44 protein-coding genes, 3 tRNA genes, 2 rRNA genes and 2 pseudogenes are annotated in these 40,737 nt (G+C 40.1%); 24 read left to right on the top strand and 27 right to left on the bottom strand.

Features of this window, described 5'->3' with window-relative positions; translation table 11 throughout:
• The 3 genes from MV676_RS02510 to MV676_RS02500 form a co-directional block, all read left to right on the top strand.
• Positions 1-127 (top strand): 23S ribosomal RNA (locus MV676_RS02510); the annotation flags it as partial.
• Positions 128-201: 74 nt separating this feature from the next.
• Positions 202-318, top strand: a 5S ribosomal RNA gene (gene rrf, locus MV676_RS02505).
• Between the two features lie 43 nt (positions 319-361).
• Positions 362-598, top strand: coding sequence for a hypothetical protein (locus MV676_RS02500; RefSeq protein ID WP_297444977.1), 237 nt, complete (start codon positions 362-364; stop codon positions 596-598).
• 6 nt (positions 599-604) lie between these two features.
• Here the strand turns inward: MV676_RS02500 and MV676_RS02495 are convergent, their stop codons facing one another.
• The 19 genes and pseudogenes from MV676_RS02495 to MV676_RS02405 all read right to left on the bottom strand — a co-directional run bounded on the left by MV676_RS02495 (position 605) and on the right by MV676_RS02405 (position 14,153).
• Positions 605-1,780 carry an ATP-binding protein gene (locus MV676_RS02495; protein ID WP_297444975.1) on the bottom strand — a complete coding sequence of 392 codons (1,176 nt, stop codon included), beginning with the start codon at positions 1,778-1,780 and terminating at the stop codon, positions 605-607.
• 99 nt (positions 1,781-1,879) lie between these two features.
• Complete coding sequence (locus MV676_RS02490) at positions 1,880-2,857, bottom strand: CoA ester lyase (protein ID WP_297444973.1); 978 nt, start codon at positions 2,855-2,857, stop codon at positions 1,880-1,882.
• Positions 2,858-2,868: 11 nt separating this feature from the next.
• Positions 2,869-4,686, bottom strand: coding sequence for a TonB-dependent receptor (locus MV676_RS02485; protein WP_297444971.1), 1,818 nt, complete (start codon positions 4,684-4,686; stop codon positions 2,869-2,871).
• A gap of 15 nt (positions 4,687-4,701) precedes the next feature.
• Positions 4,702-5,394 carry an ABC transporter ATP-binding protein gene (locus MV676_RS02480; RefSeq protein ID WP_231378258.1) on the bottom strand — a complete coding sequence of 231 codons (693 nt, stop codon included), beginning with the start codon at positions 5,392-5,394 and terminating at the stop codon, positions 4,702-4,704.
• Between the two features lies 1 nt (position 5,395).
• Positions 5,396-6,301, bottom strand: coding sequence for an iron ABC transporter permease (locus MV676_RS02475; RefSeq protein WP_022846088.1), 906 nt, complete (start codon positions 6,299-6,301; stop codon positions 5,396-5,398).
• Positions 6,286-7,056, bottom strand: coding sequence for a helical backbone metal receptor (locus MV676_RS02470; RefSeq protein ID WP_297444968.1), 771 nt, complete (start codon positions 7,054-7,056; stop codon positions 6,286-6,288). The genes MV676_RS02475 and MV676_RS02470 overlap by 16 nt, the downstream gene beginning before the upstream one ends.
• An 18-nt stretch (positions 7,057-7,074) precedes the next feature.
• Positions 7,075-7,169, bottom strand: a tRNA-Ser gene (locus MV676_RS02465).
• A gap of 17 nt (positions 7,170-7,186) precedes the next feature.
• A tRNA-Lys gene (locus MV676_RS02460) sits at positions 7,187-7,262 on the bottom strand.
• Positions 7,263-7,267: 5 nt separating this feature from the next.
• Positions 7,268-7,362 (bottom strand) — tRNA-Ser (locus MV676_RS02455).
• 98 nt (positions 7,363-7,460) lie between these two features.
• Positions 7,461-7,641: pseudogene (locus MV676_RS02450) on the bottom strand (integrase core domain-containing protein); the annotation flags it as partial.
• Between the two features lie 16 nt (positions 7,642-7,657).
• Positions 7,658-7,981, bottom strand: a complete 324-nt coding sequence (locus MV676_RS02445) for a hypothetical protein (RefSeq protein WP_022846089.1) — start codon at positions 7,979-7,981, stop codon at positions 7,658-7,660.
• Positions 7,982-7,990: 9 nt separating this feature from the next.
• Complete coding sequence (locus tag MV676_RS02440) at positions 7,991-8,758, bottom strand: ABC transporter permease (protein WP_297444966.1); 768 nt, start codon at positions 8,756-8,758, stop codon at positions 7,991-7,993.
• Positions 8,758-9,750: a hydrogenase expression/formation protein HypE gene (gene hypE / locus MV676_RS02435; protein WP_297444964.1), complete on the bottom strand. Its 993-nt coding sequence runs from the start codon at positions 9,748-9,750 to the stop codon at positions 8,758-8,760. Before hypE ends, MV676_RS02440 begins: the two co-directional genes overlap by 1 nt.
• A gap of 40 nt (positions 9,751-9,790) precedes the next feature.
• Positions 9,791-10,552: a phosphatidate cytidylyltransferase gene (locus tag MV676_RS02430; RefSeq protein WP_297444962.1), complete on the bottom strand. Its 762-nt coding sequence runs from the start codon at positions 10,550-10,552 to the stop codon at positions 9,791-9,793.
• Positions 10,542-11,237 carry a polyprenyl diphosphate synthase gene (gene uppS, locus MV676_RS02425; protein ID WP_022846093.1) on the bottom strand — a complete coding sequence of 232 codons (696 nt, stop codon included), beginning with the start codon at positions 11,235-11,237 and terminating at the stop codon, positions 10,542-10,544. The genes MV676_RS02430 and uppS overlap by 11 nt, the downstream gene beginning before the upstream one ends.
• Positions 11,238-11,256: 19 nt before the next feature.
• Positions 11,257-12,144, bottom strand: a complete 888-nt coding sequence (locus tag MV676_RS02420) for a methylenetetrahydrofolate reductase (protein ID WP_297444959.1) — start codon at positions 12,142-12,144, stop codon at positions 11,257-11,259.
• Positions 12,134-12,760: a methylenetetrahydrofolate reductase C-terminal domain-containing protein gene (locus MV676_RS02415; protein WP_297444957.1), complete on the bottom strand. Its 627-nt coding sequence runs from the start codon at positions 12,758-12,760 to the stop codon at positions 12,134-12,136. Before MV676_RS02415 ends, MV676_RS02420 begins: the two co-directional genes overlap by 11 nt.
• Before the next feature lie 11 nt (positions 12,761-12,771).
• A complete protein-coding gene (locus MV676_RS02410) occupies positions 12,772-13,611 on the bottom strand; it encodes a SurA N-terminal domain-containing protein (RefSeq protein WP_297444955.1) in 840 nt (279 codons plus the stop codon).
• Complete coding sequence (locus MV676_RS02405; protein WP_297444954.1) at positions 13,608-14,153, bottom strand: SurA N-terminal domain-containing protein; 546 nt, start codon at positions 14,151-14,153, stop codon at positions 13,608-13,610. The genes MV676_RS02410 and MV676_RS02405 overlap by 4 nt, the downstream gene beginning before the upstream one ends.
• Before the next feature lie 155 nt (positions 14,154-14,308).
• On the opposite strand from MV676_RS02405, the gene MV676_RS02400 reads away from it, so the two are divergent.
• The 8 genes from MV676_RS02400 (at position 14,309) to lpxI (ending at position 19,657) form a co-directional block, all read left to right on the top strand.
• Positions 14,309-14,815, top strand: a complete 507-nt coding sequence (locus MV676_RS02400) for a DUF177 domain-containing protein (protein ID WP_022846098.1) — start codon at positions 14,309-14,311, stop codon at positions 14,813-14,815.
• Between the two features lies 1 nt (position 14,816).
• On the top strand, positions 14,817-14,996 hold the full coding sequence (gene rpmF / locus MV676_RS02395; protein WP_022846099.1) for a 50S ribosomal protein L32: 180 nt from the start codon (positions 14,817-14,819) through the stop codon (positions 14,994-14,996).
• A gap of 1 nt (position 14,997) precedes the next feature.
• On the top strand, positions 14,998-16,014 hold the full coding sequence (plsX, locus tag MV676_RS02390) for a phosphate acyltransferase PlsX (protein WP_297444950.1): 1,017 nt from the start codon (positions 14,998-15,000) through the stop codon (positions 16,012-16,014).
• The gene (locus tag MV676_RS02385) at positions 16,004-16,945 is read left to right on the top strand and encodes a beta-ketoacyl-ACP synthase III (protein WP_022846101.1); all 942 of its coding nucleotides are present in this window, start codon (positions 16,004-16,006) and stop codon (positions 16,943-16,945) included. Before plsX ends, MV676_RS02385 begins: the two co-directional genes overlap by 11 nt.
• Before the next feature lie 9 nt (positions 16,946-16,954).
• Positions 16,955-17,902, top strand: a complete 948-nt coding sequence (gene fabK, locus MV676_RS02380) for an enoyl-[acyl-carrier-protein] reductase FabK (RefSeq protein ID WP_297444947.1) — start codon at positions 16,955-16,957, stop codon at positions 17,900-17,902.
• A 75-nt stretch (positions 17,903-17,977) separates the two neighbouring features.
• Positions 17,978-18,430, top strand: a complete 453-nt coding sequence (gene ribE / locus MV676_RS02375) for a 6,7-dimethyl-8-ribityllumazine synthase (RefSeq protein ID WP_297444945.1) — start codon at positions 17,978-17,980, stop codon at positions 18,428-18,430.
• A gap of 13 nt (positions 18,431-18,443) precedes the next feature.
• The gene (gene nusB / locus MV676_RS02370; protein WP_022846103.1) at positions 18,444-18,866 is read left to right on the top strand and encodes a transcription antitermination factor NusB; all 423 of its coding nucleotides are present in this window, start codon (positions 18,444-18,446) and stop codon (positions 18,864-18,866) included.
• Positions 18,863-19,657, top strand: coding sequence for a UDP-2,3-diacylglucosamine diphosphatase LpxI (gene lpxI / locus MV676_RS02365; protein WP_297444941.1), 795 nt, complete (start codon positions 18,863-18,865; stop codon positions 19,655-19,657). Before nusB ends, lpxI begins: the two co-directional genes overlap by 4 nt.
• Here the strand turns inward: lpxI and MV676_RS02360 are convergent.
• From MV676_RS02360 to MV676_RS02335, 6 genes are all read right to left on the bottom strand, one after another.
• Positions 19,644-20,453, bottom strand: a complete 810-nt coding sequence (locus MV676_RS02360) for an MBL fold metallo-hydrolase (RefSeq protein WP_022846105.1) — start codon at positions 20,451-20,453, stop codon at positions 19,644-19,646. The genes lpxI and MV676_RS02360 overlap by 14 nt on opposite strands.
• Complete coding sequence (coaD, locus tag MV676_RS02355) at positions 20,450-20,947, bottom strand: pantetheine-phosphate adenylyltransferase (protein ID WP_297444937.1); 498 nt, start codon at positions 20,945-20,947, stop codon at positions 20,450-20,452. Before coaD ends, MV676_RS02360 begins: the two co-directional genes overlap by 4 nt.
• Position 20,948: 1 nt before the next feature.
• The gene (gene gpmI / locus MV676_RS02350; RefSeq protein ID WP_297444935.1) at positions 20,949-22,523 is read right to left on the bottom strand and encodes a 2,3-bisphosphoglycerate-independent phosphoglycerate mutase; all 1,575 of its coding nucleotides are present in this window, start codon (positions 22,521-22,523) and stop codon (positions 20,949-20,951) included.
• Positions 22,524-22,623: 100 nt separating this feature from the next.
• Positions 22,624-24,309 (bottom strand): radical SAM protein, encoded by a 1,686-nt coding sequence (locus MV676_RS02345; RefSeq protein WP_297444934.1) that lies wholly within the window; start codon positions 24,307-24,309, stop codon positions 22,624-22,626.
• Positions 24,290-25,462 (bottom strand): cation:proton antiporter, encoded by a 1,173-nt coding sequence (locus MV676_RS02340; RefSeq protein ID WP_022846109.1) that lies wholly within the window; start codon positions 25,460-25,462, stop codon positions 24,290-24,292. Before MV676_RS02340 ends, MV676_RS02345 begins: the two co-directional genes overlap by 20 nt.
• Entirely contained in the window at positions 25,462-26,886 is a 1,425-nt protein-coding gene (locus MV676_RS02335; RefSeq protein ID WP_297444931.1) for an NAD-binding protein, read from the bottom strand. The genes MV676_RS02340 and MV676_RS02335 overlap by 1 nt, the downstream gene beginning before the upstream one ends.
• Positions 26,887-27,055: 169 nt before the next feature.
• Here MV676_RS02335 and MV676_RS02330 point away from each other — a divergent pair, with 169 nt between their 5' ends.
• The 3 genes from MV676_RS02330 (at position 27,056) to MV676_RS02320 (ending at position 29,152) form a co-directional block, all read left to right on the top strand.
• Positions 27,056-27,802 (top strand): ABC transporter ATP-binding protein, encoded by a 747-nt coding sequence (locus MV676_RS02330; RefSeq protein WP_297444929.1) that lies wholly within the window; start codon positions 27,056-27,058, stop codon positions 27,800-27,802.
• Positions 27,795-28,736 (top strand): SufD family Fe-S cluster assembly protein, encoded by a 942-nt coding sequence (locus MV676_RS02325; protein ID WP_297444927.1) that lies wholly within the window; start codon positions 27,795-27,797, stop codon positions 28,734-28,736. The genes MV676_RS02330 and MV676_RS02325 overlap by 8 nt, the downstream gene beginning before the upstream one ends.
• Before the next feature lie 80 nt (positions 28,737-28,816).
• Complete coding sequence (locus tag MV676_RS02320) at positions 28,817-29,152, top strand: class II SORL domain-containing protein (protein ID WP_022846113.1); 336 nt, start codon at positions 28,817-28,819, stop codon at positions 29,150-29,152.
• A gap of 27 nt (positions 29,153-29,179) precedes the next feature.
• On the opposite strand, the pseudogene MV676_RS02315 reads toward MV676_RS02320, so the two are convergent.
• Positions 29,180-29,482, bottom strand: a pseudogene (locus MV676_RS02315) (NifB/NifX family molybdenum-iron cluster-binding protein); the annotation flags it as partial.
• A 213-nt stretch (positions 29,483-29,695) separates the two neighbouring features.
• On the opposite strand from MV676_RS02315, the gene MV676_RS02310 reads away from it, so the two are divergent.
• From MV676_RS02310 to MV676_RS02300, 3 genes are read left to right on the top strand one after another with little or no spacing between them, the layout of a single operon-like run.
• Complete coding sequence (locus tag MV676_RS02310; RefSeq protein WP_297444922.1) at positions 29,696-29,974, top strand: metal-sensitive transcriptional regulator; 279 nt, start codon at positions 29,696-29,698, stop codon at positions 29,972-29,974.
• A 12-nt stretch (positions 29,975-29,986) separates the two neighbouring features.
• A complete protein-coding gene (locus MV676_RS02305; protein ID WP_297444920.1) occupies positions 29,987-33,079 on the top strand; it encodes an FAD-binding and (Fe-S)-binding domain-containing protein in 3,093 nt (1,030 codons plus the stop codon).
• A gap of 52 nt (positions 33,080-33,131) precedes the next feature.
• A complete protein-coding gene (locus MV676_RS02300) occupies positions 33,132-34,340 on the top strand; it encodes an outer membrane protein transport protein (protein ID WP_297444918.1) in 1,209 nt (402 codons plus the stop codon).
• Positions 34,341-34,394: 54 nt separating this feature from the next.
• Here MV676_RS02300 and bcp read toward each other — a convergent pair whose 3' ends face one another.
• A complete protein-coding gene (gene bcp / locus MV676_RS02295; RefSeq protein WP_297444916.1) occupies positions 34,395-34,865 on the bottom strand; it encodes a thioredoxin-dependent thiol peroxidase in 471 nt (156 codons plus the stop codon).
• A 302-nt stretch (positions 34,866-35,167) separates the two neighbouring features.
• On the opposite strand from bcp, the gene MV676_RS02290 reads away from it, so the two are divergent.
• From MV676_RS02290 to hypB, 7 genes are all read left to right on the top strand, one after another.
• Positions 35,168-36,247 (top strand): hydrogenase small subunit, encoded by a 1,080-nt coding sequence (locus MV676_RS02290; protein ID WP_297444914.1) that lies wholly within the window; start codon positions 35,168-35,170, stop codon positions 36,245-36,247.
• A gap of 36 nt (positions 36,248-36,283) precedes the next feature.
• Positions 36,284-38,008 (top strand): nickel-dependent hydrogenase large subunit, encoded by a 1,725-nt coding sequence (locus MV676_RS02285; protein ID WP_297444912.1) that lies wholly within the window; start codon positions 36,284-36,286, stop codon positions 38,006-38,008.
• Between the two features lie 45 nt (positions 38,009-38,053).
• A complete protein-coding gene (gene cybH, locus MV676_RS02280) occupies positions 38,054-38,713 on the top strand; it encodes a Ni/Fe-hydrogenase, b-type cytochrome subunit (protein ID WP_297444910.1) in 660 nt (219 codons plus the stop codon).
• Positions 38,714-38,826: 113 nt separating this feature from the next.
• Complete coding sequence (locus MV676_RS02275; protein ID WP_297444908.1) at positions 38,827-39,363, top strand: HyaD/HybD family hydrogenase maturation endopeptidase; 537 nt, start codon at positions 38,827-38,829, stop codon at positions 39,361-39,363.
• Between the two features lies 1 nt (position 39,364).
• Positions 39,365-39,604: a HypC/HybG/HupF family hydrogenase formation chaperone gene (locus MV676_RS02270; protein WP_022846125.1), complete on the top strand. Its 240-nt coding sequence runs from the start codon at positions 39,365-39,367 to the stop codon at positions 39,602-39,604.
• Complete coding sequence (locus MV676_RS02265; protein ID WP_022846126.1) at positions 39,604-39,954, top strand: hydrogenase maturation nickel metallochaperone HypA; 351 nt, start codon at positions 39,604-39,606, stop codon at positions 39,952-39,954. Before MV676_RS02270 ends, MV676_RS02265 begins: the two co-directional genes overlap by 1 nt.
• Positions 39,955-39,963: 9 nt before the next feature.
• A complete protein-coding gene (gene hypB, locus MV676_RS02260; protein WP_297444904.1) occupies positions 39,964-40,710 on the top strand; it encodes a hydrogenase nickel incorporation protein HypB in 747 nt (248 codons plus the stop codon).
• Positions 40,711-40,737: the final 27 nt, after the last annotated feature.

Below are 40,737 nucleotides of genomic sequence, written 5' to 3'. Positions count from 1 at the left end.
AGATGAGGCCTCCCTTGACCGTAAGGTCAGTAAGGCCCCTGGGAGACTACCAGGTTGATAGGCTGCAGGTGGAAGCCCGGTAACGGGTGGAGCTGAGCAGTACTAATCGGCCGAGAGCCTCGGCCTTCTATCTACTTGAGTAATCCGGCTTCCCTGTTCAGCTGTTAAGCTGACAATTGAATATGAGAAAGCAAGCGATAGCCTGGTGCCCATAGCGGCGGGGAAACACCCGATCCCATTCCGAACTCGGAAGTTAAGCCCGCCAGCGCCGATGATACTGCCCTGGAGACGGGGTGGGAAAGTAGGGCGGTGCCAGGCTTTTTTTATGCCTTCTTTAAAAGCTCTGTTCCGGAGGTGGATTATGGAACTCTGGGTAAGGGCTGGTGATGAGAAGGTAAAGCTCCAAGGTTCTTTAAAAGCCATCTATCAAGCACTCCTTGAAAAGTTCAAAGAGTCACCTCAAATACTTGCCTTTAAGGGTTCTAAAAAAGAGAGAAGAAGATTTAAAAGGGAATTAAGGGCAGCTAAAAAAGATCTTTTAAAGGCTGCTGAAAATTACCTTAACTGGGTTAAAAGCTGCAAAAGGTTGTTTAATTGATGGGGGTTACCCCCTTTTTTCAATTAGGTTTAAAAAATCTTTTACCGAGGATATTAGCAGCTTTTTATTTGCTTTTAAACTTTCAAATAACTTTCTTTGTCTTTCTCTTAGTTGGTCTTTATACTTAATCTCCAAAAGTATTCCGTCTTCTGTAAGGAAATCTATTTCTATACCGTTCCGGTAAATATAGCAGGGTTTACGGTTTTTTATAGTTATGTAAACGAGGTTTTCAAATACTGCACCTTTGTCTCTAAATCCTGTTACGGCGTTTCTTATACCAACGTCTCCAACGTATAGCTTTTTGGGAGATTTTACCCTTTCGTTTATCTTTCCGCATCTTTCTACAAGGTAAACCATGAAAGTTTCTTCGAAGTAGCCAACAAACCTTCTAACGGTGTCGGGGCTGATACTAAGAATTTTAGCCAACCTGTTGATGCTTATTTGTTTACCCGCTCTTTCCATAAGAAGACAGAAAATCTCTCTTAATGCACTCTTATCCTTTATGTTGTAGTAAGCGGCTATATCTTTGTAGAGAATATCGTCTATCAACTGTTTAATGTATTCTACATCTTCTGTTAATACGTATTCGGGAATGCCTCCTATATTCATGTAGTTTTCAAAGTAACTTTCTAAAAGGTGTGCATCGGACTTTCTAATTTTTCTTCCTTTAAACTTTAAAAATTCAAAGAAATCAAGAGGAAGAATTTCTACTATCCTTTCCCGACCTGTTAGAGTGGCTTTTTTATCTTTCAAAATTGATGATGAGGAGGAAGATGCAAAAATTTTTGTGTTATATAAATCATAAAGATTTTTAAGTTGCAAGGAAAAATTTTCTTTGTAGGCTACTTCATCAAGGAATATGTATGTTTTGTCAGAAAAAGAGATAGATTGGGTTTTGTAGAATTCTTCAACTATTTCCAGAATTGAAAACTTTTCAAGACCGTAGAAATCAAGTGACACGTAAAATATCCTGCGCGGTTCTACTCCAGATTCAATTAAATGATCTATAAAGAGTTTCATTATGGTTGTTTTACCCACTCTCCTGAGACCGGTTAAAAGAACCACATCTTTTGTATCAAGAAGCCGAGAAAGTTTAGAAGTATACTTTTCTCTTTCTATTTTTCCCTCTGCTGCCTTTTCTCCTTCCCACCATGGATTAAAACGGTAAAGGATAGTCTCCATCTTTACGTCACCATCGTATAGATTTGCTCAATTTTATACGATAGTGTCGTATAGGACAAGTAGAGTCTTTTCACCTTTCCCCTGATAGGTTTGTTTTTGTCACTCTTTATGTAAGTTTTTAAGGAGGTTGAGCGCGTCTTTGTATATTGGTTGGTCTATAAAAAGATCACCGCAGGTAATTCCGCCTTTTCCCTCTTTTAAGGCTTTTTCGTAAAGTTTAACTATCATCTGGGCTTTCTCTATCTCTTCTCTATCCGGCAGAAATATGCTATTAGCTATTTCTGTCTGTTTTACAGATATGCACGATTTTCCGTTGAATCCTATCATTCTGTCTTCTTTGCACTCTTTCTCAAACCCTTTTAAATCTTTGTAGTTTTGATAAGCTGGAGCTACAGGATTCACGTTAAATGTCCGGCACGCTGTCACGAATCGCGTTTTTATGTAGGTTGTTGTAGGTGATTTTTCTATGAGATTTTGCGGCAAATTGAGGTCACTAAAAAGGTCAAGAATACCAAGGTATGCAGTTTCGACTCTTTCTGAAGCAGTGAGAATTTTTTCAAGGTTTTTTATTCCTTTTCCAGTTTCTATTGATAAGTGTATTTTTATCGTTCTTTCAGGGAGTTCCCTTGATTTCTCAAATCCGCTTATAATTGCGTCAAGGGCTATTACGTCGTTTTCAGATTCCACTTTGCTGAGTCTTAAGGCATGGGGAAGAGATGGCAGGATTTCCGTTATATCATCGTAAAAAAATGGGGAATCTATAGAGTTAATTCTCACAACAAGTTCTTTGTCCTGAGAGTTTCTCAGGGAAAGCAGGGTTTTAATAATTTTTCTTGCAACCTGTTTTTTTGAATCTGCAACACCGTCTTCTAAGTTGAATATGATTATGTCAACGTCTCTATCAAAGATCTTTCTCAGATGTTTAACTCTGTCGCCTGAAACCAAAATGGCAGAGCGGATAAACCGTTTCCTGACAGGTTCTCTATATTTAACGGGATTTTCGAAAGGTTTTAACTCTTCAATGTTTCCCGTTTCTACTACCTTTTCAGCTGTTTCAAAAAACTTTTCTATATCCATTTCACACTCCTTTAAAAGACCAATTTTAGACCGGCGAAGATACTCCTGCCCGGTTCGTTGTATCCATAAGCGAGCTGATAGTCCTTGTCTGTGATGTTTATGAACTTAACGTAACCCGTCAGGTTTTTCCTGAATTTCACGGATATGTAGCAGTTGTATATGGTAAATGGTGGAAGTGTTACTTTATTTGCCGGCCATGTACTGAAATTGTAATCGTACCGTTTCCCGTAATGAATGGCAGAGAGGGTTATTGAAGCTTTTTGTACATTTTTACTGAAGGAGATTTTATACATATCTTCAGGAAGTCTCAAGGTTGGTTCCCATCCATAACCGTTGTTCCATATAGAGTGGGTATGAGTGTAGGAGGCTTTTAAATTCGATTTTAACGGAAGTTTTAAATTGACGAATGATTCTGAGCCTTCAGTTTTTCCTCTGTTTCCGTTTATGTAGGTTAAATAGCCTTTTGCTGGATCGTAGGTTGTCGTTATTACGTCGTTAATTTCTGTTTTAAAGTAGCTTACGCCAGCTGTTCCACAGTTTCCAAATTTTTGCTCTATACCTGCCGTTAAGCTCTTGCTTTTTTCAGGTTGAAGGTTTGGATTGCCGTAGAAGTTCCAGTTTGGATATTCACCATAAAGCTGGTCTATGGAAGGTGCCTTAAAGCTTTTTCCGTACTGTAATTTGAGAGTTGTTTTTGTCATTTTTACTGTGTAACTTCCGGCCAATTTATAGGAAGTGAACGTCCCGAATGAAGAGAAGTGGTCTTTTCTTACACCTGTGAGTATGTTCAGATTGTGCAGTTTAACATAACCGTTTAGCGATGCAGAATCGGTCTGCTGACTTTTGTCTGAATAGGTTGTTGTGTCCGCTACGTCAACTCTGTGGCTAATTGACGGTACAAGTGTAAGAAACTTTGAAATTTCTGTTTTCATGTTTGCATCTGCGTAATAGGTGCTTCCTGAATAGTATGTGTGGGTACCGAAGTCATAATCGTCAAAGTTTCTCTTAGATTGCGATGTTCCTAAGTCCACTCTGGCAATGGTTTTAGGTGATAATAGGAGTTTTCCGTTAAGTGTTGCTGTTAGACGGTGATATTTTTCAAGGCCGTTATCGTATTCACTTTCTCCTGTTTTGTAGTTAAAGTAGTTTTTAACTTTTAGGTTTTCTGTCAGAAAAGAGGAAAACGTATAACCGATGGTTTTGTAGTTTGCACTTTCCCTATCGCCATCCCCTTTTATGTCGTAACCATCTGTTCTAAAGTTGGTGAAAAATATATCAAAAAGGGAAGTTCCCTTTTTCAGTCCTGCTTTTACTGTGCTTTTCAACGTGTTATATGAACCGTATTCAAGATGTATAGAGCTTTTTCCGTCGGGTTTTGTTATGATGTTCACAACACCTGCCACGGCTTCAGAACCGTAAAGGGCGCTCTGTGGTCCTTTCAAAATTTCTATCCTTTCCACGTCTGATAGGTTTAAAAGGGATAGGTCAACAGTTCCGTCAGGTGTAGAAGGATCGTTAACAGGAATTCCGTTAACCAGGAAAAGGATATATTTTTTATTGAGTCCGTATATGTAAACGTTGGACACCTCTCCCCATCCACTGTCTGAAATGGCTATTCCAGTTGCTGTTTTAAGGACATCTTCTATGTTTTTCACTTCCAGTTTTTCTATGTCACTTTTAGTTATGATAATGATGTTATCACCTGTCTTTTCTTCTGTTACGGGAATTTTGGTACTTTGAACAATTATCGATGGTGTTTCTGCTTTTACTGCAATCGGGATGGTTGAAACTGTCAGTATGATGGTTGTCAGTTTTAACAACTGTTTCATACAGACTTCCCTCCTCTATATTACAATCTGATTTTTACTGTCAACTTTTTTGATATTTATGTTGCAATCGTAGAGGTATGAAAGAAACTGTTCAAGATTTTCTGAATGTTCTGCAGTTCTCCCTTCTTTTATTCCCACAATGGAATCGGCCGTATTTAGTATAAAGTTCAAGTCGTTAGACACAATTATAACAATTTTCTGCAGTTCTTTCATCTTTAAGACAAACTCTTTTAAAAGTTTTAACACAGAAATGTCGAGGAAAGCACTGGGTTCATCTAAAAGGACAACTTTTGGATCTATTACTTCAAGTCTTGCAAGGAATAGGCGAACCTTTTCTCCTCCGCTTAACGTCAGCAGCGGTTGTTTTTTAAGGTTCTGCAAGTGGTATTTATCCATTGCTTCGTATATCTTTTTTTCGCAGGTATATGTGAGATGAGATGTTATTCTTAATATTTCTTCAACTGTAAGTAATGACTGTGGAAATTCTTGAGGCAGTAGGTTTATCTGTTTAATTCTACTGGTCAGGGGAAGTTTTTTTACCTCTTTTCCATTTAGAACTATTTTACCCTGGTAATTTAAAAAACCGGTAATAGCTTTTAACAACGTTGTTTTCCCACTTCCATTTTTTCCGATGATGCCTGTTATGTTTCCTTCTTTTACTGAAAATGTGATTTGTCTGAGGATGTTTTTATATCTGACATTTTTCACTTCAAGCAAGGTTTTTGTTCCTCCAGAGAATGAAGATAAATGCAGGTGCTCCAACGAGTGCTGTTACAGTTCCTGCAGGGATATCGTAAGTAGCGAATACAGTTTTAATTATCCATTCTGAGAGTATTAAAGCTGTACCGCCGGCAAGGAGGGAAAATTTTAAAAGTTCTTTTGTTTTCTGTATCTTTAACAGTCTTCCAAGGTGGGGAATAACTATTCCTATAAATCCTATTATGCCTGTTTGTGAAACGATAATGGCTGTGAAAAGAGAGGCTATTGTTAAATAGACGATTCTTTCTCTTTCAGGACCTATTCCGGATAGATACGCAAAAAGGTCTCCCAGGGAAAGTGCGTCTATCCTTTCAGCTTTTTTATGAAAAATATAAAGGAATATTCCTGGCAGTAATGATAAAAATATGCTTTCTTTTAAGGACAGAATCGGTATAAATCCTAAAAGAAAAAAAAGAACCGAAGGTGACTGTTCCGGACTTTTAAGGGCTGTTGTTATGACTATCAGTGATGAGAGTGTTGCATTTATTCCAATGCCAAAAAGGATAAGTTTTAGTTTGCTTTCAAGCACTCTACCAGATATTGCAAGTCCTGCTATTGTGAGGAGTCCTCCGATGAGAGCGCTTATTTCAGGATTAATGTTGGAAGCGTATCCTGCTACCGCTCCAAGTGCACTTCCAGCAGAAACACCTAAAATGTAAGGGTCTGCAAGGGGATTTGATAAAACATTCTGGAAGATAACGCCTGCCATAGATAAAATACTTCCTGCGGCAAAGGCCGTTAAAAGCTGTGGAAATCTTATGATTTTTACTATTTTTATGTTTGGAAAGCCGGTAACTACAAAGAGGATGGAGGAGAAAATGAGAATGGCAGTAGCTATGTTTAATTTTCTTGACAAATTTTTTCCTCCAGCTCTTTTATTCCCTTTATTATATAAGGTCCCGGCTTAAGGAGGTATTTACCGCTGATGTGAATTGTTTTTGTTTTGAGGAAATTTAGCAGAGAGTTGTTATTCTTTGTCATAGAGATAAAAATTGTCAAATCGGGTTTGTGCTTCAGAATAAATTCCGGTGAGATTGTTTTATATCTACCGTTCCCGGCTATGTTTATGGCTTTAGCATCTTCTATTATTTCGCCTAAAAAGGTTTGATTTCCCGCAGTATAGATGGGATTTGTTGAAAATATGATAAGAATTCTTTTTCCTTTTATACAGTGAGAAAGTTTTTTCTCGGCCTGTTTATAATTTTTTAAAAACTCTTTAGCTTTTTTGTTGCCATTGTTGCTTAAAGTGTCTCCAATTTCTTTTATAGCTTTTGCAATGTCTTCTATTTTCTCTATTTTGAAGGTTATTACGGTGATATCGAATTTTTTAAGGGTTTCTATGATGGATTTTGGGTTACCGTTCATACCTATAACGAGGTCGGGACGCAAGGAGATAATCTTTTCTATATCGGGATTTATGATGCCACCGATTTTCTCTTTTTTCTTTGCCTCTTCGGGAATAGTACAGTATCGTGTATCAGCTATTAGCTTTTCTCCGTTTCCCGTGAAATAGACTATTTCTGTGATAGCTGGTGAAAGGGAAATTACTCTTGTAAAGGTTTGGGCGCTGGCGGTTAATGTGAGGAAAAGGATGATGAGGAGTGTTTTCATTGTTAAATCCCTGTAAAGTGGCGGAGAGGGCGGGATTCGAACCCGCGGTACCGGTTTTAGCCGGTACAACGCCTTAGCAGGGCGCCGCCTTCAGCCAGCTCGGCCACCTCTCCAGGCATTAGTAAGAACATGGTGAGCCGCCCAGGACTCGAACCTGGGACCTACGGATTAAAAGTCCGTTGCTCTACCAACTGAGCTAGCGGCCCATTAGTGGCGGAGGGGGAGGGATTCGAACCCCCGGAGGGCTGGTTAGGCCCTCAGGTGATTTCAAGTCACCCGCCTTCAGCCAGACTCGGCCACCCCTCCAAAAAGGTGCGAATAGAAAGATAGGTTTTTTACGCTTAGATGTCAAGATTGTACGAGTTCAATACACGGTGGACATTCGGATATTCTCCAATTCAAACTCATTTCTCAGCGGGAGTCATATAACCTAAAGCATAATGAGGTCTCACAAAATTGTGGAACTTCAAATATTCAAACAGCTTCCTGTTTTTTATCATCAACGGAAAGTTCTGTACCTTCCAGCATCCACAATTCGTTCTCTGTCGTTTTAATGAATCTTTCTACATGAGCGATAGTCTTTGGTAACGTCGCATTGCTTTTAAAATTCGTCCTTTATATCTTCATAATCTTTGTAGCGTTCATCCGTGATTATGGAATCTATGAATTTATCTATGTCATCTCTGTCAAGGAATGTGGCCGTTAGGAGTTTTCCTGTAAATTTACCATTTTTTATTTCCCAGAACATATAGAAGTCAGGATACAATTTTTTTAATTCTCTATATGCAACGCCGTATTTTGATTCTTTTGCCGGATTTTGTTCGAGATAGAATAGAGATGGTGAAATTACTATTCTGTAAAGTTCAGCACCGGTTTTTGTAACCACTTTTTGAAGTCTTATTTCTTTAGACTCTTTAACCTTCATGATCCCTCCTTAGACTGTTTCGATTTTTAATCCGAAAATGTTTATCCACAGAAGCATAAACATTGTTGGTACAAGTGTATATTCAAACAGCATTGATGACAGGACTGTAAATTGTATGATTGCAGCTTTTAAAGGGAATGTTCCAGCCATCAAAAGTCCAACCATTATGCCCGGAATGTGAACGATACCTGCTGCTTTCATCATATCTCTCATAGGGATCGTTGCGTTTTTTAGTATTTCCTTGAAGATGATGCTGAAGATTTTCATATCAGAAGCACCGATAGCTGCAAGAGATACAATGAAGTCTTCTAAATCTCCCAGTCTTGCTTTGTAAAAGTTAAAAGAAAGTGATAGGGCTCTCATTCCGCCTGCAACTATAATGCCGCACATAGGAATAATCTTTGTTGGTTTGAACGTTACAAATCCAATGCTCAGCAGCGGTCCCATGACTGTTAGCGTTACTATGAGAATGGTTAAAAATATCAGGCAGAAAATTTTATTCTTTTCATAAGATTTGAGTTTAAAACGGCTTAAAGCTATCCACGAGGCGTTAAAATTCATGACGATGATTATTGATAATGTCATCAGCTTGGAGTTAAACTTTAATAGAAATATCAGGATAGCACCTATCCCTATGAGCTGGATGAGGGAAAGGATAGAGTTGACGGCAAGCTCTTTCCACAGTCCTATTTCCATCTTTCTGTCAAACAGAATGACAAAAAGGATAAAAGTGTAGGAAAGAGCCAAAAACTTCAATATGTCTGTTTCAATAACCATCAGCATATCCTTGGTAAGGGATCATCTTCAAGAAGGTCAAGGAGTCTCTCTCCACCGATTCGCGTTTTTAGTCTTACGCCTTTAAATCTATCTGTAACTTCTCCTATGATAGCACTTTCCCTTCCAAGGGGATGGCTTTTGAGCACATTAAGAACCTTTTCAGCGTCTTCTTTATCTACAACTATAAGTGCCTTCCCTTCATTTGCCAGGTAGAGAGGGTCGTATCCTAACATATCACAAACGAATTTCACCTCTTCCCTTACAGGAATTTTGTCCTCAAATAGTTTTATCCCGTATCCGCTCATTTCCGACAGTTCAACAGTTACCGTTGCAACACCACCTCTTGTGGGGTCTCTCATCCATCTGAGTCCTGAAATTTCAAAGAGGGGAACAAGAAGGGCGTTTAATGGTGCACAATCGCTTTCTACGGGAATTTCCATGTCAAATTCTTCTCTTGCTAAAGATATTGCTATTCCGTGATCACCTATGTATCCGGTTACTATGATAATATCTCCTGGCTTGACATACTCCGGGGATAAATTCTTTTTTACTTCTCCAATGCCAGCAGTGTTTATGTATATGCCATCGCACTTTCCCGATTCCACGACTTTTGTATCGCCTGTAGCTATTGCAACACCTGATTCTTTTGCCGTTTTTGCTATTGTTGCTACTATCTCTTCAAGTTCTTTAAGCGGGAATCCTTCTTCTATGATAAGTCCAAGGGATAGATACTTTGGAACTGCCCCGCTTACAGTAAGGTCATTTATTGTTCCGCATACGGAAAGTTTTCCTGTGTTTCCCCCTGGAAACTTGAACGGTTTAACAACGTAGGAGTCTGTTGTCATTGCAACGTTTTGAGAGGAAAGTTGCAAGTAAGAGGCATCCTGTAAAGATTTAAGTTCCTCAAAGTCAAAGTATTTTAAAAAGAGGTTTTCTATGAGTTCTCTTGTAAGTTTTCCACCGCTTCCGTGGGCTATTTCAATCTTTTCCATCTGTCTTCCTCCATTTTAAAGTCAGACAGACATTTTAACATTAAAAGAGCTTTATGCCACTGTTCAAGAACATTAAGAGAAATGGAGCAACGGCAATAGAACTGTCAAGCCTGTCAAACACACCACCGTGTCCAGGAATGGTGCTGCCTGAGTCTTTCACGCCAAAGTATCTTTTAAGATAGCTTTCAAACAGATCTCCAATTTGAGAAATGATTGTCAGGGCAAACAGGATGCCTATAGTTAGAAGAGATAGGTTTATTATGCCTAATTTTACACCGACAAAAAGGGATATGGCAGTTCCCCCTAAGCTGCCGCCAATAGATCCTTCAACAGTCTTTTTAGGGCTGATAGACGGAGCAAGTTTACGCTTTCCAAAATACCGTCCTGTAAGATAGGCTAATGTGTCAACAGACCAGACGATGGAAATTAGAAAAACTAAAAACTTCCAGTTAAAGGTAGATATACTTCCTATTCCTACCGTAACGTATATGAAAGTTAATGTAAACGGAAAGAATGTTTTGCTTTCTATCTCTTCAATTATTGTGAGATAAAAGAAAAGGGCTAAAACGGTAAGGGGAATGATGATTTCCCGGTAGTGGAGGTGGTTAAAAAGGACTATTGAGAAGGCAAAGATTACAAAGGGAATAAATCTGTATTCAGAAAGGCCTGTTATGTCTAACAGCTCTCCGATTATCTGTAGGCCTAAAAAGAGAACAAGAAAGAGGTAGAAAATGCCTGTGGCTTTAAGCATAAGAAGGGCGTAAACTACTACTATGAGAGCACCGATTATTCTATCCTTCACTTTTTATGCCCCCAAATCTTCGCTCTCTTTTCCCATAATCTTCTATTGCTTTTTTAAACTCCTTTGGTGTAAAGTCTGGCCACAGTGTTTTTGTAAACCAGAGTTCCGTATAGGCAGACTGCCAAAGAAGAAAGTTTGATATGCGCATTTCACCACTTGTTCTTATGAGAAGATCAAGGTCTGGAAGTTCTGGCATGTAAAGGTTGCGTCTTATCGTTTCTGCTGTTATTTCTTTTGCTCCTTCCTTTAAAGCTTTATTAACGGCATCTATTATCTCTTGTCTACCACCGTAGTTCACCGTAAATACAGCTTTCATGGTTTTGCAATGGGCAGTTTTTTCCTCAATCTCTTTAAAACCTTCTCTTAAGTAGTCGGGTAGCTGCCAGAGTCTTCCTATTGCTCTGAACTGGACGTCTTCTTCCAGGAATAGTGGAAGTTTTGATTTAACATACTCGTACATGAGGTTAAACAGAAATTCTACTTCCTCTTTTGGCCTCTTCCAGTTTTCCGTTGAAAACGCGTACAGAGAGAGGTATTTTATGCCGAGTCTCTTTGCCGTTTTTACAATTTCGACGGTGACATTTGCACCGACTCTGTGTCCTTCAATCCTTGGCAGACCTCTTTTTTGTGCCCACCGTCCGTTACCGTCCATAATTACGCCAACGTGAACAGGTATTTTATCCATGGATAGGCTCCTAAAGGTTTTAGAATTTGTGGTTGTAAGGACTTTCATTTTTAAGATAGTCTATAAATTTTGCGAGCTCATAAGTTTTTCCGACTAACATAAAGTGTATGCCTTTCCCAAATTCGGCTATACCGTGGGCAATTTCAAGTGTGTATTCCCAGCCGTAAGCGTGGGGATCTTTTACTTTAGACAGTTTTTCTATAAAGGTGTCAGGAACAGATTCAGGGTTAAGTTTTTTTATGAAGTTTGCCATCTTCAGAGATTTTATGGGAAGTAGTCCTATTATGGGTATAGCCCCTGTTTCTTTGATTATTTCGTGAGTTCTTTTAGCAGTTTCTATGTCGTAAACGGGCTGTGTCTGTATGAATTTTGCACCCAACTCCACCTTTTTTTTCAGTTTTTCAATCTGCAGTTTTTCTGGTCCTGCAAACGGATTAAACACTGCGCCGACGTTAAAAGAGGGTTTGCCTTTTAGTTCCTTTCCGTTTATTAAGTGTCCTTCCTCAAGGATTTTAACTATCTTTAACATTAACAGAGAATCAACATCGAATACCGGTTTTGCTCCCCTCTCGTCACCTAAGGTTATAAAATCACCGGTCATCAAACAGATGTTTCTGATACCAAGCATGTAAGCTCCTAAAAGGTCCGACTGGAGAGCTATCCGGTTTCTATCCCTTGCAGTGAACTGGCATATCGGTTCAAAACCACTGTCAAGGAGTATCTTGGCCATTGCAATAGATGAGGCTCTTACCATTGAACGTTGATTGTCTGTTACGTTAAATCCATCAACGTAGCCTTTTAGAGGTTTAATTCCTTCAATTATTGTCCGGTAATCTGTTCCTCTTGGTGGTGCCACTTCGGCTGTTATTATGAATTTGCCGTTGTTTATCTTTTCACTAAAGCTCATTTTCAAACCGCCTCGGATGGTTTGATTTTGAGAAGTCACGAAAAGAGAGATTTTCGATTTTGAATGTTTTTCCAAAGCTTCTAAGCTTTCTGTCTATTGTGAACCAAACACATTCAGTGTCGTTGTTTACCTCGCACATTCCATTGATTGCGCCACCACAGGGTCCATTCTTTAGGGATTTTGGACATCTTGCTATTGGGCAGATACCTGCCGTTTCGGAAATTATGCAGTCACCGCAGGCTATGCAGTATTCGTAGAACCACTCTTTGTGGCAATCGGCACCGATAAAAAGAGTCGATACGCCTGTTACAACAGGTATTTCTGTCTCTTCAGCTATTACCTGTGTGCCTGCACCGCAGGCAAGGGAAACAATGACATCTGTCTCTTTAAATTCAAGCTTTCGTACCTTTTCTATCAAACAGGTACCACCTATTGTTAAGACTTCAACTATCTCCTTGCCGTTGTTTTCAAGGAATTGGGCGACTTCTTTGGCCTCTTTTAAGCCGCCCTGCATACATCTTCCTGAACCTATTTCGCACCCTACGACTGTTACTCGTTTAAAGGGGGATATCGTTTTAAGGATTTCATTGAAAGGTTTAAGTTCAACAACTACCATCTACGCTATCCTCACGGTTTGAAATATTCAATGTGGGCAGTTGATTTTAACTTTTCAATGAGAGATTTAAGAGCTTTTTCATACTTTTTCTTCATGAGCTCTTCCCTTACCTTTTCCGTGTCACAGGGTTGCTGTTTTTCAGACTTTACGTAGATTACATAGATCTTTCCGTCGATTGTGACGGTTTCGGGAGTTCCTATCTGTGAATTCCAGACAATTTCGTCTATTGGTTTTATAAGGTTTCCTTTCTTTACGTTTCCAATAAAACCACTTTTACAATGGTTCTCAGGTGTACATATCTCTGTTGCATTTTCAAAGGAAAGTCCTTCTTTTAAAGATGATTCAATTTCTTTTGCTATAGTTGCGTTATCTGTCACTGCGTAGTAAACCTCTCTTGCCTTTGAACCTTCTGCTTCACAGACCTTCTCTATATCCCGGTCGGAGATTTTTACGTTTCTCTTTACTTTTAGAGCTATTAGCTTCTGTATAAGGAGCTGCTCTCTGATTTTTTTCTTCAGATCTTCCCAGGTGATTCCCTCCTTTTCTACGGCACGTTTAAAGTTCTCTATGGTGTCATAACCATTTGCTTTTGCGAGGTTTTCAAGTGCCGTTTCAAGTGTTTTGTCGTCTATTGATATTTTTTCTCTTTTGGCTTCCGATAGGAGGAGAGCTTTGTCAATTAGCTGCTCAACTGCAGTCTTTTCGCTTACTTTATTTTCTATCTGGTATTTCTTAATTTCACTGTGAAGAATGGGAATGCCATTAACGGTTATCTCTACATAGTCCAAAATCCTGGCTTTGGTAGTATTTACTATTGTAAAAACCAGGAGGAGAGGGACAAGCCACCTCATTTCTCTTCTCCTACTATTTTTATTTCAACTTTATGATTTTTCTTTATAGAGTTTATGTATTCTTCAACCGCCTGTTGCTGCTTCTGTTTTATAAGTTGAGCTTTTAAAAAGGCTTTTATTTGATTAAAAGGTACAGGTTTTCCGTCAAGTCCTTTGAGTTCATTCTTGTGCTTTTCATAGAATGCCTTTAGTTCTTTGTCCGTAACCTTGATTTTATCTGCTGGAATTTTTTTGTTAAGAAGCGCTGTTGCAAGAATTTGTTTGATGGCATCGTCAATCTGTTTTTTTACTTTAGGGTCTTTATCTATGCCTTCCTTTTTTGCTTCCTGGACAAGGATTTCCTGGTCAACTAAGAACTTGATAAGTTCTTTTCTTATTTTGGGATCGTTTTTGTCGTACTGAGCAGGTAAGGTTTTGAGAAGATCATTAAGATCCTGCTGTGTGATCTCTACATTATCTACCTTTGCAATGATTTTAGATTTTGCCATTACAGGTGATGCTGCAACTGTTATAATGGTTAGAGCGGTTAAGAGCTTCTTCATCATATCCTCCAATTTAAAGTTGTTTAACTAAAAGTATTAATTTTTTCCTTGAGGTCAATTGCAATCTCGGAGCAGAAAGCATAACTTTACCTCTCGTAATTTTGTTATCATACCACACGACCGTTTATTTAACCTTATTACAGATGGGTTTAGTTATGAAGCGTTACGTTAATTTGAGAGAAATTACGGTTAAAGAGCCGTTAAAGGTTGATACAGAGTTTAGTGAAAGTGTTCTTGACCTTCCTGAGGATGAAGTTGTAAGGTCAACGCCGTTTTCTCTTCACGTTGAGATATATAAGAGAGCCATAGGTTATAATGTGAGGGGTCACATTAAAGGTAGCGTGACGTTAAGGTGTAGTCGTTGCGATGAGGAGTATCAGGAACAGATAGATAAAGATTTCTCTTTTAATCTTCTGCCCACTTCCGAGATAACGGAAGGGCAGATAAAACGCGGTGAGCTTGATGTTAAATTTTCTGATGAGGATGTTATTGACCTTTCTGAAGTTGTTAGAGAGCAGATTTTTCTTAATTTGCCGGTTAAACCTCTCTGTAGTGAAACGTGTGAGGTGGAAGGTTATAGAGAGTGGAATAGTGAGGAGAAAGATACACGCTGGGATAAGCTGAAAGAGCTGAAAGAAAAACTTGATAGAAAGGAGAAGTGAGATGGCAGTTCCAAAGAGAAGAGTATCAAGTACAAGAAGAGATAAAAGGAGAACACACTGGAAGGCTGCAAAACCCGCAATTTCTGTGTGTCCCAACTGCTACCAGCCAAAGCTCCCTCATAGGGTTTGTAAGTATTGTGGCTACTACAACGGTAAGCAGGTAATTGAGGTAGAAGAGTAATATGAGAGTTATCCTTGACGCCATGGGGGGCGATAAAGCCCCCTATGTTCCCGTTTTGGGAGCCGTTCAGGCGGTAAAGGAGTTTGGTTATAGGATTATTCTTGTTGGAAGGGAAGAGGTTGTAAAAAAGGAGCTTGATAAGTATTCCTTTCCTGCGTCTTCCATAGAAATTGTTAATGCGGAAGATATGGTGACCATGGAAGACCAGCCTTCTGAGGTTTTAAAGAAGAAGAGGAACTCTTCCCTTCATGTGGGAACAAAGCTTTTAAAGAGCGGTGAAGGTGATGTTTTTGTTAGTGCCGGTAACACCGGCGCGGTTATGGCTGTCTCCCTTTTTACTCTTGGCAGGATAAAAGGAATAGACAGGCCTGCTATCTCTGCTATTTTGCCCAATCTGAAAAGTCAGACATTTCTCCTTGACGTTGGAGCTAATGTTGACTGTAAACCTGTTCACCTTTTTCAGTTTGCAATAATGGGTGAAGCGTATGCAAGGTACGTTTTGAAAGAGGAAAATCCGAGGATTGGACTTTTAAGTATAGGTGAAGAGGATACAAAAGGTAACGAGCTTACCAAGGAAACGTTTAAACTTCTTGCAATGGCAAGGGAAAGGGGTCTCAATTTTGTTGGAAATGCAGAAGGAAGAGATATTTACAACGGGAATTTTGACGTTATTGTTTGTGATGGTTTTGTAGGCAATGTCTGTCTTAAATTAAGTGAAAGTGTTGCAAAGATTCTTGCAAAAATATTGAAAGAAGAGATAGAGAAGCATTTTATTTCAAGACTTGGTGCAATAACACTGATTCCTGCCATAAAAGGTTTTAAAAAACGTATTGACTATGCAGAATGGGGTGGAGCACCTCTTCTTGGCCTTAAAAAGCCTGTTATAATAGCTCATGGCAGTTCAAATGCAAAAGCGATAAAAAATGCTCTCCGTGTAGGTGTTGAATTTGCTGAAACAAAAGTTGTTGAGCATATAGAAGAAAACATGGGAAAGTACGGGAAGATAGATGGGAATTAAAATCGTTTCTACAGGTTCTTACGTTCCGGATAGGGTGCTTACGAATTTTGACCTTGAAAAAATGGTTGAAACTTCCGATGAGTGGATAACAACAAGGACAGGTATTAAAGAGAGGCGTATTGCCGAAAGAGAAACAACGTCTGAAATGGCAACGAAGGCGGTTTTAAATGCTCTTTCTGGTAGTTCAGCAGATGATGTTGAGCTTTTTCTGACAGCTACTGCCACCCCGGATATGTTTTTCCCATCCACCGCCTGTATGGTTCAGGCAAATCTTAAAAATAAAAAAGCTCTTGCTTTTGATATATCAGCAGCCTGTACCGGTTTTATATACGGTCTTTACATTGCAGATTCTATTATGCGTTCTAAAGGTATTAAAAAAGGTGTCGTTATTGGCGCTGAAAGATTCTCAAAGATTTTAAACTGGGAAGACAGAACAACATGCATACTTTTTGGTGATGGTGCTGGAGCAGTTGTTCTTGAGGAGTCTGAAGAAGAAGGAATCCTTGGTTTTGATATAGGTGCTGATGGTTCTTATGGTGATCTTCTTTATGTTGAGAGTGTCGGTTCAAACAGCGAGCCACCCCACTACCTCTATATGAAAGGGAATGAGGTTTTTAAAGTTGCGGTGAGAACGATGACCGATTCTGCCAAAAGGGTTCTTGAAAAGACAGGTATTTCTGCCGATGAGATAAACCTCTTGGTTCCTCACCAGGCGAACATCAGGATTATAGATGCCGTAGCTAAAAGGCTTGGAATTAAAGATGATAAAATATTCGTAAATCTTAATCGTTATGGAAATACAAGTGCAGCTTCCATTCCGATAGCCCTTGATGAGGCTGTTAGAGAAGGGAAGGTTGAGAAAGGAGATCTGGTCTTAATGGTTGCGTTTGGTGGTGGATTTACGTGGGGTTCCTGCATAGTTAGACTTTAGGAGGGCGGCATGATAAGAACACAGATATGTGAACTGTTAGGTATTGAATATCCGGTTCTTCAAGGTGGAATGGCGTGGATAGCTGATGGTGAGTTGGCAGCGGCCGTTTCAAACGCCGGCGGTCTTGGAATTATAGCAGGTGGTAACAGAACTGCTGATGAGTTGAGGCAGGAAATAAGAAAGTGTAAAGATTTAACAGATAAGGCTTTTGGCGTTAACATAATGTTAATGATGCCTAATGCTGAAGAGATCATTCAGGTTTGCCTTGACGAAGAGGTGCCTGTTGTTACAACAGGTGCGGGAAATCCTGGAAAGTATATTCCTGCTTTTAAAGAAAAGGGAATAAAGGTTATACCTGTTGTGGCAAGTAATGCTCTTGCAAAGAGAATGGAAAGGATAGGTTGTGATGCTGTTATAGCAGAAGGCATGGAGGCTGGAGGTCACATAGGTAAGCTTACGACGATGGTTCTTATTCCGGCCATTGTAAGGGCCGTTTCAATACCTGTTATTGCAGCGGGTGGTATAGCCCTTGGAGAACAGGCGGCAGCTGCTTTTGCACTTGGTGCTGAAGGTATTCAGATGGGAACACGGTTTCTTGCTGCCAAGGAGTGTAATGTTCATCCTAAGTATAAGGAAAAAATTCTTAAGGCAAGATTTAATCAGGTTACCGTAACAGGCCTTACAACGGGGCATCCAGTTAGGCTCATAGAAAATAAGCTGACAAAGAAATTTGAAGAGCTTGAGTTTTCCGGTGCACCCAAAGAGCAGCTTGAGGAACTTGGAAGGGGAAGGCTCAGGCTTGCAGCGGAACAGGGAGATATAGAGTGGGGTTCCGTTATGGCAGGTCAGGTTGTTGGCTATGTTAATAAAGAAGAGACTGTTGAAGAGATAATAAAAGATGTTATGGAAGGTGCTGAGAAAACGTTAAAGGTTCTCTGTGATAGATTTGGAAAGTAATTTTCAGTTTAAAGTGGAAGGGTGTTTGCCTTCCCTTCTGATATAATCAACTCAAACCTTTGAAAGGGAAATGCCATGAAAATTTATGAAGGAAATCTTGACGCAGAAGGTTTAAAGTTTGCCATCGTGGTTAGCAGGTTTAACGCTTTTATAACAGATAGACTTTTAGAGGGAGCTATTGATTGTATAGTTAGGCACGGTGGGAGCGAAGATAACATTGATATTTATAAAGTTCCTGGTGCTTTTGAGCTGCCCCTTGCCGTTAAAAAGGTTGGTAAGAGAGATTACGATGCCGTTATTGCCCTTGGTGCCGTTATCAGGGGAGAGACGCCTCACTTTGACTATGTAGCGGCAGAGGTCAGCAAGGGAATAGCGAATGTTTCCCTTTCTCTCGAAAAACCGGTAGCCTTTGGGGTATTGACAACTGACACAGTTGAGCAGGCAATAGACAGAGCTGGAACAAAGGCAGGGAATAAAGGTTGGGAAGCTGCCCTTTCAGCGATAGAGATGGTCAATCTATTTAAGTAAATGGGGATTAATAATGCCGCTTTCAAATAAAGATAAAAGACGGGCAAGGGAGCATGCAGTTTTGATGCTTTATCAGTACGATATTGGAAATTTTGAGCCTGAAGAGGTGAAATCTATTTACAGAGAAGAGGTTGAAGGGGAATCTTCAGAGGTAATTTCTCTATCTGAAAAGCTTTTTGATACTGCTGTATCTCATCAGGAAGAGGTTGATGCTGTTATTTCAAAATTTCTTAAGAAAGGGTGGACTTTAGATAGGCTTCTTCCTGTTGATAGAGCTATTTTGCGTCTTGCAACGACAGAGATACTTAACGGTTCTCTCTCTCCTGTTCCGGCCATTATCAACGATGCTGTTGAGATAGCTAAAGAGTATGGTGAAGATGAAAAATCACCAAAGTTTGTGAATGCCATTCTTGACAGGATTGCAAAGGAAAGATGAAAATAGGGCTTCTTGCTGGAAGTGGAAATCTGCCTCTTGAATTTTTAAAAAGCACTTCACAAAAGGGAAATGAGACTGTTCTCTTTGCAATTAGAGGGATAACAGATAATGAGGTTTACAGTTTTGCTGATAAAGTTTATGAAATAGAACCTTTTAAACTTGGCAAATTTTTGTCGTTTGTTAAAAAAGAGCGTCCCGATAAAATGGCAATTCTTGGCAAGGTTGAACATTCTGAAGCTTTATCTTTAAAAAATCTTGACATTAAAGCTGTCACTTTCCTTTTTTCCCTTAAGGATAAAAGGGCTGAAGCGATAATAGGCGGTATTATAAAGGAGATAGAAAAGTTAGATGTTGAGGTCATTGATCCAACGCCTTTTCTTTCACACCTTCTTCCTGAAAGAGGTATTCTTACCGGAAAGGTTAACAGAGATCTTGAGAAAGATGTGGAGTTTGGATTTAGAATTGCAAAAGAGATAGCTTCTCTTGATGTAGGACAGACTGTTGTTGTGAAGAACGGAGTTGTTATTGCCGTTGAAGGAATAGAGGGTACCGATAAATGTATTGAAAGGGCTGCCGAACTTGCAGGAAAAGGTTTTGTCGTTTGTAAGGCGGCAAGGAAGGGTCAAGATATGAGAATTGATGTTCCAACGATTGGCGTAAATACCGTTGAAAAGATTGGTTCTCTTGGCGGTCGTGCCCTCTGTGTTGAGGCGGGAAAAACCTTTATTCTTGATAGAAACGAACTTATAAGGAAGGCCAGGAAGTTTGGTGTTACCGTTATCGCTGTCTAACAGGTTTTAGTGTTTCAAGATCAAAGATCATGTTATCCCAGGCAGCTACTGTTTCAATACCTGTTTCATCTGTTAACCTCCGGGCGATTTCCCAGGGTTTTGCATAAACCATCGTTCTTCCAAAGTGGGTCATTATGGCAATGTCCGGTTTGATTCCTTCAATCAGCCTTTTTGCGTCAATGGTGGAAAGATGTGGAATGTTCGGTTTTGGGTCTTTCAAAGTTACGTTCATTATGAGAACCTTAACTTTTGAGTAGGCTTCAATGAGTTTTTCGAAGAACTTTGTGTCTGCAATGTAACCTAAAGATATCGTTTCAGTGCTATTTTTTATTACAATTCCGTAGGTTTCAACGCCGTGAACGTGCTTTATGGGGAATGAGACTTTTGCGTTACCTATCGCCCTTGAAAAACCTTCTTTTATAGTAACCGTTTCTTGAAGGTTGCTTCTTGTGAATTTAAGAACCACAGGGTCTTCGGAAATGGCGTCTTCGGGGCAGAGAAGAATACCTTTCTTCCTCTTTCCACCTAACGTTATCGTTTCAATAACGTGGTTAACATCGGCACAGTGGTCAAGGTGCCTGTGGGAAACGATTATCGCAGATAGCCAGTGAGGGTTTAAACCTTTTTTGTGAGTATAGATGAATGCGCCGGGTCCAGGGTCTATGTGAAAGTTTGTCCCGTCAATGTTAATCCACATTCCGCCGGCCTGTCTTATCAATCCAAAAGCGGCGTAGCGGGCGCCGGCCGTTCCTAAAAATACTATTTTGTTCTTTACCGTTTCTTCTGTAAGTTTCAACCTCTTCTTCCCATCTTTTCAAGCAGTTTTTGCTTTACAAACGGCGTTACAAACTGCTCTACATCGCCACCGTAGAATGCCAGTTCTCTTACAACGGAGGAAGAAAGGTACGCGTAATCATCGGATGGCATGAGGAAGACAGTTTCTATTTCTGGATAGAGCTTTCTGTTTATTGATGCCATAGTAAATTCGTGGTCCATGTCAGAGATAATTCTGATCCCTCTTATTATTGCTACGGCGTTTTCCTGTTTTGCAAACTCAACCAGGAGAGAGTTAAACGTCTTTACTTTTACTCTTCCGTTTATTCCTGTCTCTTTGAGGCTCTCTATGAACATTTCTTTTCTCTCTTCAATGGAAAAGAGGGGCTTTTTCCTCGGGTTTTCCGCTATACCTATTACTAATTCAGGAAATATCTCAAGTCCTCTCTTGACAATGTCAAGGTGTCCACGCGTTACAGGATCAAAAGTTCCGGGGTAGATTGCCTTTCGTATCATTTTATTCCTCTATGACAAGATTTTCACCTGTCATCTCTTCAGGTTTTTCTTCGCCAAGAAGTGCGAGAACTGTGGGTGCTATGTCGGCAAGTATGCCGGCAATTTTAACACCGCCAAAGTTTTCAGGTATCTCAACTTCTTTGCTTTTTCTTCTGCCTATTTTATAAGTTTTACAGGTGTTTCTTACAACTATGAACGGAACCGGATTGGTCGTGTGAGCGGTCTGTGGCTGTCCTGTTTCTCTGTTAATCATTTGTTCAACGTTTCCATGGTCGGCAGTTATTATGCAGGCTCCGCCCCTGGCAAGGACGGCTTTTACCACCTTTGACAGGCATATATCAACTGTTTCAACTGCCTTTATGGCCGCTTCCATTATTCCTGTGTGGCCAACCATGTCGGGATTTGCAAAGTTAAGGACTAAAAGCTTGTAATCGTTGTTTTCCAGTTTTTCTATAAATTTCTCCGTTACTTCAAATGCACTCATTTCCGGCTTAAGGTCATAAGTTGCGACCTTTGGTGATGGAATGAGAACTCTGTCTTCGCCAGGGAACGGTTCCTCCCTTCCACCGTTGAAGAAGTAGGTTACGTGGGCGTACTTTTCGGTTTCCGCTATTCTCAGCTGTTTGTATCCTCTCTTTGAGATAACTTCACCGAGAACGTTTGTGAGCTTTTGGGGAGGAAATGCAACGTCAAACGGGAAGCTTTTCTCATAAAGTGTCATTGTTCCTATCAGTGGTTTTACAACCTTTTTTCTGTTAAATCCGTCAAAATTATCAAATCCAAGAGCTGATACTATCTGTCTCATTCTGTCTGCGCGGAAGTTGAAGAAGAATACAGAATCCCCGTCCTTTATCGTTCCATTTTCGTCAAGGACAAAAGGTATGACGAATTCATCATTTTCACCGTTTTCGTAGGCTTCATGGAGTGCTTCAATAGGGTCGTTTGCCCTTTTCCCTTCGCCTAACACCATTGCATTGTAGGCTTTTTCTGTTCTTTCCCACCTTTTGTCTCTGTCCATGTAGTAGTATCTGCCACCTAAAGTTGCTATTTTGCCTATGCCTAATTCTTTCATCTTTTCTGTAAGTTCTTTCAGATACTTTTCTGCAGACCTGGGCGGTGTATCCCTTCCGTCAAGGATGGCATGAATGTAAACATCCTTCACACCTTCTCTTTTTGCCATTTCGAGGAGGGCAAAGAGGTGTTTTATGTGGCTGTGAACACCGCCGTCAGACAACAGTCCAACAAGGTGGAGTCTTTTCCCTTTTGCATTTTCCATTAGATTTTTAAGTGTTTTGTTTTCAAAAAAACTTTTATCTCTTATGGCTTTTGTTATCCTTACAATATCCTGATATACGATCCTTCCAGCACCTATGTTCATATGCCCAACTTCAGAGTTTCCCATCTGTCCGTCCGGGAGACCAACAGCTTCGCCGGAAGCCATGAGGAGAGCCTTTGGATATGTTGACCAGAGGTAATCCCAAAAAGGTGTGTTTGCTTGTGCAATTGCGTTTCCCTCTTTTTCGGGGCTGTATCCGAATCCGTCAAGTATTATAAGCGCTATAGATTTCTCTTTCATTTCCTCTCCTTGTTGAGAATAATTTGCAACTTAAATTTAAAAATGTAACATCTACTTTGCAACCGTGCAGGAAGGATTATATAGAAAACCGCTGATGTTTTCACTCAAAGGTGATGTACTGGACAACCTTTTCAAGTTCCGGAAAAAGTTTTAAGAATTCATCTTTATTTTTAAACGGTCGTTTCAGGATTATGTCTGAAGCTGTTCTCTTTGATACCCCTGGTAAGAAAGAGATAAGTTTTAACGATGCTTTGTTTATGTTTAGCGGATAGGGGATTCCAATAACAGAGCGTTCTCTATGGCCTACAACGGCTATATCTATCATCGTTTTTAACGGGAGTTTTTCAGGAATTCTAATAAGTATCGGATACGTTGCAAGCTGCCTGCCGAGGGTGTGGCCGCCATCGTAAGCTTCAAGGAGAACATCTTTGATTATAGTGCCTGTTGGGAAGACCTTTTTCATCATGGGAAGTTCTATTTCTTCTTTTACAAACTGTTTGAACCTTTCAAACTCTTTCTTATACTTTGTTTTAGGTTTTTTTACCATATCTGCTATGTCTGTTCCTTCAAAGACCATAACCTGCCTTATGTTTATTCTTCTAAGGAGAAGTCCTTTATCCATAATTTTCTTCAGAAAGTTTCTATTTTTTTCAAATGTTTTTTTTGTTTCGCCGGGAAGTCCAACTAAAAAGTTTATTCCCGGAAGGAGCTTGTAGAGTCCATTTTTTCTCTCTTTAAATCCCCCTACTCGGTTAACTATTTCTATCGCTTTTTCTATACCCTCTGGAGCCACCTTTAGGTTATTTTTCTCTATAACTGTCTCGTCCGCGCTTTCAAGTCCAAAAGCTGCCACATCACCTTCCGTATCGTAGGTAGCTATGCACTTTAAAGCCTTTTCCGACTCTTCAGGAAAGGCATCAATCGTTCCAGCGTTTACATTGTCTATGTGGAGTGTCTTTATATCGCCGATTTCCCTTATACGTGAAAACAGCGTGCATATAGCTTCCGGAGAGGGTTTTGTGAAATCGCTATCAGAGGGTTTCCCCAGGTAACCTAAAATGTTTGGTTGCCGTCCTATTCTGAAGAACTTAACGCCGCAGTTGAAAAGTTCTTTAATTTCCCTTTCTATCCCTTCAATCGTTCTAAATTCCGGATTACCGTAAAACTTTTCTGTACAGTAGGAACAGTGTTTCTTCCTTTCACAACCTTTATAGGTTTCTATTTCACATATGATGTATGGAAAGTTCGGATGTTCTTTTACTATAAACGCACCGGCAGGTGCTATCCTGTCTATTTCTTTAGCGGTTCTTTGAAATCTAACTGTTCCTTCGGGCAGTACCTTTTCGTTTAGAATATTTTCTGCAACGATAGCAGCAGCTGCCTCTATGTCGCCTTTTACTATGAGGTTGTAGCCTGAAAGGTCCAGCTTCCTTGCCAGTGTGCCACCTTTCATTGAAAAGCCAAACTGTAAAGGACCGCCTATTATGGTAAAAGAGGGAAGTTTCCCTATTTCTTCTATCTCTTTAGCTGTTATGGGGGTTCCACCAAGGTAGCGTCCAGGAACGGTTAAACCTGCAACGACAAACACAATGTCGGCCGTTGTTACCTTTTCCCTCTCTCTTTCATCTTTTCTGAACCCGTCAATAGTCGTGTACGTGATACTCTCTTCCGGTATGCCGCAGTAAGTTAAGGCACCGGCGATATACCTTGGGTAGGTGGATAGGTATGGTGGAACGCCAAGGCATGTTGGTTCATCAACGTATCCGTCAAGAATTGCTATTTTCAACCTTGCTTTCCTTGTTGAGTATGTTAAAGAATACGGGTGATATGACGCCGGTAATTATAGCAAGTAGAATGAGGGCGGCTTCCTGATGGTGGTTTATCAGGTTCATAGCTTTTCCCATTTCTGCCGTAACAATTACAAGGGTTAGAGGAGCGGATAGGAGAAAGCCGGCCGATACGGATTTTTTAAGGTCAATTCCTGTAACTACAAGAAGCAGGGAAGGAAGAATTTTTGCTATGTAACTACCGGCCGTCAGGAGGCCTAAAAGGACAAGCAAATGTTCGTTTATGTGGGGCATCTGGAATTTGATGCCTACATATATGAAGAAGACAGGAATTAGAAATCCGAAAGAGATACCGGATAGCTTTTCTTCTATCTTTTCAGTGTTGGGAAATACAGTTGAGAAAATCATGCCGGCTATAAACGCACCCAGAATTGGTTCAACGTCAATGAGTGTTGCAAGTGCCGATAGTGCAAACATTATGGCCAGGCTTATTCTTGCACCTATTTCTGTTGGGTTCTTTTCAAAGTATATCTTAATTTCTTTTGGATACCACCACATTAAGCTTTTTAGAATCAGAAGTATGATTCTTGCAACGGTAAAGAAGACAATTAGCTGGGCTATTTTCATGAAAAAGAGAAGCCCGACCCCGAACTTAACTATAATGGAGTAGATTGTCAGAACAAAGATACTCAAAAATTCACCCACCGTGCCTGTGAGAAAGAGGATCTTTCCATAGTGTGTTGACAGTATGCCCTTTTCTCTCAGTACGGATACGACAATGCCAACGGAAACTGCTCCTATAGCTATGGAGATTATCGTTTTAAGGTGGAAAAATCTGCCAAAGAGAAAGGCGACGGCAAATATAAGAACGGGAACAAAAAATACGGTGAGCTTTTCTTTTAGTGTTAACTCTTTTATCTCTGTCAGTTTAACTTCAAGTCCTGCCATAAACATTAAAACGAGGAATCCAAAATTTGAAAGGAAATCAAGCCATTGAGACTGATGAATTAGATGGAGAAAGGAGTTGCCTAATATAATTCCGTAGATAACTTCACCAACTGCCACGGGTATCCTTAACATATTGCTGGCAAACGGTGCCAGGAAGATTCCCGATGTTAAAAGAACGATAGAAACTACAAGGTGCTTATCCATTATTCACCCACGCAGGTAAGTAGAGTTGAACACTTTGTTCTGTGGAGCATGTGGTAAGGCGGATACGGGTTGAACCAGTTTGTCTTTTTGCCCTTCCTCGCTCCCAAGATAACCAGGTCAAATTTTTTGCTGAGTTTAGCCACCTCCGATATAGGGTTCCCTTCCTTTACAATAAGATTGATTTCCTGCTTGTACAGGCTTGAAAACTTTGTAATTTTATCCTGGATAATTTTAATTTTTTCTTCCTCAAGAGAAGCATCGGTTGTTACATAGACTGCCGATATTTCTGCCTCAATCTGAAGAGCTATCTCTATACCAATCTCAAGGGCTCTATAACCGTTAAATGAGCCGGAGACAGGTACAAGAATTTTCTTATAAGGGGTTGTTCCTCTTCCTATAAGGACAGGTGAGAGTGTCTCTTCTGCTATTTCTACAGGTAGTGTTTTAATTCCAAAATAGAGCGGCCACTCTTTGTAAAGGTCAGGCAGTATGATTATACCTATATCGTCATCTTTAACTTTTTCTGCGAATTCTTTTTCGCACAGTTTTAGCTGTTCTACCTTGATAGTTTGGTCTGGCGCTTCTGTTTCAAAAATATGTTTTATGTTTGAAAATTCCGGAAAGCAGGTAAATATAGATACAGAGTTTATCTTTGTACTTTTGGCCATGAATGTACCATCTTTCACAGTGCGCATGTTTATGTGATTATCTGATTTAACTAAAAGTGCCTCTTCAGCACCAAACTGAATGGGAAACTGGGCTTCGCCGGAGCGAATTAGGCCGACGATGTGCTTGAGAATTTTAGGTTCTCCTACAATTAAGACTTTGTCGCCGGGTTTTATTATAGTTTTCTTTGTTGGAAGCAGAAGCTTGTTATTTCTAAATATTGCAACTATTCTCCACCTTCTTGAAGTAAACTTGCTTACGGGGTAACCTACAAGCATTGATGTCGGTAGTATAGTTACTTCAACAATTTCACCTTTTCCAAGGCCGATGTTGGTTGCTGTAACTACACCTGAGGAAATTCTTCTCTCAAGTAAAGATGCAGTGGCGACAGCTTTATTTATACATTCTATACCTTCCTGTTCAAACCATGCATCATGATCTATGTGGTTTGATACGGCGTATATTGAAGGAACGTTGTGTTCTTTTGCTATTCGGCACGCTTCAAGGTTTGCCTCATCGTCACCGGTGCATGCTACAAAAACTTTTGCATCTTCAAGGCCTGCTCTTTTAAGTATAAGTTTACTCGTTCCATCTCCCTGAATGAGGACAGTCCTGTTAAGAGCGCCGCTGTCTAAAAATTCAACTATCTGCTTTAGCTTGCTTTCATCGTTATCAATAATGGTTATGTACCATTCTTTTTTTATTCTTTTTATTAATTCTTTACCGACCTGACCGGCGCCGACAATGATGATTTTCACGTTTTCTCCCATTCTTTTGTTATAGCAATAATTTATCATAAGTTAAGAGAAATGGGGAGAGGGTTTGGTTAAAATTTAATAGTAATTATTATCAATAACAGTCTGAAGAAGCTTGACATATTAGTATGTTTTAATAAATTCAAGATGGAAACCAGAGGGAGGTAGATGGATGGAACTGCCGATACTTATACTGAATGATGTGAGGCTTGAAATAGAAGGAAAGCCGATTTTAAGGGGTGTTAACCTTCAGATTAAAAAGGGTGAAATACATTCTATTCTGGGTCCTAACGGTGCTGGAAAGTCAACGCTGGCATCTTTAATAATGGGAATTAACGGCCTTAGATTTCCAACGTCTGGAGAAATAATTTTTGAAGATAAGATAATAAACGGTCTTTCAATATATGAAAGAGCAAAACTCGGAATTACACTTGCTTGGCAGGAGCCTGCAAGATTTGAAGGATTAACGGTTGAGGAGTATTTAAGGATTTCCGGCAGGAACAATCCTGATCTTGATGTTGAAAAGTGCCTTTTGGCGGTTGGACTTGATCCAAAACTTTACCTTAAAAGGTTTGTTGATACGTCTCTTTCCGGTGGAGAGAGGAAGAGAGTTGAGCTTGCTTCCGTTCTTGCGATGAGGCCTAAACTTGCGATCCTTGATGAGCCGGATTCCGGTATAGATTTTGCTTCAATGGAGGATATTGCCGGAATGATAAAGGCTTTAAGGGATAATGGTGCAACAGTTCTGATGATTACGCACAGGGAAGAGATAGCGGAAATTTCAGACAGGGCTTCTCTAATGTGTGAGGGAAGAATAGTTCAGACTGGTGAGCCGGAAGAGATAGGCAGAAAGTTTAAAAGCACGTGTCTTAAATGTGAAATAAGAAATCCCGAACTTTTTGGAGGGGAAGATGAATAATGATATTTTAAATACACTTGCAGGTAAGTTCAGACAGATAGGCTTTCCTTCTGAAATTATAGAACAGAGAAAACTTGGTCTGCTGGTTGATAGAAATAGGGTTCTTGTTAGAGAGCCGGCACCGGGTATTAGGCTTGAGGCAAAAGAAACGGAAAAAGGTGCTGAGGTGAAAGTTTATATTGAGCCGGGAACGAAAATAAAAGAGCCTGTTAATGTTTGCTTCACTATGGGTGAAGTTGGAGGTGAGCAGGAAATATCAACGGAGATTCTTGTTGGTGAAGATGCTGATGTTGCGTTTAAGGTTTACGGCATTGTTGCGGATGGTTTAACGGTAAATCACAGGGCAAGAACAAAGGTTATCGTTAAGAAAAATGCAAAGTTTGTTTACGATGATGAACACTACTATGGAGAAAATTCTTCTATCGTTTTAAGAAACTATACAGAGGCAGAGATAGAAGAGGGAGCTTACTATTTTTCTTCGTTTAAAAGAGCAAAGGGAAGAGTTGGAGATGCAGAGATAACTTTAAAGGCAACCGTTGGTGATAGGGCGACGGCGGTTTTTGAAACCAAGCTTCTTGGAAAGAAAGATGATAAAATAAAAGTAACCGATATTATCAATCTTGAAGGTAAAGAATCGAGGGGAATTTCAAAAAGCCGCATTATAGCCCTTGATAAAACGTACGCTGAGTTTGTAGGTGAAACTTACGGAAATGGTTCTTACAGCCGCGGACATATAGACTGTTCAGAAGTTATCAGGGGAAAGGACGTGGTTTTAAAAGCTGTTCCTATTGTTGTTGTAAACAACGAGACTGCAAAGGTTACTCATGAAGCGGCGATAGGAAGTCTTGATAAAAAGCAGCTTGAGACGCTTATGGCCAGGGGACTTTCCGAGGATGAAGCAGTTGATGTTATTGTCCAGGGGATGTTGAGGTAAATGAAAATTAGTGCATTTAATTTGTTCTGACTATATATTTCAATATAGCAGATTAAAACTGTAATTATAAGGAGGGGAAGATGAAAGTTTTTGGTCCGGAGCCTGAAGGAAAAAGAAAGCATACTCCTGTAATTGAAGCACCTGCAAAGGTAAAGAAAGGTGAATGGTTTGATGTTAAAGTTGTAGTTGGAAAAGACATTGCCCATCCGAACACCAAAGAGCACTGGATACAGTTTATTTCTCTTTGGGCTGATGATTTTATAGTTGGAAGAGTTACGCTTGAACCTGAAGTTGCTGCGTCAGAAGTTACATTTAAAGTTAAACTTGAAAAGGATGCAGTTTTAACAGCTCAGGCTTACTGCAACCTTCACGGTCTCTGGCACAGCGAAGAAGTTAAGGTGGAAGTTGAAGAGTGATTCAGCGGGGAATTTCCCCGCTTTTATTTAAAAATGAGAGTAGGATATTTTGATTTTTCCTTTAATGGAAAGTTCAACTGCTTCATCTATTATATTTACGTCGGGGGGTATTCTGTAAACCGCAATTTTCTTCGTTAAAAGTTTTAGAAATGGTGTTTCTGCTATCTCTTTTGTAAGCAGTCCTTCAATGCCGTTTTCACAGAGAAGGTCAGCGGCATTTTTTTCTTCTGTGCAGCCGATGCTGCATCCGCCGCAGGCAAAGATATTCTTTATGGCTTCTATTTCCCCGGTTTCAGTATCAACTTTCAAAATGCTGGAGATGTTCCGAAAAGATAAAGAAACTTTTCTCTAGTTATGTCTGCAGGTATTGCAACTATCTTTTTTAAAGAAATTTTTATAAAATATAAAAATTAGATAGAAATAGTACTGACTTCCTTGACTTTAATCAAACATTCAAACTTGATTATTGTCTTTATATGCTTGACATTTTATTCAGCGGTTATTATACTATACCTCGTAGGGTATGCAGACTGGAGAAAAAGAATGGCAAAATCCGAAGCAAATGAGGAAAAGAAAAAAGTAATTCGGCGGTTAAGAAGAATAGAGGGGCAGATCAGGGGACTTCAAAGAATGATAGAAGAGGGGGGATACTGTGAGGATGTTCTTATTCAGCTTTCGGCTGTTAAAAGTGCTATAGAATCTCTTTCTGTTGCAGTTATGGAATCCTATTTAAAACATTGTTTCATTAAAGAAGGTATTGTACACCCAGAGAGGAAGCAGAAACTTGAGAAACTTCTTAATGTTTTAAAACATCTAAAATAAAAGGAGGGAAAAGTGAGTTACATCTCAGTTCTGAAGGAAACATTTAAGGAAAACTTTGCCGATGACAAATTAAATAAGATTGCCTATAGTCACGACCTTGGTGAATTCCCCCCGCCGGTAAAAAAGATGATGGGTATCAGGGAACCTGATGCCGTAGTCAGAATTTTATCTGAGGATGACGCCAGAAAACTTATAGAGCTTTCTAAAAAATACGGCTTTCATATTGTTCCGAGAGCTAAAGCTTCTTCTGGTTACGGTGGTGCTTTACCAGTTACAGAGGATACCGTTGTTGCTGATCTTGCGTGGATGAAAGAGATAATAAAAATAGATAAAGAGAATCTCACTGCTACTGTTCAACCTGCAGTTGTCTGGAAGGAGCTTGACGAAGAGCTTAAAGCGAGAGGTTTAACGTTAAGGCTTTACCCTTCAAGCTATCCTTCTTCTACTGTTGGTGGATGGCTTGCTCAGGGTGGTGCAGGTATCGGTAGCTATGAGTACGGCTGGTTTAAAGAAAATGTTGTATCTGCGAGAGTGGTTCTGCCTAACGGGGAGGTTCGGGTTTTTGAAGGGCAGGAACTTCTTGATTATGTTGCCGATGCTGAAGGTATTACAGGAATCATTACAGAGATAACGATTAAAGTAAGGCCTCTTGAGGAAGAGAGAGTAAAGGTAATTGCCTTTGATGATGAAGATGGAATTGGCAGTGCGATTAATTTCCTCTTTGACAATAATGTTCCTGTGTGGAGTGTATCTTTTATAAACCCTGCGGCATGCCACGTTAAAAATATTTTTCCTCCTCCTGCGCCCCACGGACATCCAGAGCCTGAGCACAGACCGACACTTCCGGAGAAATACATGCTTATTCTTGCCTATCCTGCTTCAAGAGAGAAAGAGGTAAGTGCGGCGATTGATAATATGGTTCAAAACTTTAAGGGAGAAGTTCAGTCTGAAGAGATAGTTGCACATGAGTGGGAAGAAAGATTCAAACCCATGAAAGTAAAGAGGCTCGGCCCCTCTGTTGTTCCAGCTGAAGTTGTTCTCCCTGCCAAGAGTGTTGCTGAATTCCTCAAAAGGATAAAGAAAGAGATTAAGCATCCTGTTGTTTTTGAAGGGTTTACGGTTAAAGGAGGCACTGTTATTCTTCTTGGCTTTATACCTCACGACATGAGAAAGAAAGACTTCCAGTTTGTTTCCAGCCTTGGTGTCACCGTTTCAAAAATAGGGAAATCTCTCGGTGGTAGAGCAATTACTCCAGGTTACTACTTTGCCCATGAAGCTGAGAAGATTTTTGGTAAGGAGAGAATCCAGAGGCTCAGGAACTTCAAAAAGCAGATAGACCCTAAATCTCTTATGAACCCGTATAAAGTTGTTCAGGCAGGAAAACCTGCAAAAATAATGGCACTTGCAAATGCAGTGGAACCGATTACGAAGGTTCTTGCCAACATGTCAAGCAAGTGTGACTTAAAAGAGCATTTTGAGAGTAAAAAGGGATTTCCCGGTGACATTCTCTGGTATGCTTACTCATGCACCCAGTGTGGTTACTGTGTTGACAGCTGCACTCAGTACGGCGGGTATAAATGGGAATCAACGACACCAAGAAGTAAATGGATGTTCTTAAGAGAGCTTGTAGAAGGAAGGCTTGAGGAAAGTCAGGAGCTTGTTGATATATTCCTTGGATGTACAATGTGCAATTTTTGTGATATTGAGTGTCAAATAGATCTTCCTATTCTTCATGCGTGGGACAGGATGAGAGAAAAATTTGTTCTTAAAGACAAATTTTCTGCTTTTCCTGCTCTTGAGGTTATGGCGGCCGCACTTAAAAAGGAGAACAACGTCTGGGCGGCTCCTTCAAAAGAGAGAGATAAATGGATGCCGGAAGATCTCAAAAAGTACGTTGAGGAAAACAGAGGAAAGACAGACATCCTCTACTTTGCAGGATGCACCGCGGCTTATGTTGAGCCGGATGTTGGAATCGGTGCTATGAGACTTATGAAGGATGCAGGCATCAAGTTTACAAACTTTGGTAAGCAGGAGGCCTGCTGCGGTATTCCGATGGTTGTTGCAGGTAGAATGGATCTTGTTGAGAGAATGTTTGACCACCATACAAAACTTGCAAAGGAGATGGGAATAAAAACTATAGTTACTTCCTGCCCTTCCTGCTACAAAACATGGAAGATTTATTATCAGGAAATAGCGGAGAAAAAGGGAGTTGACTATCCTTTTGAAATAAAGCACTTTACAGAGCTTCTCGCAGATGCTGTTAAGGAAGGAAAGCTTGAATTTGAAAGAAAACCGAAAAATGTAGATGTTGTTACGTATCATGACACATGTAAGCTCGGCAGAACTGTTCCTATTACAGAGCCGCCGAGGGAACTTCTTAAAGTAGTTCCGGGTATTAAGCTTGTTGAAATGAAACATAACAGGGATAAAACTCTCTGCTGTGGTGGTGCCGGAACGCTTGTTAAAAATCCTGAAGTTGCTCATAAAATTGGTCTTAAGAAGCTTAAAGAAGCAACAGATGCCGGAGCAGACACTCTTGCAACGATCTGCCCATGCTGTGAATTTAAGATGAGGGTGGATAGAGACTACCTTGTTGAGGAAGGAAAGTTACCTGAACTTCAAATTGTTGATCTAGCTGCTCTTCTTGCCGATGCTAAAGGTTACGACCTTAAAAGTCCTGAGCCGTGGGTTAGAGAGCTCTGGGGGACTTTTGAGGCCATGATAGCGATAATGGAGCCTCCTGGTATGGCAAGGTTTATGGCTGACTATCTTCCTGAGATGATAGATGCGATGCCTGAACCATACAGGGGTATGATGAAGTTCATGATGTCTGCACCGATGGCTGTAAGAAAAGCCATGTTTGCAGCTATGAAACCGATAATGCCAAAGCTCTTCCCGTCAATGCTTGATGAGATGATGCCAAAGCTTCTTCCAATATTCCTTAAGGGTATGGAAGAGAGAATACCGATGCCTGACTTTTTAAAGAAGGAAATGCCGGATTTAATGCCGGAAGTAATGAAAAATTACATGTCGGGTTATTTGCCTCAGATTATCAAACACTTTATGCCTTACATGGAAAGATACATCATGACAGGTAAAGCTTAATAAATGTCCCTCTATTCGGGGACTTTAAAACTTAACTTTTCTGGAGGGAAACATGAGAAGGAAACTTCTAACACTGCTTGCAGTAGCTGTGGTAGCAGGGGGAATGTCTCAAACAGCATTTGCTACCAACGGTGACGACATGATTGGAGTATCACCAGTATCAAGAGCGATGGGCGGTATCGGTGTAGGTATGCCGATATGTGCTACAGATGCTCTATACAGAAACCCTGCATGGATGTCAAAATCTAAAAATTTTGAGGTTAGCTTTGGTTCAACGCTTTTTATGCCTGATGTAAAGATAACCGCTACTGTGGGAAATGCCACTTTGGCAGATGAAACCAGTAAAGCAGATACATTTGTAATTCCTGAGTTTGCGATTACACAGAGACTTAGTGATAAACTCGTTTTAGGTGTTGGTGCTTTTGGCGTTTCTGGTATGGGAACAGACTACAGAAATGATCCAGCTGTTTTACGGTCAACAAATACCAACTTTTCTTTTATGAGAATGATGCCGGGCATTTCTTATCAGCTAGCGGATAATATTGCTCTTGGTGCGGCTCTCCATATGGCATGGGGTTCTCTTGATATGGGACAGGGATTTTCTCAGGATTTTGGTGTTGGAGCAAGCCTTGGTCTTTCTTATGAAACAAATATGTTTACAGCAGGTTTCTCATATATGTCTCCTATAAAAATGACTTACAAAAGGGTGTATGATTCAAATGGTGATGGAACATTTGAAGATATGAAGCTTGAGCAGCCTCAGGAAGTTGCCGCCGGTGTCGGCGTTAAGCCTATTGATGGATTAAAGGTTGGTTTTGACGTTAGATGGATTAACTGGGCCGGTGCTGACGGATACAAGCAGTTTGGATGGAACAATCAGGTTGTTTACGCTTTAGGTGCTGAGTATCAAGCAACAGAGGCTTTAACTTTAAGAGCTGGTTTTAACTACGCTAAAAGCCCCCTTGATAATGTAGCTGCAGCGTCAAACGCAACACAGACTATAAGTGTTCCTGATCTTGCTGCTAGGTATAATAATTATCAGATTGGAGTTCTTAATGCCCTTGGATTCCCTGCTATTACAGAAACACATCTTACGCTTGGTGCAGGATATAAGTTTACCAAGCATTTTGCAGTTGATGTAGCTTATGTTCATGCATTTGAAAATAACTTTAAAGTTGAAGATACTGCAAACGCCTATCCAACCTACGAAGCTAAAAATTCTCAGGACAGCGTATCCATGGATCTCCACTGGAACTTTTAATCCTGCGGAACCTCCCTCCTCTTCTTCTGGAACCCTCCCTTCGGGGAGGGCTTTTCATTTTTCACTTAACTTCTTCAGCATTTCTAAAACCTTTTCAACATGTCCTTTGACTCTTACATTTTTCCATACATGTGCCACTTTTCCATCAGGATCTATTAAATAGGTTGTTCTTACCACACCGTAATACTCTTTCCCGAATCTTTTCTTGAGTTTCCATGCTCCGTATTCTTCAATCACTTTATGTTCCGGATCACTTAGAAGTGTAACTTTGAGATTTCTCTTCTCTTTAAATTTTTTGTGGCTTTCCACAGAATCGGGACTTATACCTATAACTTCTGAGTTTAGCTTTTTAAATTCGCCTAACTTTTCAGTAAATCCTTCTGCCTCTTTTGTACATCCCGGTGTGTTATCTTTTGGATAAAAATAGAGAACAACCCAATTCCCTTTAAAGTTTTTTAAGCAGGTCTCTTTTCCCGTGTCGTCTTTTAAGCAAAAACCTGGTGCTATTTTCCCTGGTTCTACCATTGATTCCTCCATTCTTTTTTTTATGTTTCTTCCTTCTTTTATCACTTAAGTAAATATTTTACTAGTATATACTTTTGATAAATGTACTTCAAGTTTTTCACAGGAAGTATAAATTATATATAAGATAGAGATCAATGGAAAAGGTGATTCTATAAATGTAACTTTTTAGTATAAAGGTAAAACTGGAGTAACACTAAATCTATATTAGATACAACTAATATAAGAAAGTATTGACTTGTCCGCTAAAGACTCTTATAATCAGATTAAAGTATTGTCCAATCCAAGAAAAGGAGGGTTAAAACATGGACAGAAACATGTTCACGGGGGGATTCCCAGGAACAATTTCCCGTCGTGGCTTCTTGCGTGCTTGTGCTATAGCTACAGCAGTTATGGGGCTTCCGATGGAAATGGTATCGAGGGTGGCTGAAGCTGCAGAAGACCCTAAGAGACCGAGAGTCGTTTGGCTTCATTTTCAGGAGTGTACAGGATGCTCCGAGTCTCTCTTGAGGGCTTCACATCCAGACCTTGCTACCTTAATACTTGATCTCATTGATCTTGAGTACCATGAGTCTCTTATGGCAGGTGCGGGACCTCAGGCTGAAGAAGCTTTTGAGAGGGCTATTGAAAAACCAAACTACATTCTTGTAGTTGAAGGAGCTATTCCAACTGGAGATTGTGAAGATTTCTGTATGATTGGTGGGCACTCTGCCGCTCACAATCTCAAGAGAGCCGCAAAGAACGCTCTTGCAATTATTAACATCGGCACATGTTCAGCTTATGGTGGTATTCCTGCTGCAAAACCGAATCCAACAAAGGCAGTAGGAACTGCTGATATTGTCAAAGATAAGCCAATTCTTAACATTCCCGGTTGTCCACCTAACCCACACAACTTCCTTTCTGCGGTTCTTTACTTCCTCACATTTAAAAAGCTTCCTCCAACAGATATTTACGGAAGGCCGCTTTTTGCTTACGGAAGAAGAATTCATGACCACTGTGAAAGAAGGCCTCATTTTGACGAAGGAAGATATGTTGAGCAGTTTGGTGATGAGGGGCACAGGCTTGGCTACTGTCTCTATAAGATGGGATGCAAAGCTCCAGAAACCTTTTCTAATTGTCCAGTAATTAGGTTTAATGATGCAGAAGTATGGCCTGTTTCTGTTGGTAACGGTTGTTACGGATGTACAGAGCCGAACTTCTGGGATACTATGACGCCATTCCATAAAAGGCTTCCTGGAGTAAGTTTGCCTGTTAAGGGCGGAATAATTGCGAATGCTACTGATATTGGTAAGAAAGCTCTTGGTGTAACAGCAGCTGCTCTTGCTATCCATGCTGGTATTGGTGTTGCCAAAAGTTTGGCAAAAGGTAAAAAAGAGGAAGACTAATTTTTAAAAATAAAAACCCCAGATGGAGGTTAAACTATGGCTAAGAGAATAGTTGTTGACCCTATTACGAGAATTGAGGGTCACTTGCGTATAGAAGTTGCAGTAGAAAACGGCAGAATTAAAGATGCTGTTTCTTCTGCTCAGATGTGGAGAGGGCTTGAAAATATTATTATTGGAAGAGAGGCAGATGATGCCTGGATGTTTGCTCAGAGAACTTGCGGTGTTTGTACAACAGTTCATGCTATTGCATCTGTGAGATCAGTTGAAAATGCTCTAAAATTGGAAATTCCTTATAATGCACAAATGGTAAGGAATCTTATTATTGCAGCTCATACTCTTCAAGATCATATAGTTCATTTTTACCATTTGTCTGCGCTTGATTGGGTTGATCTCATTTCTGCTTTGAAGGCAGATCCAAAGAAAGCTGCAGCAATAGCAGATAGCTATCAGAACTGGAAGCTCAACGGTGATTCTGTATTCAGGGCAGTTCAGGAGAAACTTAAAAAATTCGCATCTTCAGGTCAGCTCGGTATTTTTGCCACTGGCTATTGGGGGCATCCTGCAATGATTCTTCCACCTGAAGTAAACCTTATTGCTGTTACTCATTATCTTCAGGCTCTTGACTTTCAGAGGAAAGCTTCAAAAGTAGTAGGTATTCTGGGAGGAAAAAGCCCTCATATCCAGAATCTTGCTGTTGGTGGCGTTTCTACAGCTATTAATCCTAATAATGATTCGACACTTAACATGGAGAGGCTTGAATATATTAAAATTCTTCTTGATGATGTCAAAGATTTTGTTCAAAACTGCTATCTTCCCGATGTTATTGCTATTGCTTCATTTTATAAAGATTGGCTTGCTTACGGTAAAACAGGTGAATATTATCTTTCCGTTCCTGAACTTCCCCAGGATACAAAAGGTGAGATATTTGATCTTCCAGGTGGAACAGTAATTGATAACAAAGTTACACCTATTAAGAGCTTCTACGATCCATACTTTATTAATAATGTCTATGAAAACATTACTCACGCCTGGTATGACGGCGACTGGACAAGGCATCCTTGGGAAGAAGAAACAGTTCCCAAATATACCGGTTTTGAACCTGACGGAACAGTTAATGAAAATGGCAAATATTCTTGGTCTAAGGCACCAAGATTTAAGGTTAATGGTGAATATGTTCCTATGGAAGTTGGTCCTCTTTCTCAGGTTCTTGCAGGATATCTTCAAGGGCATGCTCTTACTAAGAAATGGGCTGACTACGCACTGAACCAGCTCAGCAGTATGGCTGGAACAAAGGTTACAATTGAAAACCTCAAGTCAACACCGGGTCGCCACCTTGCGAGAGCTATCAGAGCTGCAATGATGGCAGACCTTGCTATCAAGCAGTGGGAGCAGCTTGTTAATAACATTGGAAGAGGTGATCTTGAAATCTTCAATCCACCATCCTATCCGCAGGGAGAAATTAGAGGTTGCGGATTCCACGAAGCACCTCGTGGTGTTCTTTCTCACTGGTGCGTTGTTCACAATGGTGGTATTATGAAAAATTATCAAGAAGTTGTTCCTTCTACATGGAATGCTGGTCCAAGAGATAGCAAGGGACAGAGAGGACCATACGAGAGCGCCCTTATCGGCAATCCTATTGCAGATCCTGAGAAACCTCTTGAAGTTCTCAGAACTGTCCACTCATTCGACCCATGTATCGCATGTGCTGTTCACATGATTGATCCAGAGGGTAAGGAAATAGTTAAAGTTAAAGCTCTGTAATTTGTGGGGGCTTTTGCCCCCTTAACTTCCTCAAGGAGGGAACCAATGGCAGGTCATGGAAAAGATTATGAAAAGGTGTATGTTTGGAGCGTTCTGCTCAGGGTTTATCACTGGGTGTTTGCGCTTTCCATATTTGTCCTGATTGCCACGGGCCTTTACATAGATTGGCCATGGACAAATACATGGATGGAAGGAAGCCATCAGTGGCCTATGGCTATGGCTAGATATATTCATTTTGTTGCAGGAATGCTCTTTACAATGGCTGTTATTACAAGAATTTACCTGTGGTTTTTCGGTAATAAGCATGAAAAGGTGTGGGACTTTGCTCCTATTACGCCGAGGAATATTAAGAACATGATAACTACATCTTTTCACTATGCTTACCTTACTGACAGCCACGAGCACAGAACGGGTCACAATGCTATGGCAGGTATGTCATATATTATGACTATTCTCCTTGCAGTGGTTCAGTTTATTACAGGTTTCTACCTTCTCTATCCTGAAAACAGTTTCTTTGTAAGCCTCGGTTCTATTTTTGGGACTCAGCAAACTGCAAGGTTTATTCACCACATTCTCAACTGGTATTTCGCAATCTTTGCGCTTGTTCACATCTATATTGCTTCCTGGAACGATATTAGGCATCCTGAGGGACTTATATCTTCTATCTTCACAGGGTATAAGTTCTTCCCCAAGGATCATCAATGATTATTAGAATTGGTATATAATTAAGGGGGGAGTTTCTCCCCCCTTATTTTTTGGTGGTTTTACTAAAGGAGAGAGCCCCTTTTGGTAAGACTATCAACTTTAAAGGAGAGAGTATGGAAAAGATTGGCATAATGGGTGTTGGCAACATCCTTCTTGGTGATGAGGGTTTTGGTGTTCATTTTATAGAGTACTTTAAAAAGCGGTATGATGTTCCGGAGAATGTTGAGCTTATAGATGGTGGAACGGCTGGAATATTTCTTTCACCTTTGATAGATTACATAAAAAAGCTCATAATAATTGATGTTGTAGCTGTTGATGCAGAGCCCGGTTCTCTCTTTACTTATGATAAAGAGGATTTTTATATAGATAATCTTCCTCTTAAGCTTTCTCCCCACCAGATAGGACTCCAGGAGGTTTTACTGCTTAACGATATAAAAGGTTCATGTCCTGAATATGTGAAACTTATAGGTGTTGTTCCTGCGTCTCTTGAGCCTGATACAGAGCTTTCACCTATTTTAAAAGAGAAACTTAAAGATGTTGAAAAACTTGTGATAGAAGAACTTGAGGCTCTTGGGGTTAAAGTTAAACCAAAGGCAGCATCTAGCAAGGAAGAGCGGATATGGTGGGAAAGGGATAAAAAGGAGGTTTAGTATGTGCGTTGGCGTACCTATGAAGATAGTGGAGATAAACTATCCTATGGCTGTTGCAGAAGCAAAAGGTGTTAAGAGGAATATAAATTTGATGCTTATTCCCGAAGATGAGGTTAAGGTTGGGGATTATGTAATGGTTCACGTCGGTAGCGCCATAGAGGTTATAAGTGAAGAAGCAGCTAGCGAAATATGGGAAGCGTTAGATGAGCTTATTGAATTTATGGATCAGGAGACTGGCTGATGCACGAAACCTCTCTTGTAATGGGAATGTTTGATAACATCGTGAAGGTTGCAGAAAAAGAGAATGCCAAAAAGGTTTTAAAGGTCAGAGTAAAAATAGGGAAATTGGCAGGTGTTGTGATAGATTCTTTCATTTTTGCCTTTGACTCTTTGAAAGGTGAGTATCCTTATATGAAGGACGCGGTTTTGGAGATAGTGGAAGTTCCTGCTGTTTACAGGTGTTTTGACTGCGGTGAAGAGTTTGAAGTTGATAACGCCTATTTCCCTGAATGTCCAAAGTGCGGTTCTTTAAATGTTATGATGATTTCTGGAGAGGAATTAGAAGTTGTTGATATAGAGATTGATGTTTAGGAGGAGATTATGTGTGACATTTGCGGGTGTGGAACGCCTTCTCATGAACATGAACATACTCATGAGCACAGCCATGAAAGTGTCAAAACCGTTAGGCTTGAAGAGAGTCTTTTTAAGCAGAACGATAAATATGCTGAGGAGAACAGAAAGCATTTTGACGAGAAAAATCTACTTGCCATTAATCTGATAAGCTCTCCCGGTTCAGGTAAAACGACACTTCTTGAAAAGACGGTTGAGAGATTGAAGAATGAGTTTACTATTGGTGTCCTTGAGGGAGACATTGAGACAGAGAGGGATGCTGAAAGGGTAAGGGCTAAGGGCGCTTACGCTGTTCAGCTTACGACAGGAGGTGCCTGTCATTTAGAGGCGCCCCTTGTTCATAAAGGGTTTCACGCTCTTGAGCATCAGCTTGAAGGGAAAGAACTTGACGTTCTCTTTATAGAGAACGTTGGAAACCTTGTTTGTCCAACCTCTTTTGACCTTGGCGAGCATGTTAGGGTGGTTTTGGTTTCTGTGCCGGAAGGTCCTGATAAACCTGCCAAGTATCCAAAAGCTTTTAAAACTTCAGATGTTTTTATAATTTCGAAAATAGATCTTCTTCCCTACTTTGATTTTGATATTGAAAAGGTGAAAAAAGAAGCTCTTTCTCTCAATCCAAAACTTAAGATTTTCACAATTTCGACGGTTACCGGTGAAGGGGTTGATGAGTGGATTGAATATTTGAAAGAGCTTATAAAAAACAAGAAAGGCGTTTAAGGTGAAGGGGCTTTTCCCCTTGCCTTT

The sequence above is a fragment of the Desulfurobacterium sp. genome (genome assembly GCF_027028515.1).
In the GTDB taxonomy this organism is placed as follows: Bacteria; Aquificota; Aquificia; order Desulfurobacteriales; family Desulfurobacteriaceae; genus Desulfurobacterium_A.
The sequence above is the reverse complement of the archived record's forward strand: the minus strand, read 5'-3'. Positions and strand labels throughout refer to the sequence as shown.

Excerpts from the sequence above, each read along its gene's own strand:
- MV676_RS02300 (WP_297444918.1), top strand. The coding sequence starts at position 33,132 with ATGAGAAGGAAACTTCTAACACTGCTTGCAGTAGCTGTGGTAGCAGGG.
- coaD (WP_297444937.1), bottom strand. The coding sequence starts at position 20,947 with ATGATACGAAAGGCAATCTACCCCGGAACTTTTGATCCTGTAACGCGT.
- rpmF (WP_022846099.1), top strand. The coding sequence starts at position 14,817 with ATGGCAGTTCCAAAGAGAAGAGTATCAAGTACAAGAAGAGATAAAAGG.
- uppS (WP_022846093.1), bottom strand. The coding sequence starts at position 11,237 with ATGGATAAAATACCTGTTCACGTTGGCGTAATTATGGACGGTAACGGA.
- MV676_RS02400 (WP_022846098.1), top strand. The coding sequence starts at position 14,309 with ATGAAGCGTTACGTTAATTTGAGAGAAATTACGGTTAAAGAGCCGTTA.
- cybH (WP_297444910.1), top strand. The coding sequence starts at position 38,054 with ATGGCAGGTCATGGAAAAGATTATGAAAAGGTGTATGTTTGGAGCGTT.
- MV676_RS02500 (WP_297444977.1), top strand. The coding sequence starts at position 362 with ATGGAACTCTGGGTAAGGGCTGGTGATGAGAAGGTAAAGCTCCAAGGT.
- MV676_RS02420 (WP_297444959.1), bottom strand. The coding sequence starts at position 12,144 with ATGAGCTTTAGTGAAAAGATAAACAACGGCAAATTCATAATAACAGCC.
- MV676_RS02415 (WP_297444957.1), bottom strand. The coding sequence starts at position 12,760 with ATGGTAGTTGTTGAACTTAAACCTTTCAATGAAATCCTTAAAACGATA.
- MV676_RS02310 (WP_297444922.1), top strand. The coding sequence starts at position 29,696 with ATGGCAAAATCCGAAGCAAATGAGGAAAAGAAAAAAGTAATTCGGCGG.
- MV676_RS02275 (WP_297444908.1), top strand. The coding sequence starts at position 38,827 with ATGGAAAAGATTGGCATAATGGGTGTTGGCAACATCCTTCTTGGTGAT.
- MV676_RS02265 (WP_022846126.1), top strand. The coding sequence starts at position 39,604 with ATGCACGAAACCTCTCTTGTAATGGGAATGTTTGATAACATCGTGAAG.
- MV676_RS02495 (WP_297444975.1), bottom strand. The coding sequence starts at position 1,780 with ATGGAGACTATCCTTTACCGTTTTAATCCATGGTGGGAAGGAGAAAAG.
- MV676_RS02470 (WP_297444968.1), bottom strand. The coding sequence starts at position 7,056 with ATGAAAACACTCCTCATCATCCTTTTCCTCACATTAACCGCCAGCGCC.
- hypE (WP_297444964.1), bottom strand. The coding sequence starts at position 9,750 with ATGGAAAAGATTGAAATAGCCCACGGAAGCGGTGGAAAACTTACAAGA.
- MV676_RS02325 (WP_297444927.1), top strand. The coding sequence starts at position 27,795 with ATGAATAATGATATTTTAAATACACTTGCAGGTAAGTTCAGACAGATA.
- bcp (WP_297444916.1), bottom strand. The coding sequence starts at position 34,865 with ATGGTAGAACCAGGGAAAATAGCACCAGGTTTTTGCTTAAAAGACGAC.
- MV676_RS02340 (WP_022846109.1), bottom strand. The coding sequence starts at position 25,462 with ATGGATAAGCACCTTGTAGTTTCTATCGTTCTTTTAACATCGGGAATC.
- MV676_RS02385 (WP_022846101.1), top strand. The coding sequence starts at position 16,004 with ATGGGAATTAAAATCGTTTCTACAGGTTCTTACGTTCCGGATAGGGTG.
- lpxI (WP_297444941.1), top strand. The coding sequence starts at position 18,863 with ATGAAAATAGGGCTTCTTGCTGGAAGTGGAAATCTGCCTCTTGAATTT.
- hypB (WP_297444904.1), top strand. The coding sequence starts at position 39,964 with ATGTGTGACATTTGCGGGTGTGGAACGCCTTCTCATGAACATGAACAT.
- MV676_RS02290 (WP_297444914.1), top strand. The coding sequence starts at position 35,168 with ATGGACAGAAACATGTTCACGGGGGGATTCCCAGGAACAATTTCCCGT.
- MV676_RS02285 (WP_297444912.1), top strand. The coding sequence starts at position 36,284 with ATGGCTAAGAGAATAGTTGTTGACCCTATTACGAGAATTGAGGGTCAC.
- ribE (WP_297444945.1), top strand. The coding sequence starts at position 17,978 with ATGAAAATTTATGAAGGAAATCTTGACGCAGAAGGTTTAAAGTTTGCC.
- MV676_RS02270 (WP_022846125.1), top strand. The coding sequence starts at position 39,365 with ATGTGCGTTGGCGTACCTATGAAGATAGTGGAGATAAACTATCCTATG.
- MV676_RS02410 (WP_297444955.1), bottom strand. The coding sequence starts at position 13,611 with ATGAGGTGGCTTGTCCCTCTCCTCCTGGTTTTTACAATAGTAAATACT.
- MV676_RS02320 (WP_022846113.1), top strand. The coding sequence starts at position 28,817 with ATGAAAGTTTTTGGTCCGGAGCCTGAAGGAAAAAGAAAGCATACTCCT.
- MV676_RS02440 (WP_297444966.1), bottom strand. The coding sequence starts at position 8,758 with ATGGTTATTGAAACAGACATATTGAAGTTTTTGGCTCTTTCCTACACT.
- MV676_RS02445 (WP_022846089.1), bottom strand. The coding sequence starts at position 7,981 with ATGAAGGTTAAAGAGTCTAAAGAAATAAGACTTCAAAAAGTGGTTACA.
- MV676_RS02490 (WP_297444973.1), bottom strand. The coding sequence starts at position 2,857 with ATGGATATAGAAAAGTTTTTTGAAACAGCTGAAAAGGTAGTAGAAACG.
- nusB (WP_022846103.1), top strand. The coding sequence starts at position 18,444 with ATGCCGCTTTCAAATAAAGATAAAAGACGGGCAAGGGAGCATGCAGTT.
- fabK (WP_297444947.1), top strand. The coding sequence starts at position 16,955 with ATGATAAGAACACAGATATGTGAACTGTTAGGTATTGAATATCCGGTT.
- plsX (WP_297444950.1), top strand. The coding sequence starts at position 14,998 with ATGAGAGTTATCCTTGACGCCATGGGGGGCGATAAAGCCCCCTATGTT.
- MV676_RS02405 (WP_297444954.1), bottom strand. The coding sequence starts at position 14,153 with ATGAAGAAGCTCTTAACCGCTCTAACCATTATAACAGTTGCAGCATCA.
- MV676_RS02330 (WP_297444929.1), top strand. The coding sequence starts at position 27,056 with ATGGAACTGCCGATACTTATACTGAATGATGTGAGGCTTGAAATAGAA.
- MV676_RS02485 (WP_297444971.1), bottom strand. The coding sequence starts at position 4,686 with ATGAAACAGTTGTTAAAACTGACAACCATCATACTGACAGTTTCAACC.
- gpmI (WP_297444935.1), bottom strand. The coding sequence starts at position 22,523 with ATGAAAGAGAAATCTATAGCGCTTATAATACTTGACGGATTCGGATAC.